We start from the raw sequence: 57,671 nt of genomic DNA, 5'->3' as shown, positions 1-57,671 counted from the left end.
TTCGTAAAAAATACTAGCATAATTCCCTTGATAAGTCGAAGTACCGAAATCATTCAATGAGTGCCAACCGTGCTTTTTCTGAAAGAGCTCAACAAGAGACTGATTACAAGCTTTTTCCACTCGAAATTCCTCATCTGTAAAGAAATACTTGCGGCTAATATACTCAACCATCCCTTCTTCAAACCAGATATAGGCACCGTATCCATCAAAGTCATCTAAAAAATGCTCCGACCAATGAGCTAACTCATGGCCCACAATCTGCAAGAGAGAATTTTCAGACAAAGACTGATAGTGGTTTGCTATTGCTTGAGTTTGGTGAGAGGTATCGTAATTCTCCAACTGAAGGAGATACAAATCTTTCCAAACCGTCAATTCGGGAGTCATAACCATCCGCCTATCATTTGTATAGGCTGGTACAGGAATTTCCCGAATGATCTGCGTAGCAGAATCAAAATCGGACCAAATGATGGCTTGCGGCAAGTCATAAACCGCAAACTCGTCTTTTAAAAATGTTAGATAATCCTGCAACTTTGCGGAATTCTTTGCGACGAAATCTTGAAAAGCTGCGAATTGGTTCTCGTCTTTTACAAGATAAAAGTTCTCCACGAATCTCCTTTCTTTCGAACAATAGGTTCAGTACGCAAAAGAACCACATCCGACAGTCCTAGGCTATGCGACCTAGGGGCGTCAAAACGCGGTTCCACCCTAATTTATTACTTCATTACGTTTAAAAATGTTAACCGAAAGCGCCATCTGCACTGCTTCCCTATCTGGCTCCCACCCACCCAGACTCGCTAAAAAGTAGACAATGAGAATTCTTTCTAAAAAAGATTATAGCAGAAAATAGATGATTTGTAAAATACTTCTTGGACTTCAGCTATAAATTCTTCCTATATAAATTCACTTTCTAATCAATTTATCAGATAAGCATTTTCATAGAAATTTTCATCCACTTTCATATATTAACCTAGTTACATTAGCGATCTAATCTTCATCTAATTATTTAGTGAGAAGAAAAGATCAAAAAAGGCTGATATAACAGCGTTTTTCACTAGAAATAGAATTTGAAAATAATTGTCGCCTCGATTCAGGTACTTGCATTTTTCATGAAAACGTTTTATAATAATAGTTAGCCTTAAAGTTTTCTTAAACTTAAGTCAAACATTTTATAAGGAGGAAAAACAATAATGAGTATTGGAATCATTATTGCCAGCCACGGTGAATTTGCTGCCGGCATTCATCAGTCAGGTTCTATGATTTTTGGTGAGCAAGAAAAAGTTCAAGTTGTAACTTTCATGCCAAACGAAGGTCCTGATGATCTGTATGCAAAATTCAATGACGCTGTGGCTTCGTTTGATGCGAACGATGAGGTATTGGTCTTGGCTGACCTTTGGAGTGGGTCTCCATTTAACCAAGCTAGCCGTGTCATGGGTGAAAATCCAGACCGCAAGTTCGCGATTATTACAGGTTTGAACCTGCCTATGCTAATTCAAGCCTACACAGAGCGCATGATGGATGCAAACGCTGGCGTAGATGCTGTCGTTGCAAACATTATCAAGGAAGCTAAGGAAGGTGTCAAAGCACTTCCAGAAGAGCTAAATCCAGTCTTAGAAAGCGCTGCTCCTGCTGCTGAACCAGTTGCTCAAGCAGCTATCCCAGAAGGAACTGTTATCGGAGACGGCAAGCTCAAAATCAACCTTGCTCGTATCGATACACGTTTGTTGCACGGACAAGTTGCAACAGCTTGGACTCCAGATTCAAAAGCAGACCGTATCATCGTTGCTTCTGACTCTGTAGCTAAAGATGAACTTCGTAAAGAGCTCATCAAACAAGCTGCACCTGGTAATGTTAAAGCAAACGTTGTTCCAATTGATAAGCTGATTGCTGTTTCAAAAGATCCACGCTTTGGTAATACGCACGCTCTTATCTTATTTGAAACTCCGCAAGATGCCCTACGCGCTATCGAAGGCGGTGTGCCAATCAAGACCCTCAACGTCGGCTCAATGGCTCACTCAACTGGTAAGACAATGGTCAACAACGTTCTGTCAATGGACAAGGACGACGTGGCAACTTACGAAAAATTGCGTGACCTCGGAGTTGAATTCGACGTACGTAAAGTACCAAATGATTCTAAGAAAGATTTGTTTGACTTAATTAACAAAGCCAACGTTCAATAATATAAAACGTTTCGCTCTCATATTATTATGAAAGGATTTAAAACATGTCTATTATTTCTATGGTTTTAGTAGTCTTTGTTGCCTTCCTAGCTGGTCTTGAAGGTATCTTGGACCAATTCCAATTCCACCAACCATTGGTTGCATGTACCTTGATCGGTCTTGTAACTGGTAACTTAACTGCTGGTGTTATCCTTGGCGGATCTCTTCAAATGATCGCTCTTGGTTGGGCTAACATCGGTGCTGCCGTTGCTCCTGACGCTGCCTTGGCTTCAGTTGCCGCTGCCATCATCATGGTTCAAGGTGGAGATTTCACTGACAAAGGTATCACAGTTGCAACTACAATCGCGATTCCTCTTGCCGTAGCTGGTCTCTTCCTGACTATGATTGTACGTACTATCTCTGTTGCCTTGGTTCACGCTGCAGACTCTGCTGCTAAAAAAGGCGACTTTGCTAGCGTTGAACGCGCGCACTTTGTAGCTCTCCTTCTCCAAGGACTTCGTATCGCTATCCCTGCAGCCCTTCTTCTTGCTATCCCTGCAGAAGCAGTGCAAAAATTGCTTGCTATGATGCCTGATTGGTTGGCAGGTGGTATGGCTGTCGGCGGGGGAATGGTTGTTGCCGTTGGTTACGCTATGGTTATCAACATGATGGCAACTCGCGAAGTATGGCCATTCTTTGCTATCGGTTTTGCTCTTGCTGCTGTTAGCCAATTGACTTTGATTGCCCTCGGTGCTATCGGTGTAGCAATCGCCCTTATCTACCTCAACCTTTCTAAGAAAGGCGGAAACGGTGGTGGCGGTTCTGCTACATCTAACGACCCAATCGGCGATATCCTAGAAGACTACTAAGAAAGGAGCTGCTATATCATGACTGAAAAAATTCAATTATCTAAATCAGACCGTCAAAAAGTTTGGTGGCGTTCTACTTTCTTGCAAGGTTCTTGGAACTATGAACGTATGCAAAACTTGGGTTGGGCTTATTCTTTAATTCCAGCTCTCAAGAAACTTTACACTAAAAAAGAAGATCAAGCTGCTGCTCTTGAGCGTCACTTGGAATTCTTCAATACTCACCCATACGTTGCTGCTCCAATCATCGGTGTAACACTCGCCCTTGAAGAAGAAAAAGCAAACGGTGCAGAAATTGACGATGCAGCTATCCAAGGGGTTAAAATCGGTATGATGGGACCTTTGGCTGGTATCGGTGACCCTGTCTTCTGGTTCACAGTTCGTCCGATCCTTGGAGCACTCGGTGCATCTCTTGCTCTGTCAGGAAATATCATCGGTCCACTCCTCTTCTTCGTTCTTTGGAACGCAATCCGTATGGCCTTCTTGTGGTACACTCAAGAATTGGGCTACAAGGCTGGTTCTGAAATCACTAAAGACATGTCTGGTGGTATCCTTCAAGACATCACTAAAGGTGCTTCAATCCTTGGTATGTTTATCTTGGCTGTTTTGGTAGCACGCTGGGTAAACGTTAGCTTCGCGCTTCAATTGCCATCTACAAAACTCTCTGAGGGAGCTTACATCAACTTCCCTAAAGGTGCTGTAACTGGCGAGCAACTTCAAAAAATCTTGGGTGATGTTGCAGGCGGATTGAGCTTGACTCCTGAAAAAGCAAATACCCTTCAAGGACAAATTAACTCTTTGATTCCAGGTTTGATGGGACTTCTCCTTACCTTCCTCTGCATGTGGTTGCTTAAGAAGAAAGTTTCTCCAATCACAATCATCATCGGACTTTTCGTTGTCGGTATCGTTGCTCGCCTTATTGGTTTGATGTAATAAAAAAGAAGGTTTCGGCCTTCTTTTTATTATGGTATAATAGCTATAGTATTTAAAAGGGAGATGTTCTATGGCGCAATCGCAAAATAAATCGATTGAATTTCAAACGACAGGGGTTTCCTATCTGGGTTTAGGTGGCAAGGTTGGGAAGTTTTTGATCGGTGATGTCGCACTGGAATTCTACGCCGACGCTAATGTAGAAGACTATATCCAGCTGCCTTGGTCTAGCATCCAGCAGATCGGTGCCAATGTCTCTGGGAAAAATATCAGTCGCCATTTTGAAGTGTTTACAGACAAGGGTAAGTTTCTCTTTGCCTCCAAGGACACTGGAAAGATTCTCAAAATTGCACGGCAACATATCGGAAATGAGAAAGTTGTCAAATTGCCTACTTTGATCCAAACAATTGGCCAATTCTTTAAAAATCTATTTGCAAAAAAATAGAAAATCCTGTATAATCTAGGAAACGGATAAGTAAGACTATCGCTTCTTTCAGAAAGTCTGCGGGTGCTGCGAGCAGATAGGAGCCTAGTGTGAAATTCTACCGTTGCAATACAACTACATACATAATCAAGTGCACACCTGTGAAGTTGGATGGAACCGCGGCCTAGCCGCTCCAACAGTTTCCTCGGTGTGCTTTTATTTTTTGGAGGTTTTATGTTAGATTTAAAACGTATTCGGACAGACTTTGATGCTGTCGCAGAGAAATTAGCTACCCGTGGCGTAGCAGCTGATGTGCTCAATCAAATGAAGGAAATTGATGAGCAAAGACGTGATTTGTTGGTAAAAGTAGAAAATCTCAAAGCCGAACGCAACACCGTTTCTGCTGAAATTGCCCAAGCTAAACGCAACAAAGAAAATGCAGATGACAAGATTGCAGCCATGCAAAAACTATCTGCCCAAGTCAAGGACTTGGATGCTACTTTGGATGAATTGGATGCTAAACTAACCGAGTTCACTACAACCCTGCCAAACATTCCGCACGATAGCGTACCAGTCGGGGCAGACGAGGATGACAATGTAGAAGTCCGCCGCTGGGGTACACCTCGCCAATTTGACTTTGAAGCTAAGGCGCACTGGGATTTGGGCGAAGACTTGGATATTCTGGACTGGGAACGTGGCGCAAAAGTTACTGGAGCCCGCTTCCTCTTCTACAAGGGCTTGGGTGCTCGTTTGGAACGCGCTATCTACAACTTCATGCTGGATGAGCATGGCAAAGAAGGCTATACAGAAGTCATCACTCCCTATATGGTCAACCATGACTCTATGTTTGGTACTGGACAATATCCTAAGTTCAAAGAAGATACCTTTGAGCTAAGTGATACTAACTTCGTTCTGATTCCGACTGCTGAAGTTCCGCTGACCAACTACTATCGAGATGAAATTTTAGATGGCAAAGAATTGCCAATCTACTTCACAGCTATGAGCCCATCATTCCGCTCTGAAGCTGGCTCTGCTGGTCGTGACACGCGCGGTCTCATCCGCCTGCACCAATTCCACAAGGTTGAAATGGTCAAATTTGCCAAGCCAGAAGAATCTTATGAAGAGCTAGAAAAGATGACTGCCAATGCAGAAAACATCCTACAAAAGCTCAATCTGCCTTACCGTGTCGTTGCTCTCTCTACTGGCGACATGGGCTTCTCAGCTGCTAAAACCTACGACTTGGAAGTCTGGATTCCAGCTCAGAACACCTACCGTGAAATCTCTAGCTGCTCTAACACAGAAGATTTCCAAGCTCGTCGAGCACAAATCCGCTACCGTGACGAAGCAGATGGCAAGGTCAAACTCCTTCATACTCTCAACGGGTCTGGACTGGCTGTTGGACGCACAGTCGCTGCTATCTTAGAAAATTACCAAAATGAAGATGGTTCTGTGACCATTCCTGAAGTTCTACGTCCTTACATGGGCGGTTTGGAAGTCATCACACCAAAATAAGCAACGAAAGGTCCGAAACAATCGGACCTTTTCTTATTCTATCTGAGGAAAAATCCAACAGTTCAAAAAATAAACGAAATATAGGATTTTCTACTTTAAAAGAGAGTGGGACAGAAATCGGTAATTCGTTAGAATTCGATTTCGTCGTCCCACCTCCGCACAGTTGAGTAGGGCTGTAAAAGATGATGAAATCAGCGTAGTAGAGCCCACTCAGCCACTGCGTCTTGCTCGACAATCCAAAGACAATTGAGAGGCTAGGACTTTTGTCCCAGCCTCTTTATATATTTTATTTCTTTTCGATATGATCTGCTAGCTCTTCTTGGGCTTTTTTATTTGATTCTTCTTTTTCTTTTTCCCATTTTTCCAATGCTTTTTGATAATCAGCTACTGTCAGAACTTTATCTTGAAGCTCCATTCCCTTAAATACATAGACATCACCCTTGATACCTACATAAGAGTAGGCTTTGGTAAATGGTACAACCTTTTGAACCATTGGTGAAGCACCTGCAGAAATAGATGGGATCACAATAGAACTATCTGTTAACCAAGCCTGCGCTGCTGCATACTTCGTATAGCGAGCATTGGTATCTTGCTTTTCTGCATCTGCCTGATCCAAAAGCGCTTTGTAGTCCGTTAAACCAACCTTAGAAGCAAGATCTTGGTTTTGACCTTTTGTCAGACCAATATTGTCCAAGATATCCCCTGTCTCTGGGTTAAAGATATTCAGATAAGTCACTGGGTCTTGGTAGTCTGCTGACCAACCAGACATATTGAGGTCATAGTCCTTTTGAGCAGCTGTTTCTGCAAAGTAAGTAGAGTTATCAAAATCGTCTGATGACATTTGATGCACGTCAATCACAACGTTTTCTTGGCCTAGAGCTGCCTCAACAGATTGTTTGAAGGAGTTGGTCCGCTGCACCATGATTTTATCAGTTTGGTCAACTGGTACATCTAGATGAATTGGGAATTCAACTCCCTGTGCTTGCAAAGCTTCTTTAGCTTTAGCAAATTCTGCCTTGGCCTTTTCTGGGTTGTAGATGCTATCTTGGGCATCAGCTAATTTGACACCTTGCCATTCATCTCCATAAGAAGCTAACTGTGATTCAACGATATCTGAGAAGTCCTTGCCATCTACTTGCACAAAACTAGGAGGTACAAGCAGGCTTCTGATGATCTTCGTTGCTCCTTCATTACCATTCATCTGGGCACCAAAGGATTTACGGTCAAAAGCAAAGTTGATTGCTTGGCGGAAGTCCTTATTTTGAATTGCTTCTTTGCTGGCAGCTTTTTGGGCATCTGTCTTAGAAGTGTGGCTATAAGCCTGACGATTCAAGTTAAAGGCATAGAAATAGCTAGTTGAGTTTTGTGGAGTAAAGATGATGTTGTCTTTGTATTTCTTTTCTACTGATGCATAGTTTGAGCTAGTCGGATAGAGACGAGCTTGTGTGTAAGCACCATCAGTAAAGTTACGGATCAATGACTCCTGGTCAGAACCATCATAGTAAGTCAGCTTGACATCTTCGATCTTCACATTATCCTTGTCCCAATAGTTTTGGTTTTTAGAATATTCGATAACAGACTTAGAAGTAAATGACTTTAATACATATGGACCATTGTAGAGGATACCGGAAGGTTTCACGGTACCAAAGTCCTTGCCTTCTTTCTTCAGAAATTCTTCGTTAATTGGGAAGAGAATGCCCATCGTTGTCTTAGAATTCCAGTAGCTTTCTGGCTGATTCAGGGTGTATTGGACTGTATAGTCATCGATTGCCTTGACACCGACAGTAGAGAAATCATTGCTTTCCCCTTTGATATAAGCATCTAATCCCTTGATAGAGTTTTGCACGATTGGTAATGCTTCTGATTTTTCATCTGCAGCGTGCTTGAGCCCTGTTACAAAGTCTTGTGCCTTGACAGCAGCATATTCTTCACCTTCTGCTGTGTACCATTTAGCATCCTTACGCAACTTATAAGTATAAGTTAGGCCATCTTTAGACACAGTCCAGTCTTCAGCCAATGAAGGGATAAGATTCCCATATTGATCATTTTCTAAAAGACCGTCGACCAAATTGGCAATAACGTCAGAAGTGGAGGAACGATTGGAATTTACATAATCCAATGTATCTGGATCTGTATTATAGACATAAGAATATGTCTTTGCCGAGCTGGTGCTTGGCTTGCCACAAGCAGCTAAGAATAGCGCTGATGCTGCAACCAAACCAGTAATAGCCAACCATTTAGATTTTTTCATGAGCAAATCTCCTTCTTTAGATTATGTATTATTATACATCATTTCTAGACAAATACAAGTCTTATTTTAGAAAAATTTAAATTTCTATGCATTTTTCTTATTCTTATTGAAACAAAATATAGGAAAATTTCTATGCATTTTCATATATTTTCATAAAAATACAAAAAATATTATAAATAATAACCTGTTCAATATTTTACAAGGATTCTTGAATAGGATTATCAAAATATCGGCTTTTTTATGTTACAATAGATTTATTACTAATCTAGGGGAAAGAAATGAAAAAATTTTTTGTATTCCTACTGCTATTCTTTGGTCTGATTGCCAAGCCTGTTCTAGCAGATGACTATGAAATTGCCGCTAAAAGCGCCATTGCTGTCGATGCAAACTCAGGAAAAATCCTCTATGAAAAGGAGGCTACAAGCCCACTAGAAGTCGGTGCTATTACTAACATCCTGACTGCTTATCTGGTTTACGAGGCCATTGCTGATGGTAAATTGAGCCTAGAAACTGAGGTTGATATCTCTGATTATGCTTACCAGCTGACAGTAAATCCCTCTATTGCGAACCTGCCTCTGGAAGCGAGACGCTACAAGGTAAAGGACTTACTGAATGCCTCTCTTTTGGCCAGTGCCAACAGCGCCACTATCGCTCTGGCAGAAAAAGTTGCTGGAAGTGAAGAAAATTTTGTCAAAATGATGAAAGCCAAACTCAAGGAATGGAATATTTCTGATGCAACCATTGTAAATGCTACTGGTACAGATATTCGTTTACTAGATGGTTCGCTAGAAACTACCAATACCGAAGAGGAGTCCGCAGAGAATTCTAAAAGCAAGAAAAAACAAGAGACTGTCAATAAGTTCAGTGCTTATGATATAGCTGTGATTGCCTCACATCTGATTGATGACTACCCAGAAGTCCTTAGCATCACTTCCAAATCTCATGTAAATTTTGCAGGAATCCAACTAGAAAATCCCAACTTAATGTTGGAAGGTTCTCCTAGTTTTCGGACGGGAGTGAAGGGTTTGAAGACAGGAGGATCTGAGCAGAATGGTGTTTCATTTGTAGGTGTAACAAGCGAAAAAGGAATGCGATTGATTACAGTCGTTTTAGGGGTCGCACAGGAAGATAACGACCCTAATACCCGTTTTGGCGTTACATCTAGCCTAATGACCTACGTTACACAAAATTTCTCTCCGACGGTCTTGGTCAAGAAAGGCGAACGATATAATGACTCACAAGTAGCCATTAGAGACAGCCAAGAGGATAAGGTCGCTGCAGTTGCCAGTGAGGACTTGGTAATCTTAGAAAGGATAGCCAATCAGGCTGAACATAAAGTCACCTTTACTCCAAGCCCGCAGGAGCTGCAGGCCCCTTTGAAAAAGGGTAGTGTAGTGGGCACCCTCACTTATACAGATTCTGAACCGATCGGCCAGGGCTACATTGAAAATAAGAAAACTTCTATTTCTATGGTCACAGAAAAAAAGGTTGAAAAAGCGATCATTTTCAAAGTCTGGTGGAACGATTTCATCCGCTTTGTCAATGAGAAGTTATAAAAGAAATACCGCGAATCAATTGATTCGCGGTTATTTGTATGGTTTGTAAACGTTTAACGTAATCAAAAAAAGTTCTTTGAGGATTAACTCGCAATCGAGTATTCTGCTACTGTTTAACAGGTACTCTGAATCTTTTAAACACTTTGCTTAAGCAAAGATTTATTCACAATTAAAAAGAGGCCAACGCCTCTTTTTATCCAACAGACCCTTCCATTTCATAGCTGATGAGACGGTTCAGCTCAACAGCATATTCCATAGGCAGTTCTTTGGTAAAAGGCTCGACAAAGCCCATGACAATCATTTCGGTAGCTTCGGATTCGGACAAGCCACGGCTCATGAGATAGTAGAGCTGCTCTTCTGAAATCTTAGAAACTTTAGCTTCATGCTCCAAAGCCACTTGCGAGTTGTGTATTTCATTAAATGGAATAGTGTCTGATGCAGACAAATCGTCCATGATAATAGTATCACACTCGATATGGCTGACAGATTTCTTAGAATTGCGAGCAAAAGTCACTTGTCCGCGGTAGTCTACCTTACCTCCGCCCTTGGAAATGGACTTGGAAACAATAGACGAGCTAGTGTGTGGCGCATTGTGGATCATCTTAGCCCCTGTATCCTGATGCTGACCAGCATTGGCAAATGCGATAGAAAGCATGGTACCACGCGCTCCTTCTCCGTCCAGATAAACAGATGGGTACTTCATGGTTGTTTTGGCACCCAAATTTCCATCGATCCACTCAACCGTCGCATCTTTCATAGCCCGCGCTCGTTTAGTTACAAGGTTGTAGACATTATCTGACCAGTTTTGAATGGTCGTATAGCGCATATAGGCACCGTCAAGGGCAAAAATTTCAACAATGGCCGCATGCAAGCTGTTACTTGAATAAGTAGGCGCTGTACACCCTTCTACGTAGTGAACACTTGCTCCCTCGTCAACGATAATCAAGGTCCGCTCAAACTGACCGGAATTTTCATTGTTGATACGGAAGTAGGTTTGAAGTGGAATGTCTACCTTAACACCTTTTGGCACATAGATAAAGGTACCACCAGACCAGACGGCGGAGTTAAGGGCAGCCAACTTGTTGTCTGTTGGCGGAACCAACTTAGCAAAATACTGCTTGAAGAGCTCTGGGTATTCCTTAAGAGCTGAGTCAGTATCTGTAAAGACGATTCCTAGCTTTTGGAACTCTTCCTTCATATTGTGGTAGACCACTTCGGACTCATACTGGGCAGCTGCACCAGCAAGGTAAGCTCGCTCCGCTTCTGGGATCCCAATCCGCTCAAAGGTTTCCTTGATCTTCTCAGGCACTTCATCCCAGCTTCTAGCAGGCTTATCAGAAGCCTTTTGGTAATAAATCAAGTCATCAAAATTAATTTCTGACAAATCTGGACCCCAAGTCTGCATCGGCATTTTCTTGAAAACCTCGTAGGACTTAAGGCGGAAATCCAACATCCACTCCGGTTCACCCTTGGCTGCAGAAAGCTCACGAATAACCGCTTCATTCAACCCTTTCCCTGTCGAGAGAACAGGCTCAACATCGTCATGGAAACCAAACTTATACTCACCTAGATCAATCGGTTTTGGTTCTACTCTTTCTTCTGACATAATTTCCTTTCACATTCTTACTTTTTATCTTCTTCAATTGCTCGCTTGAGGGCATTCCAGCCCAAGGTCGCACACTTAATCCGCTGCGGGAATTTGGCAACGCCTGCTAAAAAGGCGCCATCGCCCAATTCTTTCTGGCGACTGTCTTCTTGGCCCTGAACCATCTGTGAGAAAACTTCTGCCAATTCCAGCGCCTGCTTTTTTGTCTTGCCCAGAACCGCATCCGTCATCATACTGGCCGAAGCCGTTGAGATAGTACAGCCTGAATTAACAAATGCAATATCTTCAATCTGATTTTCAGCATTAAACTTCACAGACAGACTAATGACATCGCCACAGGTCGGGTTATTGAGAACTACTTGCTCCACATCTTCCAACTTACCATGATGATGGGGGTGAGCTGAGTGGTCGGTCACAACCGCCTTGTAAAGACTGTCTAACTTAGAAAGCGCCATTGAAAAACTCCTTTGTCTTTTCTAAAGCATCCACCAGCTTGTCGCAATCCGCATAGGTATTGTAGATGTAAAAGCTGGCCCGCACAGTCGCTGGCACCTGCAGATAGGTAAGCAGAGGCTGGGCACAATGGTGACCCGCCCGAACAGCCACTCCCTCATAGTCTAGAGCCGTCGCAACATCATGCGGATGGAGACCAACCAGATTGAAGGCAATCACGCCTGAGCGCTGGGCCAAATCCTGAGAACCATAAATGGTCAAGCCTTCCACCGCCTGCAACTTAGGAAATACGTAGGCAATCAGGTCCTGCTCATGCTGAGCAATGGCTTCCATGTCCAAGTCTTCCAAATAATCAATGGCCGCTGCAAGACCGATTGCTCCTGCCATATTTGGCGTTCCGGCCTCAAACTTCCAAGGAAGCTCCTTCCAAGTCGCCTCCTGCTCATAGACGAAATCAATCATTTCGCCGCCGAACTCAACTGGCGACATCTCTTCTAGCAGCTCTTCCTTTCCATAGAGAACCCCAATGCCGGTAGGCCCAGCCATCTTATGCCCCGAAAAGGCGAAGAAGTCCACATCCAAATCCTGTACATCAATCTTCATATGCGGAATGGATTGAGCCCCATCTACCACCAAAATTGCTCCTTGCTGATGAACCAATTGGGCAATCTCCTTGATGGGATTGATGACACCGAGGACATTGGAAGCATGAGCCAGAGAGACAAACTTTGTCCGCTCACTGAGCTTAGCACGGAAATCCTCCATATCCAGAGCACCGTCCTTGAGATAGACATAGACCAGCTTGGCTCCAGTCTTCCTACATGCTTCCTGCCAGGGAATGACATTAGAATGGTGCTCCATGATAGAAATCATCACTTCATCACCAGGCTGCAGTCGTTCAGCCGCAAACTGAGACACCCAATTGAGACTCGTCGTAGTTCCTCGTGTAAAGAGAACTTCACTGCTAGAAGCTGCATTGATAAAAGAGCGAACTCTTTCTCTGGCTGCTTCATAGGCCGCTGTCGCTCGCTCGGCTAGCGTATGCACACCGCGGTGGACATTGGCATTGTCTCTAAGATAGTAGTTTTCAATAGCCGCTAGCACCTGCTTGGGTTTCTGGGTTGTCGCCGCATTGTCCAAATAAACCAAAGGCTCATCATTGACAATTTGGTCCAAAATGGGAAAATCTTGCTTGATTGCTTCTGCATTAAATCCAGACATGAAGACTCCTATCTACTTATACGGGACAAGGCCCAGCTTTTTATCTTTTTGCGAGAATAATATCGATATTTTCAATCATTTCATCACGGACTTCCTTAACAGGGATTTCTACAATCACTGAGCCCAAGAAGCCACGTACGACCAAGCGTTCTGCCGTCGCCTTATCAAGACCCCGACTCATGAGGTAATACATATCTTCTGGATCCACCTGACCGATAGAAGCTGCGTGACCAGCTGTCACATCGTTTTCATCAATCAAGAGGATTGGATTAGCATCTGAGCGTGCTTGGTCAGACAGCATGAGAACCCGGCTTTCCTGCTGAGCGTCTGCACCCTTAGCACCCTTAATAATATGGCCGATACCATTGAAGGTCAAGGTTCCTTTTTCCAGGATAACCCCGTGCTGCAGGATATTTCCGATAGAGTTGCAGCCATAATTAGTTACGCGGGTGTCAATTCCCTGAACCTGTTTGCCACTCGAGAGCGCCACTACTTTCATATCCGCATGGCTTCCCTTACCATAGAGATCGCTGTCAAAGTCAGCCACGACATTGCCTTCGTTCATAACACCGATAGCCCAGTCAATCATGGCATCATTGTCCAGCTTACCGCGACGGCTGATATAAGCCGTTACATTTTCGCCCAAACGATCAATAGCTGAAAACTTAATCTGAGCTCCAGCCTGGGCAATGACTTCAACAGTGATATTGGCAGTTGCAGGAACAGATCCCTCACCGTAAGTTTCCAAACGTTCCAAGTAGTTAACCTTGGAATGCTTGCCTGCGATAATCAAAATATGCTTGTTAAAAGGAACATCGCTTTCGCTGTCCTGATAAAAAATTCCTTCAATCGGCTGGTCAATCTCAACATTGTCCGGCACATAAAGCACCGCACCACTGTTGAAGTAGGCCGTATGGTAAGCCGCCAATTTGTCCTCGTCATACTTGACTGCGGACATGAAATGCTTCTCCACCAGCTCTGGAATTTCTTCCAAAGCAGAGTGGAAATCAGTGAAGACCACACCTTGCTCTGCCAAATCAGCTGGCAGCTGCTCAAGGACAGTTTGGGTTCCCATTTGGATGAATTTGAGATTGTCTCCAAGAGCCATGAAATCCGGCACATTGATCAAAGGCTCGCTATCAGAAATTCGTCCGTCTCCCAGATTCCAGCGGTGAAACTTGACCCGCTCAATAACTGGCAAGTCTAGCTGATCAATCTTGTCAAAAGCCTTTTGACGAAGATCAGCCAACCATGCTGGTTCTGCATGAAGCTGTGAAAATTCTTGAATCAATTCTTTTGTCATGTCATTCTCCTATCTTTTATCAAAGTCAAAAGAATGTTTGACTAGACTTCTTCAGTATAGTTGAAGCCCAACTCTTCAGCCAATTTGGCATAGCCTTCTTTTTCCAAGCGAACTGCCAATTCTGGACCGCCAGAAAGAACAACTTTCCCCTCCATCATGACATGAACTACGTCTGGAGTGATATAGTTGAGCAGGCGTTGGTAGTGGGTGATGATCATAGCACCAAAGCCCTCTCCACGCATAGCATTGACACCTTTAGAAACGACCTTAAGAGCGTCGATATCCAGACCTGAGTCAATCTCGTCTAAGAGCGCAAAAGTTGGCTCTAGCATAAGCAACTGCAGGATTTCATTGCGTTTTTTCTCACCACCTGAGAAACCTTCATTGAGGTAGCGCTCAGCCATCTCTTCTTTCATGTTGAGCAGTTCCATCTTTTCATCCAGTTTAGTAATGAAGTCACGGACAGAGATTTTTTCATCGTCTTCCTTGCCAGCATTCATGGCCGCACGGAGAAACTCTGCATTAGTAATACCAGGAATTTCACTAGGATACTGCATCGCAAGGAAGAGTCCCATACGAGCACGCTCGTCTACTTCCAGCTCCAAGATATTAACCCCATCAAAAAGCACCTCTCCTTGAGTTACTTCGTAGTTAGGATTTCCCATAATGGCTGCAGACAAGGTAGATTTCCCTGTTCCATTTGGCCCCATGATGGCTGCAACCTCTCCCGTTTTCAGAGTAAGATTTACCCCTTTGAGAATTTTTTTCCCTTCAATTTCAACATGAAGATCTTTGATTTCTAAGACAGACATTTCTTTTTCCTTTCTTTACTTAGCTGATTTACATACTTTAGTATACCAAAAAAAAGCCCAAAAGGCTTTTATTTTGTTTAGAACTATTCTTGTTTGTGTTTCTTTTGGTATCTTTTCTCTCGGACTTCTTCTCTATAAGAGGAGTTTCCGATAAAACGCAAAATATTGAGCAAGGGCGTCCTTTGTGGACCCAGAACCCCTATTAGTTCTACCAAGAGTTCTACTCCCAGCAGAAGACCAATTACGAGGAGGAGGCCGCCAATGCGAGTCGATACATTTAGCAGGAGGGAAATCATAGAGAAAATCATCGAAATCCCATAGATAACTAGAACTGTTCCCCGATGTGTCAATCCTAAGGACAAGAGCCTATGATGAAGGTGGTGACGGTCAGGCTGGTAAAATTTCTGACCTGACAAAGTCCGACGAACGATTGCTAAAAAAGTATCGGTAATTGGCACACCCAAGATAATCATAGGTGTGACAATCGCTACTGCCGTTGCATTCTTCAAGCCTTGTAGAGACAGGACTGAAATCATAAAGCCGATGAAAAGAGCCCCCGTATCCCCGCCATATATAATGGCTGGATGATAATTGTAAGGAAAGAAGCCAGCAATAGAGGCCACTAAAACCAAGATGGTCAGGGTCAGGAATAAATTATGACCCGGTAAGAAAAAGTAGGAAACAATGCCCATAGTCAGCAAGGAAATAATGGAGACCCCGCTAACAAGGCCGTCTAAACCATCCATGAGATTGACCGCATTGGTAATGGAGACAATCCAGAGAATGGTCAAAATAAAAGATAGCCAAGGTGGGAAAAAGAGATGGGGACCACCAAAAGGAATCTTAAAGTCATCCAAACGGAAATCCGTCAGCCACCAAATCAGGCAGGCAGCCAGCACAATCCCCCCTAATTTCATCAGAGGACTTAATTCTTTAATATCATCGATAAGCCCTGTCAGGGCAACAATCAAGCCCCCCAACACAACCGGCCAAATATAGTCAAAATAAGTCTGTTCAAAAAAAGTGACGCCAACAATCTGCGGCATGAAGACCAAAGTTGCCAAGGTAAAAGCCGTCACAACTGCCAGACCGCCTGCACTCGGCATGGGCTTCTTATTGATTCGTCGAGCATTAGGATAGTCGACTGCATCCATTTTAAAAGCCAAGAGCCGAACGAGAGGAGTCAGCAAAACTCCGACAAAAAATGTCGCTAACAGCACCAAAATGAACTTCAATGGAAAAGCAATCATACGCATTCAACTTTCTGCAACTGTTGGATGGCTTCTGTCACCAAAAGCAGACGCCCATGTTCTTGTAGGACAGCACGAGTAATATCTGTATCCTCAGCAAACTCACGCATTTTAGCCAGTAACCAAGCTGGATAAAGAGCAGGTTGCTCTTCCAAATCTACCAAAATAGTCAGGTAGTAGGCAGAGTCATATTTATAAAGTTCTGATAGGTCTATTGGGTAGTCAACCGTTTTGGCGAAAGAAACTGCACTCTGCAAATTAGTAAATGACAAAATATAGTAGACATAACGGTCTAGATTTTCTTCCCTATCTTCTGAAGAATCTACAGAGGCCTCCTGATCAGCCTCTGCTGCTTCTAAAGATTTGACTGCCTCAAGGTCATCCTTACTCTTTTCAAAGATATTTTTCTCTAAAGTCTTTAAGAACTCATCTGGCGACATCTGGCTGAGCTCATCCATATCCGGTAGATTGCCCAAATCTTCAAAATTCAAATTCTTATCAATCTTGGATCTCGTCACAAAGACATCCAACTTGTCTGGCTTAGGCGTCACTCGAAAGCTTAGCATGCCACTGTCCAAGAAGCTTTCCGGCATTTCCAACTCATCCAAAATAGTATAGAAAAATTCTTCTGTTTTTTCTTGGGGCACTAGGAAATCCGCGATTTCCATTCCGTGTTCTTCTAGATCTTCCAACTGGATGGTGATTTTAATCGTCGAATCATTAATCTGTTTCACTTCCATCTCATCAACCTCATACTTTCATAGTCTTTCTATTATACTAAAATTCTAAACTTATTTCAAAAAAATAACTGGCCAAATAAGAAAAGGCTGGGAAAATTTCCCAAGCCTTGATCAGCCAATAATGACCTTAATCAGACCGTAAACCAACAGCAAAACTCCGAGTCCGATCCGATATTTACCAAAGATTGTAAAGTCATGGTTCTTGACATAGTCTGTCAGGAAGCGAATCACATAAAGACTGACCCCGAAAGCCACTCCCATAGCTACCAACAAAAGGAATAATTGGTCGAAGCCTAAAGAATTGCCCTTAATGATAAATTTCAGGATTTTCAGCCCACTTGCGCCAAACATGATTGGAATACCCAAGTAGAAAGTAAACTCTGTTACAACAGATCGGCTGACACCATTCAAGAGACCACCGACAATGGTCGCACCTGAACGGCTAGTTCCTGGAAAGAGGGACAAGACTTGGAAAAGACCGATATAAAGGGCTGTTTGATAAGGAAGTCTACTCAATTCTGTAACAGTCGGCTCCACCTGCTCTCGTTTTTCCAGATAGATAAAGGCAACCCCGTAGATAATCAGCATGATTGCGACGGATACCAGATTATAAAAATGCGCTTCAAACCAGTCGTCTAGGAAGAGGCCGATGATTGCGGCTGGCAAAGCAGCAACGACTACCTTAGCCCAGAGCTGCCAGGTCAGCTGAATTTGACGAGCTGTTTTTCCTTGTTTAAAAGGATTGAGCTTATCAAAATAAATCACCACAACCGCCAAGATAGCTCCCAGCTGAATGACAACATTGAACATTTCCATGAAGGCTGGATTTTCATTTTTATACTTGATAAAATCTTGAATCAGAATCAAGTGGCCAGTACTCGAAATGGGTAGCCACTCTGTAATTCCTTCAACAATTCCATAAATAATGGACTTTAAAATTTCAATAATAAACATAGATAACTCCTAAAACAACTTTAACATTTATTATACCACATATTGGAGGAGAGGAAAAGCTTTCTCAAGGGCTTTAGCAAGGTTTTTATCAAAAGGCTCCGCCCCCGCCGCCTCCACCGCCACCAGAGAAGCCACCTCCTGCTCCGCCTCCTGATGAAACCGAGAAATGGCTGGCCGTCGAAGCAATGTGGCCATAATTTGAAAAACTATGGGAACTTGCGTAGAAAATAGGATGAAGATTGTATTGTATATAAGTATTCATAGACGCGTTTTCCAAGGAAATCTGACGCAGCTTCATGACCCGACTAACACGATCTGCATAGCCAAATAGGGTAGCATAGACCAAAAGCCGGTTCCACAGGACAATGCCCTCCACCTCGGTATCGTATAGGCGAGCGATGTAGCGTAGCATATTCGCAAAGCTATTCCAGAGATAGAAATCATGGGCTCCCTCATCGCTCAGGACACCATCCCGCTGATATAACTGTAAGGCTCTGCCCAGCAGAACGGTCAACACCGAAGCGACAGCTGCAAGCGGAAGATAGGACCAAATAAAACCGTCTAGCTTGATCAAATAGACAAAAAATGTCAAGAGAGACAAGACGAAAGCAAGGAAACTTGCCATTAGAGCCAACCACAAGAGAAGCTTTTCTCCTCGTTTCAAAGGACGGTAGTGATCCAGCAAGTTCTGCTCCTGAATCTCCCTTAGCACTTGTTCAGATAAGATGTTTAAATTAGTTGAAAAGCGATTTTTGATCCGATTTCCAATTTGGCGGATTCGTGCCTCATCTGCTGATTTTTTATTTTTATAAAGGTCTTCTGAAATCTGATAAGATTCAAACAAGTCTGCTACAGCTGCTTGTTTATGGTCGCCAAATGCCATCTGTAGGAATTTCCGTTCAAAGTCTGACAAACCTTTTTTAGGAATTGGTTTCAGGATTGGCTTGTCGGCAGTTCCTAAAAGCTCGATATAGCCCCGATCCATCAAGTCCAGCAAGGTCGCCTGTACCAAATTTTCAAATTTCAAATGCGCTCGTCCACCACTGGTCGGATCGACTTCTCTCATATCCACAGCAAAGATATTAGCCGCTACAATGAGAGGGGCCAGATCTTGCGGAGCTTCATAGAGGCGAGCGTCTTTAGGAAAAGATTGGCTAGGGCGAATCTTAATCCGAAAAATCAGATAAAATATCCCCGAAAGCACCAGCAAGAACAAGGCCAAAAGAGGCAGATAGACTTCTCCCAAGCGATGATAAAACTGGCTCTTAGCTACAATCTCTTTCTCAACTGCTTGAAAAGTCTGTAGATAGTCGGTTGCTTTTGGATCCTCTGCTGCCTGATGCAAGGCCTGTCGATGCCAATATCCATGCAGTTCGACCTTCTTCCTGCTAGGTAAATGAGATAGCTGTATCCGATAATCCGCACGATTTCTATCTATAGTGGCCGATTGGCCAAAATAACCTGTATGAACATACATGTCCGTTAAGGTCCAAGTTCCCAGACCCCAAACCTTAATCGTCACATTTTGCAGTTCCTCTTCCCAATCACTGATCGGTGTCCATTTGAGCTCTGCTATATCTTTATGGAGGAAAAGAAGATTGGTCAAGTTCCATGTGACTGTTACTTTGACCGTGTCCCCCTCTTTACCTGCATTGTAAATCTTGACTTCGTAGCCATCTCCCAAATCTGTGACTCGTGGCTCAAAGTCATATTTTACGACTCCATTCGTTTTCACGGAGACTTTTGGGTCTGAATCAATAGCAAAGCCTTCTGGCATCTTTCCTGCCGATCCTAAAGAGACCATCTGGCCATTGTAATCATCATCAAAATGATAGGTCACCTCTTCTGTATAGGTGGCTGTATTATCGGCGTGGATCTCCAAATTTCCTTGATATGACTGGATTTGATAGTCTAAAGCTGACACTGTCCCAGCAAAAAATAAACTCAAAAAAAGAATAAAAATCCCTGACAAGTACCTTTTCATAAACCAAAGTCCTTTTCTAAATCTTTATTCTATTATAGCATTTTTCTCAAGTAAGGGCTTACCAGGATTGAAAAGTCGAATATTTTTCGGTAGAATAGAAAGAACTATTTTAGAAGGACTAGGAGAGAATATGAAAAAATTCATTTTAACCTTATTGACAGCCCTCCTCGTCTGTCTGGGGACCTTTACCGTAGCTCAGGCGGATGATTATCTTAGAATTGGGATGGAAGCGGCCTATGCCCCCTTCAACTGGACCCAAGATGATGATTCAAATGGTGCTGTTAAAATCGAAGGAACAAATCAGTACGCCAATGGATATGATGTCCAAGTTGCCAAGAAGATTGCTCAGGAAATGGGCAAGGAACCTCTAGTTGTAAAAACCTCTTGGAACGGACTGATTCCAGCCTTGACATCTGGTAAAATCGATATGATTATCGCTGGTATGAGCCCAACAGCCGAACGGAAAAAAGAAATCGCCTTTTCTAGCAGCTACTACACCAGTGAGCCTGTTATGTTGGTTCGAAAAGACGGCAACTACGCCAATGCCAAGACCCTCAAGGACTTTAAAGATGCTAAAATCACCTCTCAGCAAGGTGTCTATCTTTACAATCTGATTTCTCAACTGCCAGGTGCCAAGCAAGAAACGGCCATGGGAGATTTCGCCCAAATGCGTCAAGCTCTAGAATCTGGTGTTATTGACGGTTACATTTCTGAACGTCCCGAAGCTCTGACAGCTGAAGCTGCTAACTCTAAGTTCAAAATGATTCAATTCAAAGAGGGCTTTGAAGTTGGCGAAGAGGATGCTTCCATCGCCGTCGGCATGCGTAAAGACGACAGCCGAATCGAGCAAGCTAATGCAGCTATCGCTAAACTCTCAACGGATGACCAAACGCAACTGATGGATCAAATGATTAAAAATCAGCCTGTAGATACTGACACCGACGATGCAGAAGATACATTCTTCAACAAAGTTTTTAAGATTTGGAAGGAAAATTGGCCACAATTTTTACGCGGAGCTGGTTTGACCTTGCTCATTTCCATTACAGGGACAATCGCTGGCCTCCTCATCGGTTTGCTGATTGGGGTTTATCGGACAGCACCGATTTCAAAAAACAAGGCTTTAGCCTTCCTACAAAAACTATTCGGTTGGTTCCTCAATGTTTACATTGAAATTTTCCGTGGTACTCCTATGATTGTACAATCCATGGTTATCTACTATGGAACGGCCCAGGCTTTTGGCATTTCGATTGACCGGACAGCTGCAGCCATCTTTATCGTTTCTATCAATACTGGTGCTTACATGAGTGAAATTGTCCGCGGTGGTATCTTTGCCGTTGACAAGGGACAATTCGAAGCAGCTACTGCGCTCGGAATGACCCACGGCCAAACCATGCGCAAGGTCGTCCTGCCACAGGTGGTCCGCAACATTCTACCTGCAACGGGGAATGAATTTGTCATCAATATCAAGGACACATCTGTCCTGAATGTTATCTCCGTGGTGGAGCTCTACTTCTCAGGAAATACCATTGCAACTCAGACCTATCAGTATTTCCAAACCTTCACCATTATCGCAGTCATTTACTTCGTCTTGACCTTTACTATCACTCGAATCCTACGTTTCATCGAGCGGAAGTTTGACACAGATCATTACACAACAGGTGCCAATCAAATGCAGACGGGAGAATTGAAACAATGACCGAAACAATTTTAGAAATTAAAAATCTCAAAAAATCTTATGGGGAGAATCAAGTCTTAAAAGACATTTCTCTGACTGTCCACAAGGGCGAAGTTATCTCCATTATCGGAAGTTCAGGTAGCGGAAAATCAACCTTTCTCCGCTCCATCAACCTCCTAGAAACACCTACTGCTGGCGAAATTCTCTACCGCGGCAAAAATGTCTTGGACGAAAACTACGACCTGACTCACTACCGCGAAAAATTGGGCATGGTCTTTCAAAGTTTTAATCTTTTTGAAAATCTCAATGTGCTGGAAAACACCATCGTAGCTCAGACAACCGTGCTCAAAAGAGAGCGCGCTGAAGCAGAAAAGATTGCCAAAGAAAATCTGGAAAAGGTAGGTATGGGTGAGCCCTACTGGCAAGCCAAGCCTAAACAACTTTCAGGTGGACAAAAACAGCGGGTTGCTATTGCGCGTGCGCTTTCTATGAACCCTGATGCCATCCTTTTCGATGAACCAACTTCAGCTCTTGACCCAGAAATGGTTGGCGAAGTCCTGAAAATCATGAAGGAATTGGCTAAAGAAGGCCTGACTATGATTGTCGTGACCCACGAAATGGAATTTGCCCGCGATGTTTCTAGCCGTGTTATCTTTATGGATAAGGGCGTCATCGCAGAAGAAGGCACTCCACAAGAATTCTTTACCGATCCTAAAGAAGAACGAACCAAGGAATTCCTACATCGCTTCTTGAAATAAACAACCAATCAAACAAACAAGACGGAAAAAGATACATCCGCCTTGTTTTTTTATTCGCAAAATAAAAAAGCGGGTTTCCCCACTTTTTGAAGATTAGTCTTCAAACTTTTCATGATTCTTATCGTAGAAATCAATCAAGCCAAGAGCTGTTTCAAAAGAAATATTCTTTACTTTTGCACGTCCTTGAGCAAGAGCAATAATTGACATTTCACGCGCGTTTGTTTCTTTACTAATACGGTAACCTGTAATTTTTTTGTCACGAACCCATCCAACGACTGACTCTACTTTTTCAAAATTTGATTTAGCCATTTCTTACTCCTCTCTAACTTATTTCGAATACTAATATAATGGTTTTTATACAGTTTGTCAACTTAGAAAAACCAAAACAAACAAATTAAATAATTCTGAATATTCTATATTTATTTAGCTTTGAGGGCTGAAAGGATCTGGGTGCGAATACTCTCCACTCCATCAGGATTTGCTGGAAGGAAGATCGTGTTATTTCCTTGCTTATCTGCAAAATTATTCAAGGTATCTAGATATTGGTTGGTCAAGAGGATGGACATAATTTGTTCTTCTGTCAACTCAACATTGGCGCCTTTGAGCTCCTTAATTGAGTCTGCTAAGCCGTCTACGATTGCCTTCCGCTGCTCTGCAATACCGACCCCATGAAGACGGTCTTTCTCAGCCTCGGCTTCTGCAGCAGTTACAATTTTAATCTTATCTGCTTCTGCCAATTCCTGAGCTGCCACGCGCTTGCGCTGAGCCGCGTTGATTTCGTTCATGGACTGTTTAACTTCTGCATCTGGCTCAACCTTGGTAATCAAGGTCTTGACAATGATGTAGCCATAAGTAGACATTTCTTCAGCTACCTGCTTTTGAACTTCTAGGGCGATCTCATCTTTCTTTTCAAAGAGCTCGTCCAAGGTCAGCTTAGGAACAGAGGAACGCAAAGCATCTTCGATGTAGGACTTAATCTGCGCTTCTGGCCGCATGAGTTTATAGTAAGCATCTGTCACATTGTGTTCATTTACCCGATACTGGGTCGCAACATTCATGGTCACAAAGACATTATCCTGAGTCTTGGTCTCAACAATAATGTCGCTTTGTAGCAAACGCAACTGAACACGAGCAGCGATTTTGTCAATTCCCAAAGGCAAACGAACATTCATCCCACTTGTACTAGTCTTGTGGTAACGACCAAAACGCTCAATGATGGCAACAGATTGCTGGCGCACGACATAAAGCGAGCTAAATGCCAATAGAGCACAAAGAAGAAGAAAAATGAGAAAGAAGAAAAAGAAATTCAGCAACATAAGCGCATCTCCTTAATTTAATATAGTATATTCTAGCACAGTCCTCACTCACTTGCAATTAAAAAGTGGGGTTTTACTAAAATATTTTTAGGATCAGACTAACATGTTATAAAGCGTTTCATTTCCGTTTAGATTGATGAAGGAAGGATCAAAATGTTCGATTCGATTGATCAGGCCTGCATAGTCATGTTTATTGGCCAGAGCAATCCCAATCAGGACTGGTCCGGTTCCTTTGCTGGCTCGCTTGATGTATTCAAATCGAGTGATGTCATCATTTGGCCCTAAAATATCATTTACAAATTCACGTAAGGCACCAGGCCGCTGCGGGAAATTTACTACAAAATAATGCTTGATCCCATCATAAATGAGGGCACGCTCTTCCATTTCAGGCATACGGTTAATGTCATTATTTCCTCCCGAAATGATACAGCAGACAGTTTTTCCTTTGATATATTCTCGCAACACTTCCAAGGCCGCCACGCTAGCTGCACCAGCAGGCTCTGCGATGATTCCTTGTTTAGAATAAAGATCAATCAAGGTTTCTGAAATCAAGCCTTCATCAACCCCGATGAGGGTTTCAACATTCTTTTTCGTTGCTTCGTAAGTGGTCGCACCGACCTTCTGGACTGCGATACCGTCCGCAAATTTGTCAATTTCATTGAGTTTGACAGGACCGCCTGCTTCAAAAGCTGCTCTCATACTGCGGGCGCCATTGGCCTCTACCCCAATCACTTCAATTTGTGGCTGGCTTTCCTTAATGTAAGTGGATACTCCTGCGATGAGACCACCGCCTCCTACTGGTACCAAGACCAAGTCTAAATCGATGGACTCCCGAGCTGTATCTTCTAGGATTTCATAAGCAACCGTTCCCTGACCTGCTTGAACATGAGCATCATCAAAAGGATCGATGAAAGTCCGATTTTCCATCCGAGTGAATTCCATAGCCGCCCGAGCAGAAGCATCAAAAGTATCTCCTACTAGCTTAATCGTAACAAAATCGCCACCAAAGAAACGAACCTGTCCAATTTTTTGTTGAGGAGTTGTGATAGGCATAAAAATAGTCGCTGGGATTTTCATTTCATTACAGGTGTATGAGACACCCTGAGCGTGATTGCCCGCAGAAGCGCAGACAACCCCACGCTCTCGCTCTTCCTTGCTCAACTGTGAAATAGCATAATAGGCACCACGGATTTTGAAAGAACGGACACGTTGGGCATTTTCCTTTTTAAGATAAATCTTTGCCCCGTACTTCTCTGACAAGTAATGATCATAATCAAGCGGTGTATTGACAACAACATCTTTTAATACCTTATGAGCACGGACGATATCTTTTGCTGTTAACATTCCTTTTCCTTTCCAAATGAGGTAAACAAACTCAGCTGGGATACCAGCTGAGTTTTCCACACAATCTTAGTTGTAGATCTTGAAAGCATCGTCGTCATTTTTACCAACGAATGGCATTGCTTTACGCAATTCTGCACCGACTTTTTCAATTTCAAGGTTAGCTGCTTGTTCACGGTAAGCAGTGAGTTTTGGACGTCCAGCTTTATAGTCATTTACAAAGTCATTTGCAAATTTACCATTTTGGATATCTGCAAGAACTGCTTTCATGTTTTCTTTGACTTGCTCTGTAATCACACGTGGACCTGATACATAGTCACCATATTCAGCAGTGTTTGAAATAGATTGACGCATTTTCTTGAATCCACCTTCATAGATCAAGTCAACGATGAGTTTCATTTCGTGCAGCACTTCAAAGTAAGCCAATTCTGGAGCATAGCCTGCTTCTGTCAAGACTTCAAAACCTGCTTCGATAAGGGCAGTCAAACCACCACAAAGTACAGCCTGTTCACCAAACAAATCTTCTTCAGTTTCTTCTTTATAAGTTGTTTCAAGCAAACCAACACGAGCTGCACCAACACCTTTACACCAGTCCATAGCGATGTCTTTGGCATTTCCAGTAGCATCTTGATATACCGCGTAAAGAGCTGGAACACCGAAGCCTTCTTCAAAAGTACGTCGAACCAAGTGACCAGGACCTTTTGGTGCACACATGAAGACATCTACATCTGCAGGAACTTTGATAAATTCAAAGTGGATATTGAAACCATGAGCAAAGCCAACTGCGTTACCAGCTTCCAAGTTAGGAGCGATTTCTGTTTCGTAAAGTTCTTGTTGGATTTCATCTGGTGCCAAGATCATGATAACATCAGCCAATTTAGCTGCTTCTGCTACTGTGTATGTGTCGAAGCCATCTTCTTTAGCTTTGTCAAATGACTTACCAGAACGAACACCGATAATCACATCATGACCTGTATCACGCAAGTTTTGTGCATGAGCATGACCTTGTGAACCATAACCAATAACGGCGATCTTTTTACCGTCAAGTGCTGCTACTTTTACATCTTTTTCGTATTCCATTGTTACTGCCATAATGTTTACTCTCTTTTCTATTTTTATTGCCTGTTAGGCTGTTTTAACAAATTAAAGGTTGCGTTTAATCGCGGGTAAAACCAGTTGCTCCAGTCCGTGCGATATTGCGAATGCCGTAAGGACGGATGACTCGTAAGAGCGCTTCGCTCTTTTCTGCATCGCCCGTCATCTGGATAGTGATCGAGCTTGGCGCCACATCGACTACCGTTGCCCGGAAAGGCTGGATAATGGCCAAGATTTCTGCACGCTTAGCAACCGGTGCTGATACCTTGATCAAAATAACTTCTCGCTCTAGGTGAGGATGATCTGTAATATCTCGCACCCGAATCACATCAATCTGGCGATTAAGCTGCTTAATAATCTGCTCCACTTCATTGAGGGAATTTACATCAATGATAATGGTGATCCGAGAAACATTTTCATCCTCGGTCGCACCAACGGAGATACTTTCGATATTGACCTGACGTCTGGAAAGCACACCAGTGAAGCGATTCAGAACACCCGAACGATTCTGGAGTTTAGCTGTCAACATTCTACGCATGGAACTTCACCCCCAACATCTCATGATTGCTCTTGCCGGCCGGCACCATTGGAAGAACGTGCTCCTTGCGAGAAATATCTACCTCGATAAACATCGGTATATCTTCCTTTAGGACTTCCAAATCTTGAGCAATGGTCTCGGGATTATCAAATTTATAGGATTTGACACCATAAGCCTGAGCCATGAGCTGAAAATCTGGCAAACTGTCAAAGACTGACTCGGAGGTACGACCATCATAGAAGGCTTCCTGCCACTGGCGAACCATACCTAGCGAATGATTATTGAGCATGATGACCTTAATCGGAATCTTATAGATATTTAGGATGGCCATTTCTTGATTGGTCATCTGGTAGCCGCCGTCTCCAACGAAGAGAACCACTTCCTTATCAGGATTGGCAATCTTTGCTCCAATCGCTGCTGGAACACCAAAGCCCATGGTTCCAAGACCACCAGACGTAACTAACTGACGTTCGTTGCGATAAGGATAGTACTGGGCTGTCCACATTTGGTGCTGGCCAACATCCGTGACCACAATGGCGTCGCCCTTGGTCAACTCACCCACGCGCTCAATAACAGCCTGAGGTTGGACAACTCGTTCCTTCTTATCATAGGAGCGCACCCGCTCCTTGTCTCGTGTCACCTTTTCTATCCACTTACTGGTATTGTTGTGCACCTGTTCTTCTTCAAGCAACATTTGCAAAGCTTTCTTGGCATCTCCTACAATAGGAATATCCACGCTGATGATTTTACCGATCTCTGCTGGATCGATATCAATGTGGGCCACCTTAGCACTTTTAGCAAAGGTCTTAGGATTACCAGTCAGACGGTCATCAAAACGACAACCAATACTAATCATGAAGTCCGCTTCCGTCATCGCAATATTAGCCGCGAAAGAACCATGCATGCCACCCATACCTAAGAACAAAGGATGATCTGTCGCAATCGTTCCCTGTCCCAACAATGAGGTCACTACTGGAATCTGATACCGCTCCGCAAAAGCAACCATCTCCGCTGCTGCTCCTGCATAGCTAATACCGCCACCAGAAAGAAGAACAGGTTTCTTAGCCTTAGAAAGCTGTTTAAGAATCTTCTTAATTTGTAATTCATTAGGCTCAATTGTTGGTTGATAGCTTGGCAGATGCAACTGAGTGTCATAGATAAAGTCTGTATCCAGAGCTGAGACATCCTTTGGCAAATCAATAACGACTGGCCCTGGACGACCTGTGGTCGCAATATGAATAGCCTCCGTAATGATTCTTGGTATGTCTGCCGTCTCCCGTACCTGATAATTGTACTTAGTGATAGGAGTAGTAATACCGACAATGTCGGCTTCTTGAAAGGCATCCTTACCAATGCCTGGTGTCGCTACCTGCCCAGTAAAAACCAAAAGGGGAACACTGTCACTCATAGCGTCGGCGATCCCAGTAATGGCATTGGTTGCCCCCGGACCACTAGTTACAACGGCCACACCAATTTTCCCAGTAGACTTAGCGTAGCCTTCTGCTTCATGAACACACCCTTGCTCATGGCGACCAAGAATATGGCGGATACCTTTAAAGCTATAAATAGCATCATAGAGGGGCAAGACTGCACCACCAGGATAGCCAAAAATAGTATCAACACCAAGATTCTTCAAGGTTTCCAAGACCAGCTGCGAGCCGGACTTAGGAGTTTCTAATTGGATTCTTTCCATATTTCCCCTTTCATTTATTTACAATTTTCTAAAAATTCAAAAAGCTTTCTACTATGATAACATTTTTGAAAAAAATTGCAAGTATCGCGGATGTTTTTTTTCATTCTGATTGAAAAAGATAAGAAAATCCCGCTAAATCCGAATGTAGCGAGATAATTATTTTATATCCATCCTTGTTCTTGAGCAATCCGGACAGCTTCCGTACGATTGTCAGCTGCTAGCTTGGTCAGGATGGCCGACATATAGTTACGAATAGTTCCATTTGATAAATAGAGTTTTTCAGCAATTTCTTTATTAGAAAGCCCAGTTGCTGCTGCCTCTAAGACTAGAAGCTCCTGATGAGAGAGGGGATTTTTATGAGTCATCAGCACTTCCATAAGTTCAGGTGAGTATTCTTTCTGCCCAGCCAAGACCGTGTGAATAGTTTTCATCAGATCCGCAATGCTACGTTCCTTGAGTACATAGGCATCCACATCCGCCTTAACCGCTCGCTCAAAATAGCCTGGACGCTTAAAAGTTGTCACAATGATAACCTTGACAGTTGGCTGGTATTCCTTGATCCATTCTAGGACATCCAGCCCTGTCTGATAAGGCATTTCTACATCCAAGATAGCCACATCGACTGGATTGGTCTTAAGTAGCTCAATAGCTTCACGACCGTCTGCCGCTTGAGAAACACTAGCAACATCCGGCTGCAACTGCAAGAGCTGGCTAAGGGCATCCCGCAGCATACTCTGGTCTTCTGCTAATAATAACTTCATCGCTCGTCTCCTCTAATCCTATATGGCAAGCGCACGAGAATAATGGTTGGCTTGTGATTGCTGATGACCTCCACGCTACCATCAAGCCCCTCCAAGCGCTCACGTACCGAATGCAAGTCTTGGCCCGTCACTTGCTTAAAGCCTCGGCCGTCATCTTCAACTTCCAATATTAAATCTCGATCCTGACTATACAAATCAATCCTGGACTTCTCAGCCTCCGCATGCTTGATAATATTGGTTGCTAATTCCAATAAAATCATACTAATTGTAAACTGCATTTCCGTAGGGATACTGGCTACATTGAGCTGATTATGAAGCTCCAAGTCAATAGCACTCATTTCCAGCATGGTTCGGATTGTATTTAATTCTTCATCCAGCGTCCGCGTCTTGAGATTGTCTACAATCCGTCGAACATCAGCCATGGCCTGCTTACTGATCCGTCGCACTTCCTCCATCTCTTTCTCCGCCTGCTCATAAGCCTTCATTTGTAGGAATTGCTGGGCCAGCTCCGTCTTGACACTAAGCATGGCAAAGGTATGTCCCAGACTATCGTGTAAATCCCGTCCGATTCGATTGCGCTCATTTTCCGCTAAGAAAAGATTGAGCTGGGCATTTTGCTTGCTTTTTTCTTCCTTAAGCTGTTCAGCAACTTGGATACGGTGCAGACCCAGCGTCAAGAAATCCGAAAAGAGAAAGGTCGTTGAGAAAAAGACCAGATAGCCAGTGTTCAATTGATGTTGCAGATACAACCCGACTAGAAGAGCCGGTTGTATAGCTAAGAAACTCCAAAAGCGCCAAGATGTAAAGGAAATTTCCTTATAATGATAAACTAGAAGATTGGACAAATAAAAAATATACCACACGAAGCCCACACTCAGCCAAATGGGAGTATAAAAAATGTAGGCAAGCATGATCCACCAGGACAGAGCCTGGTAGAAAGGCTTTTTCTCTGTGAGGATGGTATAGTAAGCCCCTATAAACAATGCTGTCCAAAGCAAAGTCAAAAGCGGGTATTCACCGCTGATGACACCCGCTATTGGAAAGATGATAAAGACCAGAGAAATATGAAACATATGATGTATGTTTTTGAACTTTTCCCACATAGAATTATTTAACCTCAATCCGTTTTTTGAGCTGAAGGACTAAAATGCTAAAGAAAATGGTATAGACCAGGACGATTAGCATGGCAGAAAGATTCCAGTCATGGTGTTCCAAATAGGCAGAAACCACCTGCATGAGCTGGTAACTCGGAGTTAGCTTGCCGATAGATTGCAACCAGTCTGGAAACATAGTCAGTGGAAACCAAAGCCCACCCAAGACCGCTAAAGCCATATAAACGATATTGCCTACGACCGACATAAGCTGGGCACTGGGCAGGAGACTGACCAAGACGCCCATGGCGATAAAGACCAGACTACCGATCAAAAGAATCAGTGCAATCATTAGCCAGTCCATCATGGGCACATTGACTCCACGAACGAAATGTCCGACAGAGAAGACCACGATAATGGAAAGCAGAAAGGTCAACAAAGTACTGAAAAGCTTGGATATATAATATTCTACCATAGAAACGGGCGAATGCTGAATCATTTTTTGCCAGTTATTGGTCTTGTCCGACTGCAAGGTACTGGGAATACTGAAAAAAGCACTGGACATGATACTAAAAACGGTCATAGAAAAGAGGTAGGTATGGAGCGCAAGCGTCGGTACATCAGAACCTGACATTATCCCTGAAAAGATCAGATAGAACACGCTGGGCAGACCGATAGAGAGCAGGTAGTAAGCCGCCTGCCGCTTCATCAAAATCAACTCCATTTTCATTAAACTAACCATATTTTTCATGATGTTTCTCCTTTACTCTTGTGTCGTCTCAAAAATGCTATCCAGCAGGGTGCGATTGCGGACTTCGATTTCTTCAATCGTACAGCCATGCTCCTGCAGAATTTGCCAGACCTGACTGGCATCCTTGGTCGCAAAGGATAAGGCCTTTTGCTTGATTTCAATCTCTGTCACACCAGCTATCTTTTCCACAACTTCTTTATAGGAAAGGGGCAGGGTGAAGTGCTTTTCCTGCTCTTCCTTGCGCATGGCATAAGGCGTGGTATCGCGGATTAGCTCTCCCTTATGGAGCACCAAAATCCTATCAGCCGTATGCTCCACTTCTTCAATATAGTGGGAAGAATAGACAATAGTCACGCCTTGCTTCTTGAGCTGATCCACAATTTCCCAGAAGTGCTGGCGGGTCGAGGTATCCATAGCCGATGTCGGCTCATCCAAGAAGAGAATCTTTGGACGGCCAATCAAGGCTAAAATAAAGGAGAAGAGGCGTTTTTGACCACCAGAGAGCTTGGAAGCTAGCTGGTTCTTTTGCTTGTCAGAAAAGCCCAACAAGGCATCGATTTCCTCTTCAGACAAGCTGTTAGGATAGATAGAGCGAAAGAAAGCGAGGAGTTCCTTGACTTTCAAATCCCCCACCACTGTATTTTCCTGAGGCAAAATGGCAACCATCTCTTTCAAACGATTATCCGTTGGCTTTAAGCCTTGAACCAGTGCTTGACCAGAAGTCAGGAATTTATCGCCTAGGAGACAATCCATCAGAGTTGTTTTACCAGCTCCGTTGGGGCCAATCAGAGCCACACAATCCCCTTCTTCAATGTCAAAGGAAATGTGACGCAAGATTTCCTTCCCCCGAATGCTTTTAGATAGCTTTTTCACTTCAATCAATTTCATGATCTTCCTCCTTAATAAAATCATAGATGAGCGGCCAGATGACAAAGACAACTAGAATCACTCCCCCTACTCCTATATAAAATTGCCGGGGTAGAAATTCCAACAGAAAACCCGGTATCATCTGAAAACACCATACACCCATTGCAACTCCAATGAATAAGATGGACAAGTATTTTTTCATTTCTACTTTCCCCTTTTGCTTAACTTAGCCACTTCCTTTAGGACGTAGCTAGCCATTCCCAAGCTAGCGAAAATCTCCCAAGGAAAGCGGTAAAGAGCTGCTCCGCTCATTCTCGCCAACTGATAAAACATCATCCCAACAAGACTCAAGACTGCTACTTTTATCAACCATATTTTCATGTGACTACTCCCTATTTCTTCATTTCTTACTTGTATTATAAAACTTCCTGCATCTTCCGACTAGATGATTTTGTCACTAGACCATATGACAAATGTCATGGTTTCTAGACAGCAAAAAAAGACGAGATGACTCGCCTTTATACACTCTTATTCTTCTTTCAAGCCGCCTAATTTCATACCTAAAATAAACATTGAAGGAGAGGTGTCTTTTATGTCATTAAGTCCCAAGTCTTTAAAGAAAGATAGGCTTGCTGCTTTCGCTACATCCATTTTCTCAAAATCCAGATCAACTATGGCCTGTAATTTCTTATCAGCTGTTACGGAGTATTCAATCGTCACTCCTTCCATATTCTTAGCTTCCACATAGTTTGGTTCTGATTCCATTCCTTCTCGAATGATAGCGGTCATTTCCTCTGGGCTCATAGTAGCTGCAGCTCCACTCGCTTCTTCTGGCAAATTACTCAACAGCTCCATTCGAAGTTTCAAGAGTTTGTCTCCTCGATAGGTCACCGTATCACGATGATGGATGCCTTTGAGGTCTCCGACCAAGGTTTTGGAGACAATAGCTGTACTTTCAGAAGAAGCACTCGTAGAGGAGTCACTTGAGCTTGAGCTCGAGCTAGAACTTGTTTTAGCAACTTTTGATTCAGCTGGAACTTTCGGACGATGCTTGCCATATTTTGGAAATACGCAACCTGTCAATAATACAGAAGCAGAAATAACAAGAATAAATAACTTTTTCATAGTACACCTTTTCTTTTTATTTTTTCCAGTATACCATAATACCATTATCTTGTCTAAATCTTACATATAAAAAAATCAAAGAGGCTGGGGCAAAAGTCCTAGCCTCTCAATTGTCTTTGGATTGTCGAGCAAGACGCAGTGGTTGAGTGGGCTCTACTACGCTGATTTCATCAGCTTTTACAGCCCTACTCAACTGTGCGGAGGTAGGACGACGAAATCGAATTCTAACGAATTACCGATTTCTGTCCCACTCCCAAATAAATTATTCTACACTGAAAATATATGGATAAACTGGCTGATTTCCTTGGTGGATCTCAACTTCTAGATCTTCATATTCTTCCATCAGATCTTGAGCCAAGCCATTTGCCAATTCCTCGTCACCATCTTCACCGATATAGATGGAAACAATTTCACTGTCCTCATCCAACATCTTCGCAAAGGTTGCCTTCAGAGTTGTCAACATATCTGGATTTGACACAAGGATTTTGCCATCAACCATACCCAAGTTATCATTTTCATGGATTTCGAGGCCATCAATGGTCGTATCACGAACCGCTGTCGTAACACTACCACTAATCACATCGCTCAAAGCCGCTGTCATTCGCTCATGGTTCTCTTCGATAGTTTTTCCACTATCAAAGGCCAAAAGACTTGTCAAACCTTGAGGAAGCGTACGTGTCTCAATGACAGTCGTCGGTTGCTCAAGCACTTCTGCCGCAGATTGAGCCGCCATGAAGATATTTTTATTGTTAGGTAGGAAAATGATATTGCGCGCATTCACCTGGTCAACAGCTTTGATAAAGTCCTCTGTAGAAGGGTTCATAGTCTGACCACCAGAAATGATATAGTCCACGCCCTGAGCCTTGAAGATTTCAGCAAGGCCATCACCAGCTACTACGGCGATAATAGCGTATTCTTTTTCTTCAGCTGGCTTGCTTGCTTTTTCTTCCTTCTCAAGCTGGGCTTCGTGCTGGTTACGCATATTGTCCACTTTTACCTTGACAAGGCTACCATACTTCAGTCCTTCTTGCATGACCAGACCCGGATCTTCTGTATGAACGTGCACTTTCACGATTTCATCATCATTAACTACCAGCAAGGAATCACCAAGCTCATTCAAATAATTACGGAATTCATCATAGTCAAAGTCCTTGACATAGGTTGGTCCTTGCTTCAAGGCCACCATGATTTCTGTACAATAACCAAATGTGATGTCTTCTGTCGCCACATGGCCTGCTACAGATTTGTGGTGTTCAGCATTGATCATCTCGGTCATCGTAGCCGGAGTCGCTTGAAAATCTTCTGATGCGATATATTCGCCAGTCAGGGCAGAAAGGAAACCTTCATAGATAAAGACCAAACCTTGACCACCAGAGTCCACAACACCAACTTCTTTGAGAACTGGCAACATATCTGGCGTTTTAGCAAGGGCAGTCTTTGCTCCTTCAAGAGCCGCTTTCATAACTTCGACAGCATCATTTGTCGCTTCAGCTTTCTTTTTAGCACCGATGGCCGCACCACGAGAAACGGTCAGAATTGTTCCCTCAACTGGCTTCATAACAGCCTTATAGGCCACTTCTACACCAGATTGGAAGGCAAGGGCCAAAGCTTGTCCATCAAGCTCATCTTTGCCTTTTACGCTTTGTGAAAAACCACGGAAGAGCTGAGACGTGATAACACCAGAGTTCCCACGCGCACCCATCAAGAGTCCCTTGGCAAAGATCGCGGCTACTTCACCAACTGTTGAAGCTGACTTATCAGCTACTTCTTTGGCACCATTTTCAATGGTCATGCCCATATTCGTTCCTGTGTCACCATCTGGAACTGGGAAAACATTTAAAGAATTGACATATTCAGCCTGTTTATTTAAACGAGTTGATGCCGCCTGCACCATTTCTTGAAATAAACTAGTAGTAATATTTGACACGATTATTCTCCTACAACTTTAATATTTTGGATATAGACATTCACTGTATGGGCAGTGATCCCAAGTTGATTTTCCAAACTAAACTTAACGCGTTCTTGGATATTTTTGGAAACTTCACTGATTTTAATGCCGTAGCTCAAAACGGTATAAACATCAACTGCAATACCACCATCCTCAGACGTTTTTACTACCACACCCTTGGCATAGTTTTCTTTACCCAAAAGAGCTTGAAAGTTATCTTTAATTGCATTTTTGCTGGCCATTCCAACCACACCAAAAATTTCGGTTGCTGCGCCGCCAACGATTGTTGCAATCACGTCATCAGTCAGCTCAATTTGACCATCTTTTGTATTGATTTTTACAGTCATCACTTGTACCTCAAAAGTATTTTATAGTTTATTTTACCATATTTTAGACAGGGTGTAAAAGAGGAAGGACAGAAATAAACTGTTTAGTCTGAAAATTCAACAACAAAAAAGGGAAGGAATAAATCTTTCCAATCCCTTTCATGTATTAAACGCGTTCAACTTTACCTGACTTAAGAGCGCGAGCTGAAGCCCAAACTTTTTTAGGTTTTCCGTCGATCAAAACAGTAACTTTTTGAAGATTTGGTTTAACAGCGCGTTTTGTTTGGTTCATCGCGTGAGAGCGGTTGTTTCCAGATACAGTCTTACGACCTGTAAAGTAACATACTTTAGCCATTAGTGTGTTTCCTCCTATTAGATCTAATATTACGGATGTGCTAGCACCACATACCGTACTATATTATCAAAAAACTTGGCGTTTGGCAAGTACATTTTCCCAAACTTTGCAATTTCTAACCAATAATCCGTTTTCTTAAATGTAAACAATCTTCAAAGATCCAAAGGCGACGTTACCGCGCACATATAAAGTCTTGTCTTTCTCATTGACATTATGCGGATTGACCACTGTACCGAAAGCATTGTCCACATTTAGCTCTACTTGCCAGTTACTTGGGATGTAAAGCGTCGCACTACCGAAGGCTACTTCCACATCAAAACTAGCAGAATCGCCTAAAATTCTGGCATTATCAAAATATACAGTTGCACTACCAAAAACACATTCTACTTTATCATGGACGAAATTCTCCGAATTGATATAGCGAGTGCCGCTACCAAAAGAAATCTCTCCTTCCGTTGTAGACAAACCCTTTCTAGACAAATAACGAACACCCCAGATCCTTCTCGGCTTGAAAATCATGTTAAGCCCAATGCAGGCCAAAACACCACCCATTACTAAGGTGCCTGTAGAGATTGCCAAGAAGTGATAGACAGAATTAGCAATTATCAGAGCAATAATCGTCATGATCAGAGCAGCACCAAAATCTCGCTCTAAGAAATTTTCCAAGGCAAAATACGCAAACATGCCGACCAAAAGTAAGGGCCAGATATTAAAATTGAACATGGGAATACCGAAATTTCCCTGAAGCAAAACCCAGCCGGCTAAAACCAAAAAACCGACACCTAGAATTGTTTTTTTCATGATGATTACCTCACTTCACTTAACTTTTCTTTTAGTAGTTGATAATAATGTCTTGAAACATGCACTTTTTTATGCGTTTCAGAAAACTGGACGGAACTGGTACCCGAGAAAGACTTTTCTAGAGAATAAATCGCCCTAGCATTAGCAATGGTTGATTTGGAAATTCTGCAAAAATAGCGAGGCAGCAATTCCTCCAACTTATAGAGTTTCAACTTGACCTCATAGGCATCATTGCGCGCGTGGGCAAAGATTTTGGCTCCATCGGTCTCGAAAAAAAGAATCTCCGCCAAGTCCACAAAATACTCACTATTTTCCTTATAAAAGAGAATGGCTGGAGCAGTCGCTTCATTCAAAGCATCTTGAATCTTCTGAATCCTCTCATCAATCCGCGATACTCGAATCACCAATTCTGTATCAGCCAAACGATCGTCTAGCTCAATCCGAATCTTCATAAGCACTCCTCCCCTCTTTCTATCTTCATTATAACAATTTCTTGAAAAGAAACAAGGGACTTTCAGTAAGTGGTCAATTTGGAGCAGTAAGTGGTTATTTTAAAAGATTAAAATGAAATCAAAAATCTTGAATTTTCCCAGCATAAGGCTTCAAAGAAATTAATCATTACCCATTTTTATCAACACGACAATACTGATTTACTACTATTTCTATGATCATAAGCTCTCTATCCAGCCTAACAATGGATAAACCAGGTATGAACAATTCTAACGCTCCTTCTCAAACCACACTTGGCTATTTCGCTTAGTTTTAGATAAAAACTAAAACCTATTCTCCATACTGGCTTACGTCTCATTTGACAATTTTTTCCGTTTTGATATAATGGACGCTAAGGAGGTATCGTATGTCAAAACAAAAAATTAATCGTTTTGTCGGATCTATTGGAGCTTTTATTGGAATTCTTGTATTCGTCGCTTATATTCCACAAATTATCGCAAACTTACAAGGATCCAAAGCTCAACCTTTCCAACCACTATTCGCAGCAGTTTCTTGCCTGATTTGGGTTATCTACGGTTGGACAAAAGAACCTAAAAAAGACTGGATCCTCATTATTCCCAATGCTGCGGGGGTGATATTAGGTGGCCTAACTTTTCTTACTTCTTTATAAGAATTATATAAACAAAACCAGCAACCCCATAAAAAAGGTGCTGGTTTTCTTTCTGCCGATTGCAGGGATCGAACCTGTGACCTACGCGTTACGAGTGCGTTGCTCTACCAACTGAGCTAAATCGGCCTCTACCTATCTCCTATTCTAGCACTCTGAATGATTTTGTCAAGTTCTATTGGCAGTTTGGAAACTCGAATGAAGCAAATATTTTACCTGAGAATATACAGTATCTTTTTGAAAGATCACCAGCAGTCAAACTCATATTTCAAACAAGTTCTAGAAAACCTTATTTTTCCGATATAAAGCTATTGATGTAGCCGCTAAATTGTTTTATAATAGCTTGAATTCAAAAAAAGTGAGGGATCTTATGAAATTCTATTCATATGACTATGTACTGAGTCAGATTAGCCAGCAGAATTGGGTGATGGTGATTATATCAGCCTGCTTGGTTTTAGTGACGGGATTTTTCGCCTTTAAGGCCTATAAAGATAAACGAGGAAGTAAGTTCCGTGAGTTATCCATTATTTCTATCTTGTCCCTAGTAGCCACTGTTTTGATTAGCATTACTAACTTCCAAAACAATCAGTCAAATGACAATCAATTCCGTAGCTCCTTGCATTTTATTGAGGTTGTCTCAAAAGAATTAGGCGTTGAGAAGGAAAAAGTCTACGTCAACACTTCAGCTACAACAGATGGAGCTATCATTAAGGTTGGCAAACAATTCTACCGTGCTATTAGCGGAACCGATCAGGATAGCTATTTATTGGAAAAAATGGAACTGTACAAATCAGACGTTGAACTCGTGGAGGTTGAAAAATAATGAGCTTTTTTATTACAATTGCAATTAAGTTAGCTTTGGGACTCGTTTCTCTCGTTTTTGTCATCAATATGACAGGTAAGGGAAATTTAGCACCAAGCTCTGCAACAGACCAAGTACAAAACTTTGTTCTCGGTGGCATTATCGGCGGGGTCATCTACAATAGCTCCATTACTATCCTTCAATATGCAATCATCCTAATCATCTGGACTATTCTGATTTTGCTCTTAAAATGGCTGAACACCAATGTTTCCTACATCAAACACCTGATTGACGGGAAGCCAACTATTATCATCAAAAACGGCAAACTATATCCTGAAGCCTGCCGTTCAAAAGGCCTATCCGCATCAGACGTCGCTCTGAAATTACGCTCCCAAGGAGTCTTCCAACTGAAAGAAGTCAAAAGAGCTGTCATCGAGCAAAATGGTCAATTGATTATCGTAAGAATTGGCGACGAAAATCCGAAGTATCCAATCATTACGGATGGAGTTGTCCAGCTTGAAATTTTAGAATCTATTGGTAAGTCAGAAGAATGGTTGATGACCGAACTCCAAAAAGAAGGCTTTGAAAATGTCTCCGATATCTTCATTGCAGAATATGACAAAGGCGAAATTAATGTCGTGACTTATTAAAAATGTTTTGTCATTTCGTAGCAGTTATTTGCTTTTTCTTAGTAAAGAGTCTATACTTGTATGTATTATCTCGCTTGAATGAGTATCAAACCGCATCCAACTTAGATAATACATTTAATAAAGGGAGGAAATTTCCATGTCAATCGAAGAAAAATTCAACCAAGCTAAAGGTTCTCTCAAAGAAGGATTGGGAAAACTTACTGGCGATACAAAAACTCAAGCAGAAGGCACTGCTGAAAAACTAGCTTCAAAAGCGAAAGAAGTTGCTGAAGACGCAAAAGGCGCTGTTGAAGGTGCTATCGCAGGCGTTAAAAACATTATCAAAAAAGACGAAGAATAATCATCATCTGTCGTTCTTATAAAAAACACTCTTATCCTATGCTTTTAGCAGAACTAGGGATAAGGGTGTTTTTCTATATTGCTAAGGCATTGATTTTTCAGAATAGAACAAAAGAAGCCCAATAAGGAGAGGCTTGGAATATACGTAAATAAATTTTAACGTATTGAGGCAACTGACTCTGTCAGTTTGCAGCCACATTTGTAAGCGACTAAAGTCGCAACAACTATGTCAATTACACCAATTTAATATAAAAATACAAAAAGAACACCAAGAAAGGTGCTCTTTGTAAGTATAATAATTCTTTCGAATTAACGCTTACTAAATTGTGAAGCTTTACGTACTTTCTTAAGGCCTGGTTTGAAAGATTTTTCTTTGAATAAATTTCAAAAGCTTGTAATATCAATGTTTTCACAAGTTTTCAAAACTCAAAATTTCATTAAATTCCAACTAATCTCATCTGAATGGTGTGAACTTTATCCTAAAAATACACGAATTGAGCTGATAAATACTAAAAGTTCACACCATTAGTTAAATTATTTTTTGTTACATACATTTTTTTAGATGATATATCTCCTAATTTATTTCTTATAGCATTTGAGCAAACCTCCGTTATCAGAAAACAACCAGAAAGAAAAACCGCAAAATTAATATTTTCTTTCTGGTTGTTTTTTATAAATTGAATTTGCAGTAAAATACTTTACTCATTTACACTATCCCTTTCTTCTATGTACTTTCTTTCATCTAAAGAAAAACCTCGTATTCATCAATTTTATTTTGTTATAGGTAAGAAAGAAGAACAAACAAGAAAAACACGGCATAAAAACCTATTCAGTTCATCGTCCTCAATCCTTGTCTGCTTCATTTTCTTTTACGAGATCGTTTTGTGAATCTTTTTCAGAGAGTTTTTGATCGATATACTTGTCAATGTTTTCGTAAAATTCCTTGGTCGTCTCACTGTCTAATTTTGTCGAATTATGGACTTGATTGACTTTCAATTGAACAGATTGAATACCGTAAGAGGCTTGTTTTTGGTGGAGTGTTTCTAATTCTTCTTCTGAAATCGGATCTCCAACAACCGTCAAGACCAATTCATTGTTACTTGACTTGTAGACTTGATTAATAACCGTATAATTGGCGAACTCTTTTCCTACAAACTGTTTGATCCCTTCTTTGCGCGCTTGTTCTATTGTCAGAGTAACTGCCGAATAGCTAGCTGGAAGAATCAACAATACAATCAAAGAAATCAAGCCAATTCTCATTTTAATGCTCAGCTCTTTAAATGAAGTTAAAGGAGATTTTCTCATCAAAATTCTTGTTCCAACAATGTTGGCTAGCATGATAAAGACACAGTTGATCAAGAAAAGATAGAGAGCCCCCAATAAAAATCGTACATTCCCATTAGCTAAACCATAGCCAGCAGTACAGATAGGCGGCATCAAAGCTGTAGCAATGGCTACTCCTGGCACGATATTGTTTGCTTCTTTTTTCCTTGAACCGATCACACCAGCAATCCCACCAGCAATAGCAATGAGAACATCCCAAATGGTTGGAGAGGTTCGTGCGATCAACTCGCTACTTGCATAAGACAAGGGAGAAATCCAGAAATACAGAGTCGAGACAAGCAAACTGACCAACACTTGAGTCAATAAAACCTCTAGAGATTGCTTGATTAAACGCGTATCAAAAATAGCTAAACCGAATCCCAGTCCAACAATCGGTGTCATGAGAGGTGAAATTAACATGGCTCCAATAATAACAGCTGTTGAATTCATATTTAGACCTATAGAGGCAATAAAAATCGCACACATCAAAATCACTGTATCTCTTAATCGAACATGAAGGTCATCATATAGTTTCTCGCGGAATTCACGTGTTGAATAGTTTCCGGACATTGGTTACTCCTTTTATTTCATATAATTTTTTCTGCCTGGATGATGGTAGAGAGACTTCTGTCCAATCTTACATATTTTTAATGCTCATCTGTCATTCTTTTGAAAATTATCCTTTAAATATCCATCAATCCATCCTTAACATTATATCAAAAATTTTACAGTCTTTCTCTGAAGACATCAATTAATCTAAAAGATAGAGAAAGGAAGTAATTTTTGTTTCCTTATCCGAAGATGAAAAAACGTTATCTCCTCTGAAAGAAGATGCCGTTTTAATCTTTAAACATGATGAGTGTGTTTGACAATCCATTGCTCCATTTTTATGTTCAACCAGAAGCCATAGATCCCAAACGTGATGATGGTTAGAAGAAACCACTTAATCCAGTTACCGAACAGTTGTGCTCCAGTCCCGTCAAAGTACAGACGTTGACCATCTACTACCGTGTGTTTGGTTTTCAATTTTGCATCATGCAAACCGCCCAAGGTGTTGCGATCCCCAAGGTAAGCCCGCAAATTATGGCTACTAAGACAGAGTATCCAATATAATCTAGGATTCCTCCGTCAAAATAACTTTCAGATTTCATATTATCTCCTTTATTTTTATATGTTTATATTCTAGGCACTCTATTGCATTATTATTTTTTACATTTGAACAATCTTACGATAACTTCTTGAAGTAATCATAAAGATTAAAACATAGATGAGTGCAAAGATTCCACAGATTGATAAGGTTATCGTCAACATCATGGTCGCATCAACTACTCCAATGACCTTTAGAATCAAGCTCAACATATGATAAGCAAAGGCCAGATGGAGGAAGGCAAAGATTACAGGAAGAAAGAAAACGGTCAAGATTTGCTTGTTAATAGTTTGCTTGATCTGCTTTTGATCCAAACCAACCTTTTGCAAAATTACAAAGCGTTCGCGGTCTTCATATCCTTCAGAGATTTGTTTGTAGTAGATGACTAATACAGTACCGACCATAAAGATAATGGACAGGAAGATACCGATAAAGAAGAAGCCACCAAACATTGCATTGCCTTCTTGGCTATTATTTGCTTTACTAGATCCGTAAACAAGGCTTTCCTGATTTTCAAAATGAAGCGATTGTTTATAAGGAGAGAACAAATCTTGTCCTCTCCAGAGTATGACTTTTCGGTAACCCACTACAGTTGACAAAAGTACCAGATGAGGTGTTTTTTAGCATGCCCTTTTATGGATCAAAAAGTGTTAAAAATAAGACAGTAACCTCAGAATAGCTACTGTCTTAACTCTTTTTTTACTTAAAGCCTTGATAGACTTGACAAATGGTAGAATAGAGCCTGAATTTGGTGTGAAAAGTGGCGTGAATTTTGTTAAAAAACGTCAAAAAACACCCCATGGTGTGAACCATGAAGTGTTTCGAAACGTTGATAGTATCGTGTTGATTAACGTTTTGAGAACTGGCTAGCTTTACGAGCTTTCTTAAGACCTGGTTTGGAAAGTATGGGTTTTAGTTGGACTAAAAACAGCGTAATATCAAGGATTTTCAGAACGATATCTACTGATTAATTTCATAAAATTTGAATCAATATTTTTTAAATAGGGAAATTTCTTAACTCAGAACTTTCAATCCTATCCTCTTCCTTCTTATCCTAATAAAGTTTGTAATATTGGAATAACAACGATAAATAGAACCGTACTTAGAGTCACTACATTCGTAGAGAATTCCACATCTCCTTTTCCTTGATTAGCAAGGATCGGGAGAACAGCTAAAGCTGGTGTAGCGGACTGAATCATAAAGGTCTTAAATTCTACTGCCGCCATATTTGGTGCAAAGAACTTCAATACAAGAAGCATGATTAGAGGAGCTAGGATAAAGCGTCCAACCAAAGTGACAATTGTATCTTTGTCAAAAGCAATGGTATTCAAGCCTGCCTTAGCAAGAACGATACCAATATAAATCAGAGATAAGGGAGTGACGATATTTCCAACATAGGTTAAGGTGTTCGTTGCGAAATCTGGAATAGGAATTCGGAGAATCAAAACTAGTAGAGCCACAAGAAAACCTACAAGCGGAGCTGGTAGCAATTTCTTCCAGTCAAATTTAGTTGTCTTCTTGCTTTGACCCGATTTACTGTCGCTCGTCATCAAATACACGCCCAATGTCCAGGTGGAAATCGTGTTGGTGATATAGTAAATTAAGAAATATGGAAGAGCCTGATCCCCAAAAAGAGCAACGTTTAAAGGTAAACCAATAAAAATAGTATTGGCATTAACAAAGGTATTAATCATGGTTCCTCGTCGTCCTGGACGGATCTTGAAAAGCATAACTGCAATATAAGCTACGATATATCCTAAGATAAATGCCACAAAAGTATAAAGGAGGCCTCCAGAAAGACTGATTAGTTTATCTAGTGTTAGGTATTTCATCACCGACACAAAGATTGACGCTGGCAAGGCTACATTCATGATCAAACGAGACAGGTTGGGACCAAAGTCATCTCCAAACCATCCCCTCACCTGAAGAATGTACCCCAAAACAATAATAGCGATAATCGGAATGATACTCGTAATCGAGGTTAAAAAGAGTGACATAGGTATCCTTTCTAAATTTCTTAAGTCCACAGCCTTTATAAATCTATCGGTATAGAAGGATAGCAGCAGGAATGAATTATCTATACTCTGGATACCACTTCAAATCACGAACGGCTTTGGCCATATCTGTTTCCTTAGCGCGTGCAAGACCTTGCTCTTGCGCTTTTTTAGCGACTGCTTCCGCTACTTTAATAGAAACATCTGCTACATACTTGAACGGCGGCAAAACAGGAGCTCCTGGTTGTCCTGGATTGACAATACCACTCAATGAATGAGCCGCTGCTCCAATCATTTCATCAGTCAAAAGACTTGCTTCAGAAGCCAGCATACCTAGACCAAGACCAGGGTAAATCAAGGCATTATTGGCTTGACCAATCACATAGTCGACACCTTTATAAGAAACCGTATCAGCAGGAATTCCTGTTGCGACAAAAGCTTTGCCATCTGACCATTCAATCAAATCTTTGGCACTGGCTTCTGCTAGTTTGGTTGGATTTGACAAAGGGAAGATCATCGGACGCTCTGTATTTTCACACATAGCCTCTACTATTTCTTTAGTGAAGGTATTAGGCTGAGTCGAAGTTCCTACAAGAATGGTTGGCTTCACAGTCTTCACTACTTCAAGCAGGTCAGTCAACTTGTCTGCGTTAGTAAAGTCAGCACGTTTCTTAGCAAACGGTTTTTGTTCAGGAGTTAGGTCATCCATGTCATCAAAGAGAAGACCTTGCTTATCAACCATAAAGAAGCGCTTATAGGCTTCTTCTTCAGAAAGACCTTCACTCACCATTTCACGAAGAACACGAGAAGCAATCCCTGCACCAGCTGTTCCCCCACCATAGCAGAGATAAACTTGATCTGTTAATTTTTCGCCACTAATATCTAATGAACCAAAGATGCCACCTAAGGTAACGATTCCTGTACCTTGAATATCATCATTAAAAGTTGGAATTTGTTTCCGGTATTTTTCAAGAATATTGGCAGCATTCGAGCGGCCGAAGTCTTCCCAGTGAAGGTAGAGTTTAGGAAAGAGACGTTCTGCTGTTTGAACAAATTGGTCAATGAAGTCGTAGTAACGATCTCCGCGAACCCGTTCGTGACGATTCCCTAAGTAATTAGGATTGTTACGAAGTTCTTCACGGTTAGTTCCTGCATCAATGACTAAAGGAAGGACCATAGAAGGATCGATTCCAGCAGCACCCGTGTAGACCATCAATTTCCCAACAGAAATATCGACACCATTTGTTCCCCAGTCACCGATTCCAAGGATTCCTTCTGCATCTGTTACAACAATGAGACGAATCTCGCGATTCCCAGCAGCATTTTTCAAAGTGGCTTCAATATTTTCAGGATGATTGATATCAAGATATCCCGCATATTGGGGATCTACAAAGAGGTCACTATAGCCTTCAATGGTATCTGCAATGGTTGGATCGTATACAATTGGATTAAATTCTTCCAAATGTTGAGAAAAGAGGTAATAGAAGAGAGTACGGTTAGTATTAAAAATTTCCATTAGGAAAAGACGTTTTTCCAAATCATTTACTTTTGTTTGCATTTGCTCATAAGTTTGTGCCGCTTGTTCTTCAATGGTTTGAACATAAGGTGGCAATAAACCAATAAGACCTAGTTCCTTTCGCTCCTCTAAGGTAAAGGCAGTCCCTTTATTAAGGAAAGGGTTGTTTAAAATATCATGTGCAGTCATAGTGCAACCTCCTTTTTACTTACATTATACCACTTAATATGTATTTTGAGGCGAACTTTGTTATTTAAAAAATACAATTATTAGTGTATATGTTATAATGAGTCTAGAAGTAAAGTGCTTTTGAAAACTATTTATTCTGTAGGTTATTACTCAAAGCACCATTTTGTGATTCTTTAACCTCTTTATGTTATAAATTTCAATACTCGGTAATCGCTCTTTACCACAGGACAAATAGAGCCATACCAAAATATAAATTGATAAAGCAAATTACAATAGATAAATATCATTTAAGTTTTTTATACAATACTTCGTATTTTTTAAGCTGTTTTTTTGTCATATAAAACTTGTATTCTATTTATATGACAACTAAAAACTATTTACAACAATATATCTCCCAAAAAGTGAAATATTTTCGAACACAAAACAAAATGAGCCAGGAAGAACTTTCGGAACAAGCGGGACTCGGGCTTAAGTATATCAATCAACTAGAAAACCAAAATGTGAATCTGACCATTCACAGTCTTGAAAAAGTGATTGACGCCCTAGAGATGACCCCAGAGGAATTTTTCAATTTTGATAGCCTTGAATCAACCTCTGATAAGACTGACAATCTTTCACTCAAAAGAATCAACATGAAGATTAAACAACTTCCTGTTGATAAACGAGAAAAGATGTTAGCTATTTTCGAAAGTATATTAGACAATCTTTGATACTCCTGACTCATCTACATTGTAACTGGTGAAGGCCCGTATAGTCAAATTCAGTGATACAGATAAAAATCATTTATCTGGTGATTTTCGCTTTTTTTCCTTCTCCAACTATTGAAAGTGAGCCCACATGAATTTAAAAGATCTACAATATTTTTATGACCTCTGCCAGCTTCAATCCTATACGGAAGTGGCAAAACAACACAATGTCAGCCAACCATCTATTTCTTATGCCATCAAGCGCTTAGAAGACTCCTTTAATTGCAAATTGATTCACCACGATCCCTCACATCGATCCTTCAAATTAACTACTCAAGGACAAATTCTTCTAAAACACACAGAACTGATTTTACCTGAGGTCATTTCTACTCACAAAGAAATTAATCGCTCTTTGGCGCATTACTCTACTGTAGGATTCCCTCCTATTATCATTCAGTATCTTTTCTCTGTCTTAAATAAAGAAACTGAATTTGATTTTTTAAAAAAGGTACGTCCTATTCGTGGTGGATCCGTAGAATTATTAAACCTTCTCCTTAAGGGAGAACTAGATGCGAGCTTACTCGGATTGATTGAACCACTCAATCATCCTTCAATAGAGACGCATGAACTCTTTCATAAAGAACTTTATGTTGTTTTATCTAAGAACCATCCTCTTGCTACTGCTCCTTCCCTCACTTTTGAAGAATTAGTAGATCAATCCTTTATACTCTTAGACGAACACTTTGTTCACCTGAAAGCTTTTGAACTACTTAATCAAAAGTATCAAAACAAGGCAGAAATATTCTTTAAGAGTGACGACATTATCATTATTAAAGAACTTTTAAAGAAAGGGATTGGCGTTAGTTTACTGGCTGATATCGCACTTTCTGATGAAGATGACGATTTAATAAAAATCCCTCTAATACCAGAGGACCGGATAACATTTACAGTTTATTACGCTTATCTCAAATCAGCTACACTGTCTTCAGAAGTAGAAGCCTTATTTAATCTCATTAAATCATATGAATAGAAAAAAGCTCTAACTATCAACTACCTGATAGCTAGAGCTTTTTACATTGTAGGTATTGACCAAATACAGAGAAATAGGATATTATCGACGAATCTTTTCATTTACCTGATACCATTCAACGAAATTCCTAATTATATAAATCTACAAAGTGTCAATAAAAAAAGAACACCAAGAAAGGTGCTCTTTGTAAGTATAGTAATTCTTTCGAATTAACGTTTACTAAATTGTGATGCTTTACGAGCTTTCTTAAGACCTGGTTTTTATAACCGATGCTATTTAGCCATTATTTTTAGTCTTTTTCAAGATTTGTTGCTTAAAAAACCATAGATAACATTAACAATCATCAGTAGCGGGGCAAGAGAAATGAGATTTGGAAAAAGATAACCAACTAATAATATGATCACTAGCTGCAATCCATATAATAGTGCCCACCGATAAGGTATCTTTTTTTCTTCAGCTGATAACGGTCTTTGACTCGTCTTGATCACCATTGCTGTCATGATTATCCAAGCTACATCCCAAAGGGCAAGAACGATGAGGTAAAACAGGAGAAAGGCAAAATCAGCGGAATGCTGTCCAATCCCTCGAGTCGCTAAGGGAACAAAACTAGCTGTTAAAAGCCAAAAACTATTGGCTCCAAATAAACGAAAGCTGACATGATCTACTAATTTGTAGAGTTCATGATAATATAGCCAGACTGCCATGATTTGCAAAAAACTAGTTATGTAGATAAAAAGCATGGGTAGCATGCTTCTAAATCCTACTACAGTCAATTCCTCAGGTAACTGTAACTCCAAGGCCATAATTGTGACAATAATGGCCAATATAGCATCTGACAAGGCTTCTACCCTTTGCTTTTCCATTCTGTCCTCCTAATGACTGCTTTTTTGCTTTTTTCTAACGGCTGTGTTGAGGGCTCTATGCTGCAGCCATCAATCCCACAAACTAAACCTGTCTCTTCTGAATTGCTGTCTAGTAGTTGAAAAGGGGTATCTATCATTTTATTGTGCTCCTTCCTCTGCTTGAATTTGTTTTAATACCGCTAACATGTATTCATAAGGTTGAGCACCTGAAATGCCATACTTATTGTTCAGAACAAAGAAAGGTGCACCTTGAACGCCTAATTGATGGGCTTCTAAGATATCGCGTTTGACCTCGTCAGCAAACGCATCGCCAGCAAGAACCTGCGCTGCCTCTTCTTGTGGTAGAGCGAACTCACTGATAACAGCTAGTAACACAGAATGATCCGCAATATTGGCATGTTCTTCAAAGTAAAGATAGTACAAGGCCATAATGAAATTTTGATGATCTTTTTTATCTAAATACTTCTGCGACCATTTAATAAGACGGTGAGCTGAAAAGGTGTTGGTTGGGATAATACCCGCCATATCAATACGAAGCCCTTCTTCATTTCCCATGCTTTCCATGTGCGCAAACTGAGCTTTAGCTTGCTCAGTGGTCATACCGTGACTGGCAGCAAACTCTGTGAGCATGGTTTCACTTGTTTCTAAAGGCGCATTGGGACTTAGCTGGTAAGCTTTCATTGTCAAATCTTCCGGGTTTAAACCAACAGCTGCCATAGCACGCTTCATCCGACTAGCACCAATGTAACAAAATGGACAGGCAACATCTGACCAGTAACTAATTTCCATATTTCTTCCTTTCTTTCCACTACCAAGAAACTTTTTTCAACCCAGGAATGACACCTTGGTAAACTTGCTGGCGTAAACAAATCCGACAAAGTTTAAACTTGCGGTAAACCGAATGCGGGCGGCCGCATGCCAAACAGCGTGAGTATTCTTGAACCGGATAGGCCTTCTTTTTCCTTTGTATCAAAGCTTTTCTTGCCATTTAAACCTCTTTCTTATCAACCAATTGACCCTTTTTAAAGACTAATAAACTCGTCAGGGTAGGCTGAATGCCAAATAAAGAAATAAGACGGGGCACTTGAAAAACATCTGCTTGGTAAAGCACCAAATGCTCTCGTTCAGCCGTGTCTATGAGTTCTTTTTGCCCAAGAGACGATAGACTGCACTGATTTCCTGAAACAAGAAGAGCTAGATTTTGATGTTCGGCTAACAGTTCTTCTAATTCGATACTAGACGTGACTGATTTCATCATAGGTTATCAATATAGGCCAATGTATCTAGGGCAGCAATGGCACCGCTACCTGCTGCAGTAATGGCTTGTTGGTATTTTGGATCTTGCACATCACCAGCTGCAAAAATACCTGCAACAGAGGTCTTTGCTGTTCCTGCCTGTGTTTGAATATAGCCTTTATCATCCAATGCTAATTTTCCATCAAGAAAATCGGTGTTTGGCTGATGACCAATGGCCACAAAGAGACCGTCAGCCTGAATGTGCTCAATATCACCTGTTTCATTATTACGAACATCCAAACCAGTCATTCCCATCAGATTAGATGTAACTTTGACAGGCGTGTAATTTAACATCCAATGAATTTTATCATTTGCCTGAGCCCGTTTGGCCATAATATCAGATGCGCGTAACTCATTGCGGCGGTGGACAACGGTCACTTTCGATGCAAAGCGTGTCAAATAGAGGGCTTCTTCCATAGCGACATCACCCCCGCCAACTACAAGGACTTCACGCTCTTTATAAAAGAAAGCATCACAGGTCGCACAAGCGCTGACACCTTTTCCGACGGCCTCTTCTTCGCCTTCAATCCCTAGGTATTTAGCGCTAGAGCCTGTTGCGATAATAACGGCCTTGGTATCAATGATTTCACCATTATCCAGATGTACCTCGAAAGGAGACTTTTCGCCTTCAATTTTTTGAACAAATCCAAAGGTCATTTCGGTGCCAAACTGTTCTGCTTGGCGGCGCATTGTTTGGACTAATTTATTGCCATCAATCCCGTTTTCAAAACCTGGATAATTTTCTACAAGGGTTGTGGTGGTTAATTGACCACCCTCAGAATAGCCTGTGATCAATCGATTTTTCAAACCAGCTCGACTTAAATAAATGCCAGCTGTGTACCCTGCAGGTCCTGAACCTACAATAATTGCATCATACATAAATCACCTCATGATAACTGTGCTTGGATTTTTTCCATCAATGTTTGTTTAGGATGAACACCAACAAGAGCATCAACGGGGTTGCCATCTTTAAAAATCACCATTGTTGGGATAGAACGAATGCCAAAGAGATTGACCAGATCTTGTGATTGGTCCACATCTACCTGAGCAATCGTTACTTTTCCGTCAAAGTCCTGTGAAAGTTCTTCCACTACCGGCTCCATCATCCGACAAGGTGGGCACCACTGCGCCCCAAAATCGATAAAACTTACCCCATTTTGGATAGATTTCGCAAATGTTTCGGTTGTTAGTTGTGTCGCCATAAAAAACTCCTATCTAAAATAAATCGCTTCTATTCAATCATATAATTGAATAGAATAAGAATAAAAGAATGAATTTCAAAAAGGTTAACTTAGCCCTTCTAAAAATCCAATTTGTATCACTTAGTTTCTTTGAGATACTAAATAAGAAGTATTTCAAAGATGTAATTCAATAAAATTGTTGAATAGATTAAGTAAAAAAGAAATTCAACTTTTTTATTGAATAATTGAATTATAGCACACTAAATCTATTTTGCAATGATTTTGCTCACGAGTCTCCGGTTATAAGAAAAGACTAAGGAATACACCTTAGTCAAGTTCTGAACGAGAGGATGCACCCCACTTCCAATCAGCAAAACTGCGATTGAGACTATAGATACTGTAGCCTAAACTCTGTAAATCCTGTGCTGCTAGGTTAGCATAGCCACATTGGCGCCCGCGACAATAAACAATGATGGTCTTCTCTTTGGGAAGCTGAGCTTTTTTTTGATCAAACTCATCGATTGGTAAATTAAGAGCTTTTGGCAAGTGCCCTGCCTCATACTCCTCAACAGGCCTTAAATCAAGTAGGAGAGCATCTGTCTTAGCTGCTAATTCAATTGCATTAGCGAGCTCAATCTGAGGAACACCAGCTGCCTCATCATAGTCTGACTCAATCGCTCTGACCTCTGCTAACTGTTCTTCACCGACGGCAAATAACAGAAGGACTAACTGGACAACCTTTTCAGAAGCCAAGCTATAACGGATAAAATTACCATTTCGACTCGTCACCACCAAGTGACTTTCTTTTAAAACCTGAAGGTGGCGCGAAGTATTGGCAACAGAGAGACCCGTCGCATGCGCAATTCCCTCAACTGTCTTTGGTCCCTGTGATAATATATTTAAAATATCAAGACGCTTCTCACTTCCTAGCCCCTTTGTTAAGCGAGATAGCTCTTGGTAAATATTTTTTTTGTAATCAATCATTTTCTCTTGCATCAAATCAACTCCTTATCTATTCAATTTAATAGTATAATTCTTAAAAACAATTGTCAACTATTCCATTCGAAAGATGTTGATACTCATTTGTGGCAAAAAGCCGGCATTCGCCAAAAAATAAAAAGGATACTTATCCTTAACATTTGATATTATTAATAGGTAAATCATGTAAAAAGAGACCTATCTCTGAAAAAATGAAATTTTTAACGAGCCGCAGTTTCTTTTGTGACATACTATCTATGTGCGACCATAAATTGTATCAAAATAATTTACTTAGAGCTCTCAACTGCCAACAATTTTCTAATGATTAATTTGAACATTCACAAAAATAATCCACAACTACTTCTGTTGTCGCTATTATCTCAAAGCCTAAAACAAGAGACAAGAAGTAAACAGCATGCAAGACATACTACCTGAACAGTTTGTCTTTACTTATATAGACACTAGAGGAAACATCAACAAGCCTTTACATGCTGACTATCTAAATAATAAAATGAAAAGCATCAGAAAGCGACATAAAGAGCTGGCACATGCTACACCTCATAAACTGCGACATACAGGAGCAACGCTTGCTAAACAAGCAGGAATGAGCTTAGAAGCTATTTCTGAAGCTCTAACACACAGTGACACAGGAACAACACAGATTTATGTAAATACTTCTAATGTAGTTCCTATGACAGTAGGTGAATTTGCTTTAAAGTCTCTAAAACAATAAGGTGAAAATAAGGTAAACTTTGAGGTAAACTTTTCAAAAAAACACGAAAAAAGCACCCATAAGGTAAACTTTTGAGTGCTTTGAAACGTTGATATAATCGTATTGATTAACGTTTTGAGAATTGTGAAGCTTTACGTGCTTTCTTAAGACCTGGTTTTTTCTACATCATGATATTTATGGTAAATTATGACTAAAATCAAGTAATTTTAAGAGATAAATCCTCAATCCTTACATATATAACCCTTTTAAAAATCGAAAGGTTATCAAAGGGTTATCAATTTTTAGTTTTCGGAGCTTATGTAATTGAAAAATACGAAATACTGTATCATAAAGATAATGTACAGTTTAGCAACAAATACACAGTTTCTTCATGCCAGTGCAATTTCTTTTTCTATCCTGAAGATATTTAAATAGTTCTATATATTATTTCTTGTGAGTAATTTTCATCAAAAAATTTCATAGATAAGTCCTATATATAATCATGGTAAAGTAGTAAAAATAGTTGTTATCCTAGTTGATTAAAAAAGTCTTTGATTTCCTCATCTTTTATAAAATAATATATAATTTTCCCCTCTCTTCTAGTATCCAAGATGTTTTGATTGGCTAGTTTACGAAGATGGTGGGAGGCAGATGCCATACTGAGATTTAGTAAACAGGCTATATCACAGACACAGAGTTCTTCGACGGCAAGGAGATAAAAGATGATATTTATCTGTTTATTATCGGTAAATTTTGATAAAATACGAAGTGATTTTTGGACTTTTTCCTTTTCAAGGTAGTTCGTTGCGGTTATAACATTTTGTTGATTTATAACATCCACTTGACAGATACTATCTTTTTTCATAATTTTTTCTCCTAGCCGAACACAGCCCATAGCATGTCAAAGCTGTTGTTTTCAATCAAGATATACATCCCCAATCCTAAATAAACAACGGCAATAAACCATCTGCTATATTTCTCCAAAGTTTCTCCAACAGAAGGGACTTGTGCCAATTTTTGGGCAGAAAAAACCAAGAGATAAATCATGACTAGAAAGGTAAGTAAAGCCACTATCAAATTCGCTAAATTTAAGGTAATAAAATATGGGACAAAAACACCAATATTGTCAGCACCACAACTTGCAAAAGTAATCATAGCAACTAGAAAAACCAGGTTTTTATTATCTTTGCGCAAACCATCTTTTGCAATAGCTTCTCCATCAGAATCTCCTAAAAGTAAAACTTTGAGGCCTAGGAAAATTGGAATCAAACCGAGTAAACCTAAAATCTCTTTACTAGGAATATAATTTAAGACAAATGCAAAAAGCAAACTTAGCAATATTAGACTAACAGAGCCTAGAAATTGTCCTAAATAGATGTTAATGATGTCTTTTCTGCTTTTTCTTTTGGCAAAAAATAACATTAGGATAATAAGTAAGTCTACGGCTGTCCCAGAATACAGGATTATTGAAGTAACAACATTTTGAATCATAAAATACCTCATTCAAATATATTTTTGAATGTATTCTAACATTAAACTTTGTAGATGTCAACTTAAAATCCACCAATTAATAATTGCATGTCAATATTTGTATTGTGAAACTAGTTTCAGAAATATATAGTCTTAAAGTATGTCCACTGCCAATGGTTTTTTCAGTATTTAAGAGGAGATTTATAATGGTTCATTTCTATAAATTTATAAACGAGTTATATATTTTGTTTAACCAATTATTAACTATTTTTATCAATAATCTCTTCATTAATTTGTACTTTTTAATTTTGATTTATTTTTCGTGCATATTTTATATGAATTTAATTCTAATACATTTTAAATAAAAAATACGCAATTTTAATTGGCACTGACCCCCGTAAATGAGAATTAAATAAAAACACCTCCAAGTTGGATTTGGTACAATATAATCAAATGCTCATGGAGGTGTCTTTTTATGGTTAAAAAACGTGTGGAGACGGTGGTATTATTGTCAAGAAAATAGAATAACATGCTATAAAACTGTCGAAATAGGTGGCTTTTAGGATTTTAACAGAAATCAGTTCTATAATAAATTAAAAATCGTGTTGGTAGAAAAATCGTCTACTTCTACCAACACGATTTTACAAAGAGCCATTACTTACATCTCTTTTTCTCCTGTAAAACTATTGTATCTTGATACTTTAAGGAGTTTCAATCATTCGATCTGTTAACCGTTATTTTTTGGATCTAAACTTAATAACATAGCATTAATGGCGACGATGACTGTTGACACAGACATTAGGATTGCTCCTAATGCAGGGCTTAATGTGATACCAATAGGAGCCAAAATTCCTGCAGCTAGAGGGATAGCTATAAAGTTATAACCAGCTCCCCAAAATAGGTTTTGTTTCATTTTACGAGTTGTTTTGTGTGCTAATTCAATGAATGATTCAATATCTCCTGGATCAGATTGAGTCAATATGACATCAGCTGAATCCAACGCAACTTGAGTTCCAGCACCTATAGCTATACCAACATCTGCTAAGGCAAGAGAAGGAGCATCATTTACACCATCACCTACCATGATAACTTTCTTTCCTTCATCTTTAAGTGTTTTAACTAACTCATATTTGTCTTGTGGAGATTGATTTGATCTATATTCAATCCCTAAATCTACTGCCGCGCCTTGAGCCGCTTTTTCATTATCACCTGTTGCCATAATTGGTCGAATATTGTTCTTTTTAAGAGCTTTAATTAACTCTTTACTCGTTGGTTTTAATTCGTCCCCTAAAGCTACAGCACCAATGGCATCATCGTTTTCTACTAAGACACTAAGAGTTGCTCCTTTTGGAGTATCCATATCAAGATTACGTCCATAGGCTTTTTGACTGATTAATTGGTAACGGTGCCCACCTGCTTTACCCTCTACTCCAGAACCAGAAATCACATCAATCGAATCAAAAGATGCTGGACGTATATTTTGCTGCTCGGCGAAACTTATAATTGATTGAGCAATTGGGTGGCTAGATCCTCCTTCAATACCTGCCAATAAGGCAATGATTTCCTCTTTTGTATATTTGTCATTAAGAAGTTTTACATCTAATACTTTAAATTCACCAGTTGTTAAAGTACCCGTTTTATCTAAAATCATCACATCTGCATCTTGAGCTATTTCTAAGGCTTGGCGGTCTTTTACTAGTAAGCCACGGCTAGCTCCTAAGCTTGTGCTACGGGCGGTTACCAATGGAATAGCCAGACCCAATGCGTGCGGACAAGCAATAACTAATGTAGTAATAGTAAATATAACTGCCGTTGGGATATCTCCAATAATCATCCACACTACAAAAGCAATTAGTGCGACAATAACAGCAATATAGAAGAGCCACCCTGCAACCTTTTGCGCAATACTTTCTGCCCTGGAAGGCTGACTTTGAGCTTGGCTAATTAAAGTCTGTACTTGAGAGATAAAGGATTGATCACCTGTCTCAAGTACTTTAATATAAAGTACCCCTTCTCCATTTGTTGAGCCCCCGATTACTTCATCGCCAGGGCCTTTTTTAACTGCTTTTGATTCTCCAGTCAAAAGAGCTTCATTTAAACGTGATTCGCCACGCTCGATAATCCCGTCTGCTGGCACATTTTCTCCGGCTTGAACACGAATTAAATCACCTACCTTTAAGTCAGCAACTGGTCGTGTTTCAATTGAATCGTCTTTTAATACAACGTGAGCATCTTTCGGCACTAACTTAGCCAATTCTGCTTGTGCGTCTCCTGCTTCTCCAATAGCTTTCATCTCAATCCAGTGACCTAATAGCATGATTAATAGTAATGAAGCAAATTCAAAGAAAAAGTCCATCACGTGTTCACCCGTTACGTAGGTAATGATCACAGCATAAATACTGTATAAATATGAAACACTTAAACCTAAAGAAACGAGTGCCATCATTCCAGGTTTTTTTTGTTTAAATTCGTCAACTGCACCTTGATAGAATGGACGTCCACCATAAATAATTAATATAGTAGATAAAATAGCTACTACAATATCAGAATATGGAAAAGTAAACTGGAATGGTAGTTCAAATCCATGCAAAGGGACTAAGAGCATAATAATGATTCCTAGTGGCAATGACTTTAAGAAAAGTTCCTTAAAGCTTCCGTGATGATGGTGGGCATGCCCACTGTGTCCGCTGTGATTATGCCCACTGTGCCCGCAGTGATCATGCCCAGCATGATGTACTTGATGTTGATCCTTATGGTATCCATGTTCATCTGTGATTCCATGCTCGTGTTTTAACTTATCCATGTCGTCATAATCATGGTGATTATGGGACGAATATTTGTTGTCATTATTCATTTTAAATTCCTCCTTATGCTTAATGATGATGTAAATGACATTCGCATTGTTCTTCTGGACAATTGCAATCCACTTCTTCTACTGCGAAAGATTTTTTCATCTCTAATATTTTTTCTAGTCGATCTATATCATCGAAGCTTAAAACATGATCTTCAATGATGCTTCCTATTACATTTCCGACTTTCTTATTGCAAATACGGTTAAAAATATCTTCTGCATAATTCCTTACGGCTTCTTTCTCTTCAATATTGGCAGTGTAAATAAACTTTCTACCTTCTTTCTCTGTATTTAGTACGCCTTTTCCAACTAATCGACCTAAGATCGTTTTGATAGTGGATTGTGTCCAGTCCATTTTTTCTTGCAATACGGAAATGACTTTTTTACTAGTTACTCGATCATTTGCCCAAACTACACGCATGACTTCCCATTCTGCATCTGTGATATAAGTATTAAATTCTATTGTGCTCATTCTCCTTTCCTCCTCTTCGTTTACAAATGTAAACGAATATGCTCAAAAAAAGTTTACCATTGTAAACGAATTATGTCAAGTATTTTTATTAAATTCTCACTTTTTGGGGTCAGTCCCTTAAAACATGCTATTTTTATCATTGATAAATATTAATAGCTAACTTTCCGAAAAAAAACTATTTTTTATACAAAAAAGACATCCAAGAGAAAATTCTTGAATGTCTGTAAACGTTGATAGTATCGTATTGATTAACGTTTTGAGAATTGTGATGCTTTACGAGCTTTCTTAAGACCTGGTTTGGAAAGTATGAGTTTTAATTGGATTAAAAACAGCGTAATATCAAGGCTTTTCAGAATGATATCTACTGATTAATTTCATAAAATTTGAATCAATATTTTTTAAATAGGGGAATAGTTTAGTTCTGTAAGTATTAAAATAATACACCTACAAAGCTTATTATATCAGATTTCCCCGTTTTAGAAAAATAAATAGAGATTAAAACAATATCTAGATTTTCCAAAAATTCTTTGTCAAAACTCATGAAAAGGAATTCAACCATCCATATCATCTAAGGAGGATAGTCAAGACAACGGTAT

The 57,671-nt window shown here is 40.6% G+C and carries 56 protein-coding genes, 1 tRNA gene and 3 pseudogenes (1 of these 60 running past the window's edge); 15 read left to right on the top strand and 45 right to left on the bottom strand.

All coding sequences use genetic code 11. The annotated features are described in order from the left end of the window. Positions 1-606, bottom strand: partial view of an elongation factor Tu gene (locus tag O3651_RS09400; protein ID WP_223367614.1) — the 5' portion only. Its footprint begins 156 nt before the window's first position; the window shows 606 of its 762 coding nt (coding positions 1-606); its start codon is at positions 604-606; its stop codon lies beyond the left edge, outside the window. Between the two features lie 581 nt (positions 607-1,187). Between O3651_RS09400 and O3651_RS09395 the strand changes: the two genes are divergently transcribed. The 5 genes from O3651_RS09395 to serS all read left to right on the top strand — a co-directional run bounded on the left by O3651_RS09395 (position 1,188) and on the right by serS (position 5,888). Continuing rightward, complete coding sequence (locus tag O3651_RS09395) at positions 1,188-2,177, top strand: PTS sugar transporter subunit IIB (RefSeq protein WP_045500729.1); 990 nt, start codon at positions 1,188-1,190, stop codon at positions 2,175-2,177. A 44-nt stretch (positions 2,178-2,221) separates the two neighbouring features. Then, complete coding sequence (locus O3651_RS09390) at positions 2,222-3,025, top strand: PTS mannose/fructose/sorbose transporter subunit IIC (RefSeq protein WP_005591779.1); 804 nt, start codon at positions 2,222-2,224, stop codon at positions 3,023-3,025. Between the two features lie 18 nt (positions 3,026-3,043). Continuing rightward, the gene (locus O3651_RS09385) at positions 3,044-3,955 is read left to right on the top strand and encodes a PTS system mannose/fructose/sorbose family transporter subunit IID (RefSeq protein ID WP_045500727.1); all 912 of its coding nucleotides are present in this window, start codon (positions 3,044-3,046) and stop codon (positions 3,953-3,955) included. A 70-nt stretch (positions 3,956-4,025) separates the two neighbouring features. Further along, a complete protein-coding gene (locus tag O3651_RS09380) occupies positions 4,026-4,397 on the top strand; it encodes a DUF956 family protein (RefSeq protein ID WP_148887451.1) in 372 nt (123 codons plus the stop codon). Positions 4,398-4,610: 213 nt separating this feature from the next. Then, the gene (gene serS, locus O3651_RS09375) at positions 4,611-5,888 is read left to right on the top strand and encodes a serine--tRNA ligase (RefSeq protein ID WP_371610251.1); all 1,278 of its coding nucleotides are present in this window, start codon (positions 4,611-4,613) and stop codon (positions 5,886-5,888) included. Between the two features lie 286 nt (positions 5,889-6,174). On the opposite strand, the gene O3651_RS09370 is transcribed toward serS, so the two are convergent. Continuing rightward, positions 6,175-8,139 carry a peptide ABC transporter substrate-binding protein gene (locus O3651_RS09370; protein WP_371610250.1) on the bottom strand — a complete coding sequence of 655 codons (1,965 nt, stop codon included), beginning with the start codon at positions 8,137-8,139 and terminating at the stop codon, positions 6,175-6,177. Between the two features lie 278 nt (positions 8,140-8,417). On the opposite strand from O3651_RS09370, the gene pbp3 reads away from it, so the two are divergent. Continuing rightward, positions 8,418-9,695 carry a D-alanyl-D-alanine carboxypeptidase PBP3 gene (gene pbp3, locus O3651_RS09365; protein WP_371610249.1) on the top strand — a complete coding sequence of 426 codons (1,278 nt, stop codon included), beginning with the start codon at positions 8,418-8,420 and terminating at the stop codon, positions 9,693-9,695. 193 nt (positions 9,696-9,888) lie between these two features. On the opposite strand, the gene sufB is transcribed toward pbp3, so the two are convergent. From sufB to O3651_RS09320, 9 genes are all read right to left on the bottom strand, one after another. Continuing rightward, positions 9,889-11,301, bottom strand: a complete 1,413-nt coding sequence (gene sufB, locus O3651_RS09360) for a Fe-S cluster assembly protein SufB (protein ID WP_371610248.1) — start codon at positions 11,299-11,301, stop codon at positions 9,889-9,891. Positions 11,302-11,318: 17 nt separating this feature from the next. After that, entirely contained in the window at positions 11,319-11,756 is a 438-nt protein-coding gene (gene sufU, locus O3651_RS09355; RefSeq protein WP_005591770.1) for a Fe-S cluster assembly sulfur transfer protein SufU, read from the bottom strand. Then, a complete protein-coding gene (locus O3651_RS09350; RefSeq protein WP_371610247.1) occupies positions 11,743-12,975 on the bottom strand; it encodes a cysteine desulfurase in 1,233 nt (410 codons plus the stop codon). Before O3651_RS09350 ends, sufU begins: the two co-directional genes overlap by 14 nt. Positions 12,976-13,015: 40 nt before the next feature. Further along, the gene (gene sufD, locus O3651_RS09345; protein ID WP_371610246.1) at positions 13,016-14,278 is read right to left on the bottom strand and encodes a Fe-S cluster assembly protein SufD; all 1,263 of its coding nucleotides are present in this window, start codon (positions 14,276-14,278) and stop codon (positions 13,016-13,018) included. A gap of 41 nt (positions 14,279-14,319) precedes the next feature. Further along, positions 14,320-15,090 carry a Fe-S cluster assembly ATPase SufC gene (gene sufC / locus O3651_RS09340; protein WP_005591767.1) on the bottom strand — a complete coding sequence of 257 codons (771 nt, stop codon included), beginning with the start codon at positions 15,088-15,090 and terminating at the stop codon, positions 14,320-14,322. 83 nt (positions 15,091-15,173) lie between these two features. Then, entirely contained in the window at positions 15,174-16,346 is a 1,173-nt protein-coding gene (locus O3651_RS09335) for a glycosyltransferase family 4 protein (RefSeq protein WP_371610245.1), read from the bottom strand. Further along, positions 16,337-17,080 carry an adaptor protein MecA gene (gene mecA, locus O3651_RS09330; RefSeq protein WP_371610244.1) on the bottom strand — a complete coding sequence of 248 codons (744 nt, stop codon included), beginning with the start codon at positions 17,078-17,080 and terminating at the stop codon, positions 16,337-16,339. Before mecA ends, O3651_RS09335 begins: the two co-directional genes overlap by 10 nt. Before the next feature lie 111 nt (positions 17,081-17,191). Further along, positions 17,192-18,034: an undecaprenyl-diphosphate phosphatase gene (locus tag O3651_RS09325; protein WP_371610243.1), complete on the bottom strand. Its 843-nt coding sequence runs from the start codon at positions 18,032-18,034 to the stop codon at positions 17,192-17,194. Between the two features lie 88 nt (positions 18,035-18,122). Beyond that, positions 18,123-19,982, bottom strand: a complete 1,860-nt coding sequence (locus O3651_RS09320) for a DUF2207 domain-containing protein (protein ID WP_371610242.1) — start codon at positions 19,980-19,982, stop codon at positions 18,123-18,125. A 166-nt stretch (positions 19,983-20,148) separates the two neighbouring features. Between O3651_RS09320 and O3651_RS09315 the strand changes: the two genes are divergently transcribed. Together O3651_RS09315 and O3651_RS09310 are read left to right on the top strand one after the other, a co-directional pair. Further along, the gene (locus tag O3651_RS09315; protein ID WP_371610241.1) at positions 20,149-21,714 is read left to right on the top strand and encodes an ABC transporter substrate-binding protein/permease; all 1,566 of its coding nucleotides are present in this window, start codon (positions 20,149-20,151) and stop codon (positions 21,712-21,714) included. Beyond that, positions 21,711-22,451, top strand: coding sequence for an amino acid ABC transporter ATP-binding protein (locus O3651_RS09310; protein ID WP_371610240.1), 741 nt, complete (start codon positions 21,711-21,713; stop codon positions 22,449-22,451). Before O3651_RS09315 ends, O3651_RS09310 begins: the two co-directional genes overlap by 4 nt. 93 nt (positions 22,452-22,544) lie before the next feature. On the opposite strand, the gene O3651_RS09305 is transcribed toward O3651_RS09310, so the two are convergent. The 17 genes from O3651_RS09305 to O3651_RS09225 form a co-directional block, all read right to left on the bottom strand. Further along, positions 22,545-22,760 carry a hypothetical protein gene (locus O3651_RS09305; RefSeq protein ID WP_001130035.1) on the bottom strand — a complete coding sequence of 72 codons (216 nt, stop codon included), beginning with the start codon at positions 22,758-22,760 and terminating at the stop codon, positions 22,545-22,547. A 110-nt stretch (positions 22,761-22,870) separates the two neighbouring features. Beyond that, positions 22,871-23,767, bottom strand: a complete 897-nt coding sequence (locus O3651_RS09300; protein WP_371610239.1) for an SPFH domain-containing protein — start codon at positions 23,765-23,767, stop codon at positions 22,871-22,873. A 93-nt stretch (positions 23,768-23,860) separates the two neighbouring features. Beyond that, on the bottom strand, positions 23,861-25,111 hold the full coding sequence (gene ilvA, locus O3651_RS09295; RefSeq protein ID WP_371610238.1) for a threonine ammonia-lyase IlvA: 1,251 nt from the start codon (positions 25,109-25,111) through the stop codon (positions 23,861-23,863). A gap of 66 nt (positions 25,112-25,177) precedes the next feature. Next, entirely contained in the window at positions 25,178-26,200 is a 1,023-nt protein-coding gene (ilvC, locus tag O3651_RS09290) for a ketol-acid reductoisomerase (RefSeq protein ID WP_048766447.1), read from the bottom strand. A 64-nt stretch (positions 26,201-26,264) separates the two neighbouring features. After that, positions 26,265-26,741 (bottom strand): acetolactate synthase small subunit, encoded by a 477-nt coding sequence (gene ilvN / locus O3651_RS09285; protein ID WP_005591757.1) that lies wholly within the window; start codon positions 26,739-26,741, stop codon positions 26,265-26,267. Beyond that, entirely contained in the window at positions 26,734-28,434 is a 1,701-nt protein-coding gene (locus tag O3651_RS09280; RefSeq protein ID WP_048766450.1) for an acetolactate synthase large subunit, read from the bottom strand. Before O3651_RS09280 ends, ilvN begins: the two co-directional genes overlap by 8 nt. A gap of 161 nt (positions 28,435-28,595) precedes the next feature. Beyond that, positions 28,596-29,195: a response regulator transcription factor gene (locus tag O3651_RS09275; protein ID WP_048766451.1), complete on the bottom strand. Its 600-nt coding sequence runs from the start codon at positions 29,193-29,195 to the stop codon at positions 28,596-28,598. Then, entirely contained in the window at positions 29,192-30,298 is a 1,107-nt protein-coding gene (locus tag O3651_RS09270) for a sensor histidine kinase (RefSeq protein WP_048766453.1), read from the bottom strand. The genes O3651_RS09275 and O3651_RS09270 overlap by 4 nt, the downstream gene beginning before the upstream one ends. Before the next feature lie 4 nt (positions 30,299-30,302). Next, positions 30,303-31,037 carry an ABC transporter permease gene (locus tag O3651_RS09265; protein WP_048766455.1) on the bottom strand — a complete coding sequence of 245 codons (735 nt, stop codon included), beginning with the start codon at positions 31,035-31,037 and terminating at the stop codon, positions 30,303-30,305. 12 nt (positions 31,038-31,049) lie between these two features. After that, complete coding sequence (locus tag O3651_RS09260; RefSeq protein ID WP_048766458.1) at positions 31,050-31,925, bottom strand: ABC transporter ATP-binding protein; 876 nt, start codon at positions 31,923-31,925, stop codon at positions 31,050-31,052. Positions 31,926-32,108: 183 nt separating this feature from the next. Next, positions 32,109-32,285: a hypothetical protein gene (locus O3651_RS09255; protein ID WP_193388954.1), complete on the bottom strand. Its 177-nt coding sequence runs from the start codon at positions 32,283-32,285 to the stop codon at positions 32,109-32,111. A gap of 147 nt (positions 32,286-32,432) precedes the next feature. Then, positions 32,433-33,029, bottom strand: a complete 597-nt coding sequence (locus O3651_RS09250; RefSeq protein ID WP_223367915.1) for an SP0191 family lipoprotein — start codon at positions 33,027-33,029, stop codon at positions 32,433-32,435. A gap of 262 nt (positions 33,030-33,291) precedes the next feature. After that, the gene (locus O3651_RS09245) at positions 33,292-34,956 is read right to left on the bottom strand and encodes a DAK2 domain-containing protein (RefSeq protein WP_371610237.1); all 1,665 of its coding nucleotides are present in this window, start codon (positions 34,954-34,956) and stop codon (positions 33,292-33,294) included. Between the two features lie 2 nt (positions 34,957-34,958). Further along, entirely contained in the window at positions 34,959-35,324 is a 366-nt protein-coding gene (locus O3651_RS09240) for an Asp23/Gls24 family envelope stress response protein (RefSeq protein ID WP_005591747.1), read from the bottom strand. Between the two features lie 145 nt (positions 35,325-35,469). Next, positions 35,470-35,658 (bottom strand): 50S ribosomal protein L28, encoded by a 189-nt coding sequence (gene rpmB, locus O3651_RS09235; protein ID WP_001140948.1) that lies wholly within the window; start codon positions 35,656-35,658, stop codon positions 35,470-35,472. Positions 35,659-35,793: 135 nt separating this feature from the next. Continuing rightward, a complete protein-coding gene (locus tag O3651_RS09230; RefSeq protein WP_148888637.1) occupies positions 35,794-36,459 on the bottom strand; it encodes a hypothetical protein in 666 nt (221 codons plus the stop codon). 5 nt (positions 36,460-36,464) lie between these two features. Then, positions 36,465-36,911 (bottom strand): LytTR family DNA-binding domain-containing protein, encoded by a 447-nt coding sequence (locus O3651_RS09225; RefSeq protein ID WP_062123568.1) that lies wholly within the window; start codon positions 36,909-36,911, stop codon positions 36,465-36,467. Positions 36,912-37,315: 404 nt separating this feature from the next. Here O3651_RS09225 and O3651_RS09220 point away from each other — a divergent pair, with 404 nt between their 5' ends. Then, positions 37,316-37,579, top strand: a complete 264-nt coding sequence (locus tag O3651_RS09220; RefSeq protein WP_005591744.1) for a SemiSWEET family transporter — start codon at positions 37,316-37,318, stop codon at positions 37,577-37,579. Positions 37,580-37,632: 53 nt separating this feature from the next. On the opposite strand, the gene O3651_RS09215 is transcribed toward O3651_RS09220, so the two are convergent. Then, positions 37,633-37,705: transfer RNA gene (locus tag O3651_RS09215), tRNA-Thr, on the bottom strand. 241 nt (positions 37,706-37,946) lie between these two features. Between O3651_RS09215 and O3651_RS09210 the strand changes: the two genes are divergently transcribed. The 3 genes from O3651_RS09210 (at position 37,947) to O3651_RS09200 (ending at position 39,368) form a co-directional block, all read left to right on the top strand. Beyond that, positions 37,947-38,399 carry a DUF3290 family protein gene (locus tag O3651_RS09210; protein WP_048792275.1) on the top strand — a complete coding sequence of 151 codons (453 nt, stop codon included), beginning with the start codon at positions 37,947-37,949 and terminating at the stop codon, positions 38,397-38,399. Next, the gene (locus O3651_RS09205) at positions 38,399-39,028 is read left to right on the top strand and encodes a DUF421 domain-containing protein (RefSeq protein ID WP_371610236.1); all 630 of its coding nucleotides are present in this window, start codon (positions 38,399-38,401) and stop codon (positions 39,026-39,028) included. The genes O3651_RS09210 and O3651_RS09205 overlap by 1 nt, the downstream gene beginning before the upstream one ends. Positions 39,029-39,164: 136 nt before the next feature. Then, on the top strand, positions 39,165-39,368 hold the full coding sequence (locus O3651_RS09200; RefSeq protein ID WP_048766472.1) for a CsbD family protein: 204 nt from the start codon (positions 39,165-39,167) through the stop codon (positions 39,366-39,368). An 842-nt stretch (positions 39,369-40,210) separates the two neighbouring features. On the opposite strand, the gene O3651_RS09195 is transcribed toward O3651_RS09200, so the two are convergent. The 5 genes and pseudogenes from O3651_RS09195 to O3651_RS09175 form a co-directional block, all read right to left on the bottom strand. After that, on the bottom strand, positions 40,211-41,260 hold the full coding sequence (locus tag O3651_RS09195) for a DUF389 domain-containing protein (RefSeq protein ID WP_371610235.1): 1,050 nt from the start codon (positions 41,258-41,260) through the stop codon (positions 40,211-40,213). A gap of 276 nt (positions 41,261-41,536) precedes the next feature. Beyond that, positions 41,537-41,841 (bottom strand): annotated as a pseudogene (locus O3651_RS09190) (DUF898 family protein). Positions 41,842-41,899: 58 nt separating this feature from the next. After that, a pseudogene (locus O3651_RS09185) lies at positions 41,900-42,340 on the bottom strand (ABC transporter); the annotation flags it as partial. Positions 42,341-42,886: 546 nt separating this feature from the next. Further along, positions 42,887-43,834, bottom strand: a complete 948-nt coding sequence (locus O3651_RS09180) for an AEC family transporter (RefSeq protein ID WP_371610234.1) — start codon at positions 43,832-43,834, stop codon at positions 42,887-42,889. Positions 43,835-43,910: 76 nt separating this feature from the next. Beyond that, positions 43,911-45,536 (bottom strand): malolactic enzyme, encoded by a 1,626-nt coding sequence (locus O3651_RS09175; RefSeq protein WP_371610233.1) that lies wholly within the window; start codon positions 45,534-45,536, stop codon positions 43,911-43,913. A 359-nt stretch (positions 45,537-45,895) separates the two neighbouring features. Here O3651_RS09175 and O3651_RS09170 point away from each other — a divergent pair, with 359 nt between their 5' ends. Both O3651_RS09170 and O3651_RS09165 read left to right on the top strand, forming a co-directional pair. Then, entirely contained in the window at positions 45,896-46,246 is a 351-nt protein-coding gene (locus tag O3651_RS09170) for a helix-turn-helix domain-containing protein (protein WP_371610232.1), read from the top strand. A gap of 127 nt (positions 46,247-46,373) precedes the next feature. Then, complete coding sequence (locus O3651_RS09165; RefSeq protein ID WP_371610231.1) at positions 46,374-47,252, top strand: LysR family transcriptional regulator; 879 nt, start codon at positions 46,374-46,376, stop codon at positions 47,250-47,252. A 299-nt stretch (positions 47,253-47,551) separates the two neighbouring features. On the opposite strand, the gene O3651_RS09160 is transcribed toward O3651_RS09165, so the two are convergent. From O3651_RS09160 to O3651_RS09130, 7 genes are all read right to left on the bottom strand, one after another. Continuing rightward, positions 47,552-48,115, bottom strand: coding sequence for a TMEM175 family protein (locus tag O3651_RS09160; protein ID WP_371610230.1), 564 nt, complete (start codon positions 48,113-48,115; stop codon positions 47,552-47,554). Positions 48,116-48,253: 138 nt separating this feature from the next. Next, entirely contained in the window at positions 48,254-48,904 is a 651-nt protein-coding gene (locus O3651_RS09155; RefSeq protein WP_371610229.1) for a DsbA family protein, read from the bottom strand. A 19-nt stretch (positions 48,905-48,923) separates the two neighbouring features. Beyond that, a complete protein-coding gene (locus O3651_RS09150; protein WP_371610228.1) occupies positions 48,924-49,103 on the bottom strand; it encodes a type Z 30S ribosomal protein S14 in 180 nt (59 codons plus the stop codon). Continuing rightward, positions 49,104-49,373 (bottom strand): hypothetical protein, encoded by a 270-nt coding sequence (locus tag O3651_RS09145; RefSeq protein WP_371610227.1) that lies wholly within the window; start codon positions 49,371-49,373, stop codon positions 49,104-49,106. Continuing rightward, positions 49,370-50,290 (bottom strand): thioredoxin-disulfide reductase, encoded by a 921-nt coding sequence (trxB, locus tag O3651_RS09140; protein ID WP_371610226.1) that lies wholly within the window; start codon positions 50,288-50,290, stop codon positions 49,370-49,372. The genes O3651_RS09145 and trxB overlap by 4 nt, the downstream gene beginning before the upstream one ends. Before the next feature lie 8 nt (positions 50,291-50,298). Beyond that, on the bottom strand, positions 50,299-50,613 hold the full coding sequence (gene trxA / locus O3651_RS09135; protein WP_371610225.1) for a thioredoxin: 315 nt from the start codon (positions 50,611-50,613) through the stop codon (positions 50,299-50,301). A 306-nt stretch (positions 50,614-50,919) separates the two neighbouring features. Next, a complete protein-coding gene (locus O3651_RS09130; protein WP_371610224.1) occupies positions 50,920-51,588 on the bottom strand; it encodes an ArsR/SmtB family transcription factor in 669 nt (222 codons plus the stop codon). A 412-nt stretch (positions 51,589-52,000) separates the two neighbouring features. Between O3651_RS09130 and xerC the strand changes: the two are divergent. Further along, a pseudogene (xerC, locus tag O3651_RS09125) lies at positions 52,001-52,303 on the top strand (tyrosine recombinase XerC); the annotation flags it as partial. 505 nt (positions 52,304-52,808) lie between these two features. Here the strand turns inward: xerC and cadX are convergent. The 4 genes from cadX to O3651_RS09105 form a co-directional block, all read right to left on the bottom strand. Beyond that, on the bottom strand, positions 52,809-53,147 hold the full coding sequence (gene cadX, locus O3651_RS09120) for a Cd(II)/Zn(II)-sensing metalloregulatory transcriptional regulator CadX (RefSeq protein WP_049501100.1): 339 nt from the start codon (positions 53,145-53,147) through the stop codon (positions 52,809-52,811). Between the two features lie 11 nt (positions 53,148-53,158). After that, positions 53,159-53,773 (bottom strand): CadD family cadmium resistance transporter, encoded by a 615-nt coding sequence (locus O3651_RS09115; RefSeq protein ID WP_371610223.1) that lies wholly within the window; start codon positions 53,771-53,773, stop codon positions 53,159-53,161. A gap of 706 nt (positions 53,774-54,479) precedes the next feature. After that, entirely contained in the window at positions 54,480-56,606 is a 2,127-nt protein-coding gene (locus O3651_RS09110) for a heavy metal translocating P-type ATPase (protein WP_371610222.1), read from the bottom strand. Positions 56,607-56,625: 19 nt separating this feature from the next. Next, the gene (locus O3651_RS09105; RefSeq protein WP_371610221.1) at positions 56,626-57,075 is read right to left on the bottom strand and encodes a CopY/TcrY family copper transport repressor; all 450 of its coding nucleotides are present in this window, start codon (positions 57,073-57,075) and stop codon (positions 56,626-56,628) included. Positions 57,076-57,671 lie beyond the last annotated feature (596 nt).

The organism is Streptococcus sp. 27098_8_73 (assembly GCF_041432495.1).
Lineage (GTDB): Bacteria > Bacillota > Bacilli > Lactobacillales > Streptococcaceae > Streptococcus.
The sequence above is the reverse complement of the archived record's forward strand: the minus strand, read 5'-3'. Positions and strand labels throughout refer to the sequence as shown.

What these genes read in the sequence shown, in the direction of transcription:
- O3651_RS09395 (WP_045500729.1), top strand. Translation starts at nt 1,188, where the DNA reads ATGAGTATTGGAATCATTATTGCCAGCCACGGTGAATTTGCTGCCGGC.
- O3651_RS09390 (WP_005591779.1), top strand. Translation starts at nt 2,222, where the DNA reads ATGTCTATTATTTCTATGGTTTTAGTAGTCTTTGTTGCCTTCCTAGCT.
- O3651_RS09385 (WP_045500727.1), top strand. Translation starts at nt 3,044, where the DNA reads ATGACTGAAAAAATTCAATTATCTAAATCAGACCGTCAAAAAGTTTGG.
- O3651_RS09380 (WP_148887451.1), top strand. Translation starts at nt 4,026, where the DNA reads ATGGCGCAATCGCAAAATAAATCGATTGAATTTCAAACGACAGGGGTT.
- serS (WP_371610251.1), top strand. Translation starts at nt 4,611, where the DNA reads ATGTTAGATTTAAAACGTATTCGGACAGACTTTGATGCTGTCGCAGAG.
- O3651_RS09370 (WP_371610250.1), bottom strand. Translation starts at nt 8,139, where the DNA reads ATGAAAAAATCTAAATGGTTGGCTATTACTGGTTTGGTTGCAGCATCA.
- pbp3 (WP_371610249.1), top strand. Translation starts at nt 8,418, where the DNA reads ATGAAAAAATTTTTTGTATTCCTACTGCTATTCTTTGGTCTGATTGCC.
- sufB (WP_371610248.1), bottom strand. Translation starts at nt 11,301, where the DNA reads ATGTCAGAAGAAAGAGTAGAACCAAAACCGATTGATCTAGGTGAGTAT.
- sufU (WP_005591770.1), bottom strand. Translation starts at nt 11,756, where the DNA reads ATGGCGCTTTCTAAGTTAGACAGTCTTTACAAGGCGGTTGTGACCGAC.
- O3651_RS09350 (WP_371610247.1), bottom strand. Translation starts at nt 12,975, where the DNA reads ATGTCTGGATTTAATGCAGAAGCAATCAAGCAAGATTTTCCCATTTTG.
- sufD (WP_371610246.1), bottom strand. Translation starts at nt 14,278, where the DNA reads ATGACAAAAGAATTGATTCAAGAATTTTCACAGCTTCATGCAGAACCA.
- sufC (WP_005591767.1), bottom strand. Translation starts at nt 15,090, where the DNA reads ATGTCTGTCTTAGAAATCAAAGATCTTCATGTTGAAATTGAAGGGAAA.
- O3651_RS09335 (WP_371610245.1), bottom strand. Translation starts at nt 16,346, where the DNA reads ATGCGTATGATTGCTTTTCCATTGAAGTTCATTTTGGTGCTGTTAGCG.
- mecA (WP_371610244.1), bottom strand. Translation starts at nt 17,080, where the DNA reads ATGGAAGTGAAACAGATTAATGATTCGACGATTAAAATCACCATCCAG.
- O3651_RS09325 (WP_371610243.1), bottom strand. Translation starts at nt 18,034, where the DNA reads ATGTTTATTATTGAAATTTTAAAGTCCATTATTTATGGAATTGTTGAA.
- O3651_RS09315 (WP_371610241.1), top strand. Translation starts at nt 20,149, where the DNA reads ATGAAAAAATTCATTTTAACCTTATTGACAGCCCTCCTCGTCTGTCTG.
- O3651_RS09310 (WP_371610240.1), top strand. Translation starts at nt 21,711, where the DNA reads ATGACCGAAACAATTTTAGAAATTAAAAATCTCAAAAAATCTTATGGG.
- O3651_RS09305 (WP_001130035.1), bottom strand. Translation starts at nt 22,760, where the DNA reads ATGGCTAAATCAAATTTTGAAAAAGTAGAGTCAGTCGTTGGATGGGTT.
- O3651_RS09300 (WP_371610239.1), bottom strand. Translation starts at nt 23,767, where the DNA reads ATGTTGCTGAATTTCTTTTTCTTCTTTCTCATTTTTCTTCTTCTTTGT.
- ilvA (WP_371610238.1), bottom strand. Translation starts at nt 25,111, where the DNA reads ATGTTAACAGCAAAAGATATCGTCCGTGCTCATAAGGTATTAAAAGAT.
- ilvC (WP_048766447.1), bottom strand. Translation starts at nt 26,200, where the DNA reads ATGGCAGTAACAATGGAATACGAAAAAGATGTAAAAGTAGCAGCACTT.
- ilvN (WP_005591757.1), bottom strand. Translation starts at nt 26,741, where the DNA reads ATGCGTAGAATGTTGACAGCTAAACTCCAGAATCGTTCGGGTGTTCTG.
- O3651_RS09280 (WP_048766450.1), bottom strand. Translation starts at nt 28,434, where the DNA reads ATGGAAAGAATCCAATTAGAAACTCCTAAGTCCGGCTCGCAGCTGGTC.
- O3651_RS09275 (WP_048766451.1), bottom strand. Translation starts at nt 29,195, where the DNA reads ATGAAGTTATTATTAGCAGAAGACCAGAGTATGCTGCGGGATGCCCTT.
- O3651_RS09270 (WP_048766453.1), bottom strand. Translation starts at nt 30,298, where the DNA reads ATGTGGGAAAAGTTCAAAAACATACATCATATGTTTCATATTTCTCTG.
- O3651_RS09265 (WP_048766455.1), bottom strand. Translation starts at nt 31,037, where the DNA reads ATGAAAAATATGGTTAGTTTAATGAAAATGGAGTTGATTTTGATGAAG.
- O3651_RS09260 (WP_048766458.1), bottom strand. Translation starts at nt 31,925, where the DNA reads ATGAAATTGATTGAAGTGAAAAAGCTATCTAAAAGCATTCGGGGGAAG.
- O3651_RS09255 (WP_193388954.1), bottom strand. Translation starts at nt 32,285, where the DNA reads ATGAAAATATGGTTGATAAAAGTAGCAGTCTTGAGTCTTGTTGGGATG.
- O3651_RS09250 (WP_223367915.1), bottom strand. Translation starts at nt 33,029, where the DNA reads ATGAAAAAGTTATTTATTCTTGTTATTTCTGCTTCTGTATTATTGACA.
- O3651_RS09240 (WP_005591747.1), bottom strand. Translation starts at nt 35,324, where the DNA reads ATGACTGTAAAAATCAATACAAAAGATGGTCAAATTGAGCTGACTGAT.
- rpmB (WP_001140948.1), bottom strand. Translation starts at nt 35,658, where the DNA reads ATGGCTAAAGTATGTTACTTTACAGGTCGTAAGACTGTATCTGGAAAC.
- O3651_RS09230 (WP_148888637.1), bottom strand. Translation starts at nt 36,459, where the DNA reads ATGAAAAAAACAATTCTAGGTGTCGGTTTTTTGGTTTTAGCCGGCTGG.
- O3651_RS09225 (WP_062123568.1), bottom strand. Translation starts at nt 36,911, where the DNA reads ATGAAGATTCGGATTGAGCTAGACGATCGTTTGGCTGATACAGAATTG.
- O3651_RS09220 (WP_005591744.1), top strand. Translation starts at nt 37,316, where the DNA reads ATGTCAAAACAAAAAATTAATCGTTTTGTCGGATCTATTGGAGCTTTT.
- O3651_RS09210 (WP_048792275.1), top strand. Translation starts at nt 37,947, where the DNA reads ATGAAATTCTATTCATATGACTATGTACTGAGTCAGATTAGCCAGCAG.
- O3651_RS09205 (WP_371610236.1), top strand. Translation starts at nt 38,399, where the DNA reads ATGAGCTTTTTTATTACAATTGCAATTAAGTTAGCTTTGGGACTCGTT.
- O3651_RS09200 (WP_048766472.1), top strand. Translation starts at nt 39,165, where the DNA reads ATGTCAATCGAAGAAAAATTCAACCAAGCTAAAGGTTCTCTCAAAGAA.
- O3651_RS09195 (WP_371610235.1), bottom strand. Translation starts at nt 41,260, where the DNA reads ATGTCCGGAAACTATTCAACACGTGAATTCCGCGAGAAACTATATGAT.
- O3651_RS09180 (WP_371610234.1), bottom strand. Translation starts at nt 43,834, where the DNA reads ATGTCACTCTTTTTAACCTCGATTACGAGTATCATTCCGATTATCGCT.
- O3651_RS09175 (WP_371610233.1), bottom strand. Translation starts at nt 45,536, where the DNA reads ATGACTGCACATGATATTTTAAACAACCCTTTCCTTAATAAAGGGACT.
- O3651_RS09170 (WP_371610232.1), top strand. Translation starts at nt 45,896, where the DNA reads ATGACAACTAAAAACTATTTACAACAATATATCTCCCAAAAAGTGAAA.
- O3651_RS09165 (WP_371610231.1), top strand. Translation starts at nt 46,374, where the DNA reads ATGAATTTAAAAGATCTACAATATTTTTATGACCTCTGCCAGCTTCAA.
- O3651_RS09160 (WP_371610230.1), bottom strand. Translation starts at nt 48,115, where the DNA reads ATGGAAAAGCAAAGGGTAGAAGCCTTGTCAGATGCTATATTGGCCATT.
- O3651_RS09155 (WP_371610229.1), bottom strand. Translation starts at nt 48,904, where the DNA reads ATGGAAATTAGTTACTGGTCAGATGTTGCCTGTCCATTTTGTTACATT.
- O3651_RS09150 (WP_371610228.1), bottom strand. Translation starts at nt 49,103, where the DNA reads ATGGCAAGAAAAGCTTTGATACAAAGGAAAAAGAAGGCCTATCCGGTT.
- O3651_RS09145 (WP_371610227.1), bottom strand. Translation starts at nt 49,373, where the DNA reads ATGATGAAATCAGTCACGTCTAGTATCGAATTAGAAGAACTGTTAGCC.
- trxB (WP_371610226.1), bottom strand. Translation starts at nt 50,290, where the DNA reads ATGTATGATGCAATTATTGTAGGTTCAGGACCTGCAGGGTACACAGCT.
- trxA (WP_371610225.1), bottom strand. Translation starts at nt 50,613, where the DNA reads ATGGCGACACAACTAACAACCGAAACATTTGCGAAATCTATCCAAAAT.
- O3651_RS09130 (WP_371610224.1), bottom strand. Translation starts at nt 51,588, where the DNA reads ATGCAAGAGAAAATGATTGATTACAAAAAAAATATTTACCAAGAGCTA.
- cadX (WP_049501100.1), bottom strand. Translation starts at nt 53,147, where the DNA reads ATGAAAAAAGATAGTATCTGTCAAGTGGATGTTATAAATCAACAAAAT.
- O3651_RS09115 (WP_371610223.1), bottom strand. Translation starts at nt 53,773, where the DNA reads ATGATTCAAAATGTTGTTACTTCAATAATCCTGTATTCTGGGACAGCC.
- O3651_RS09110 (WP_371610222.1), bottom strand. Translation starts at nt 56,606, where the DNA reads ATGAATAATGACAACAAATATTCGTCCCATAATCACCATGATTATGAC.
- O3651_RS09105 (WP_371610221.1), bottom strand. Translation starts at nt 57,075, where the DNA reads ATGAGCACAATAGAATTTAATACTTATATCACAGATGCAGAATGGGAA.